General features: G+C 34.9%; 48 protein-coding genes and 2 riboswitches (1 of these 50 running past the window's edge). Of the genes, 10 read left to right on the top strand and 38 right to left on the bottom strand.

The window, feature by feature from the left end; genetic code table 11:
* Positions 1 to 427 precede the first annotated feature (427 nt).
* From ACTQ5K_RS10725 to ACTQ5K_RS10740, 4 genes are read right to left on the bottom strand one after another with little or no spacing between them, the layout of a single operon-like run.
* Positions 428 to 1477: a Gfo/Idh/MocA family protein gene (locus ACTQ5K_RS10725; RefSeq protein ID WP_031540709.1), complete on the bottom strand. Its 1050-nt coding sequence runs from the start codon at positions 1475 to 1477 to the stop codon at positions 428 to 430.
* Between the two features lie 41 nt (positions 1478 to 1518).
* The gene (locus ACTQ5K_RS10730) at positions 1519 to 2487 is read right to left on the bottom strand and encodes a sugar phosphate isomerase/epimerase family protein (protein WP_031540708.1); all 969 of its coding nucleotides are present in this window, start codon (positions 2485 to 2487) and stop codon (positions 1519 to 1521) included.
* 47 nt (positions 2488 to 2534) lie between these two features.
* On the bottom strand, positions 2535 to 3560 hold the full coding sequence (locus tag ACTQ5K_RS10735; protein ID WP_441993904.1) for a Gfo/Idh/MocA family protein: 1026 nt from the start codon (positions 3558 to 3560) through the stop codon (positions 2535 to 2537).
* Between the two features lie 18 nt (positions 3561 to 3578).
* Positions 3579 to 4295 carry a ThuA domain-containing protein gene (locus ACTQ5K_RS10740; protein WP_349204938.1) on the bottom strand — a complete coding sequence of 239 codons (717 nt, stop codon included), beginning with the start codon at positions 4293 to 4295 and terminating at the stop codon, positions 3579 to 3581.
* A gap of 182 nt (positions 4296 to 4477) precedes the next feature.
* Here ACTQ5K_RS10740 and ACTQ5K_RS10745 point away from each other — a divergent pair, with 182 nt between their 5' ends.
* From ACTQ5K_RS10745 to ACTQ5K_RS10765, 5 genes are all read left to right on the top strand, one after another.
* Positions 4478 to 5386, top strand: coding sequence for an AraC family transcriptional regulator (locus ACTQ5K_RS10745; protein WP_349204937.1), 909 nt, complete (start codon positions 4478 to 4480; stop codon positions 5384 to 5386).
* Positions 5387 to 5645: 259 nt separating this feature from the next.
* Positions 5646 to 7634 (top strand): methyl-accepting chemotaxis protein, encoded by a 1989-nt coding sequence (locus tag ACTQ5K_RS10750; RefSeq protein ID WP_441993905.1) that lies wholly within the window; start codon positions 5646 to 5648, stop codon positions 7632 to 7634.
* Positions 7635 to 7761: 127 nt separating this feature from the next.
* Positions 7762 to 8631, top strand: coding sequence for a dipicolinate synthase subunit DpsA (dpsA, locus tag ACTQ5K_RS10755; RefSeq protein WP_251627388.1), 870 nt, complete (start codon positions 7762 to 7764; stop codon positions 8629 to 8631).
* A gap of 135 nt (positions 8632 to 8766) precedes the next feature.
* A complete protein-coding gene (locus ACTQ5K_RS10760; protein ID WP_031540702.1) occupies positions 8767 to 9609 on the top strand; it encodes an SPFH domain-containing protein in 843 nt (280 codons plus the stop codon).
* A gap of 12 nt (positions 9610 to 9621) precedes the next feature.
* Positions 9622 to 9786 carry a hypothetical protein gene (locus ACTQ5K_RS10765; protein WP_016200850.1) on the top strand — a complete coding sequence of 55 codons (165 nt, stop codon included), beginning with the start codon at positions 9622 to 9624 and terminating at the stop codon, positions 9784 to 9786.
* Positions 9787 to 9855: 69 nt separating this feature from the next.
* Here ACTQ5K_RS10765 and ACTQ5K_RS10770 read toward each other — a convergent pair whose 3' ends face one another.
* From ACTQ5K_RS10770 to ACTQ5K_RS10850, 17 genes are all read right to left on the bottom strand, one after another.
* Positions 9856 to 13038 (bottom strand): DEAD/DEAH box helicase, encoded by a 3183-nt coding sequence (locus ACTQ5K_RS10770; RefSeq protein ID WP_349204935.1) that lies wholly within the window; start codon positions 13036 to 13038, stop codon positions 9856 to 9858.
* Positions 13039 to 13319: 281 nt separating this feature from the next.
* Positions 13320 to 14285 (bottom strand): S8 family peptidase, encoded by a 966-nt coding sequence (locus tag ACTQ5K_RS10775; protein WP_031540700.1) that lies wholly within the window; start codon positions 14283 to 14285, stop codon positions 13320 to 13322.
* A gap of 197 nt (positions 14286 to 14482) precedes the next feature.
* The gene (locus ACTQ5K_RS10780; RefSeq protein WP_031540699.1) at positions 14483 to 15373 is read right to left on the bottom strand and encodes a CPBP family intramembrane glutamic endopeptidase; all 891 of its coding nucleotides are present in this window, start codon (positions 15371 to 15373) and stop codon (positions 14483 to 14485) included.
* Positions 15374 to 15377: 4 nt separating this feature from the next.
* Positions 15378 to 16415 (bottom strand): asparaginase, encoded by a 1038-nt coding sequence (locus ACTQ5K_RS10785; RefSeq protein ID WP_031540698.1) that lies wholly within the window; start codon positions 16413 to 16415, stop codon positions 15378 to 15380.
* A 20-nt stretch (positions 16416 to 16435) separates the two neighbouring features.
* On the bottom strand, positions 16436 to 17203 hold the full coding sequence (locus ACTQ5K_RS10790; RefSeq protein WP_031540697.1) for a GNAT family N-acetyltransferase: 768 nt from the start codon (positions 17201 to 17203) through the stop codon (positions 16436 to 16438).
* Between the two features lie 179 nt (positions 17204 to 17382).
* Positions 17383 to 17808, bottom strand: coding sequence for an ATP-binding protein (locus ACTQ5K_RS10795; RefSeq protein WP_031540696.1), 426 nt, complete (start codon positions 17806 to 17808; stop codon positions 17383 to 17385).
* Positions 17809 to 18035: 227 nt separating this feature from the next.
* A riboswitch (cyclic di-GMP riboswitch) is annotated at positions 18036 to 18118 on the bottom strand.
* A gap of 302 nt (positions 18119 to 18420) precedes the next feature.
* Entirely contained in the window at positions 18421 to 19473 is a 1053-nt protein-coding gene (locus ACTQ5K_RS10800) for an aldose epimerase family protein (RefSeq protein ID WP_031540695.1), read from the bottom strand.
* 276 nt (positions 19474 to 19749) lie between these two features.
* On the bottom strand, positions 19750 to 21375 hold the full coding sequence (locus tag ACTQ5K_RS10805) for a glycoside hydrolase family 13 protein (protein WP_441993906.1): 1626 nt from the start codon (positions 21373 to 21375) through the stop codon (positions 19750 to 19752).
* Between the two features lie 54 nt (positions 21376 to 21429).
* A complete protein-coding gene (locus tag ACTQ5K_RS10810) occupies positions 21430 to 22437 on the bottom strand; it encodes a LacI family DNA-binding transcriptional regulator (protein ID WP_031540693.1) in 1008 nt (335 codons plus the stop codon).
* Positions 22438 to 22559: 122 nt separating this feature from the next.
* A complete protein-coding gene (locus tag ACTQ5K_RS10815; protein ID WP_031540692.1) occupies positions 22560 to 23870 on the bottom strand; it encodes a DUF4179 domain-containing protein in 1311 nt (436 codons plus the stop codon).
* Positions 23863 to 24381, bottom strand: a complete 519-nt coding sequence (locus ACTQ5K_RS10820) for a sigma-70 family RNA polymerase sigma factor (protein ID WP_031540691.1) — start codon at positions 24379 to 24381, stop codon at positions 23863 to 23865. Before ACTQ5K_RS10820 ends, ACTQ5K_RS10815 begins: the two co-directional genes overlap by 8 nt.
* Positions 24382 to 24546: 165 nt before the next feature.
* Positions 24547 to 26040, bottom strand: coding sequence for an aldehyde dehydrogenase family protein (locus ACTQ5K_RS10825; RefSeq protein WP_031540690.1), 1494 nt, complete (start codon positions 26038 to 26040; stop codon positions 24547 to 24549).
* 333 nt (positions 26041 to 26373) lie between these two features.
* Positions 26374 to 27126: a class I SAM-dependent methyltransferase gene (locus ACTQ5K_RS10830; protein WP_349204934.1), complete on the bottom strand. Its 753-nt coding sequence runs from the start codon at positions 27124 to 27126 to the stop codon at positions 26374 to 26376.
* 135 nt (positions 27127 to 27261) lie between these two features.
* Positions 27262 to 29856, bottom strand: a complete 2595-nt coding sequence (locus tag ACTQ5K_RS10835) for an ABC transporter permease (protein WP_349204933.1) — start codon at positions 29854 to 29856, stop codon at positions 27262 to 27264.
* On the bottom strand, positions 29853 to 30536 hold the full coding sequence (locus ACTQ5K_RS10840; RefSeq protein ID WP_031540687.1) for an ABC transporter ATP-binding protein: 684 nt from the start codon (positions 30534 to 30536) through the stop codon (positions 29853 to 29855). Before ACTQ5K_RS10840 ends, ACTQ5K_RS10835 begins: the two co-directional genes overlap by 4 nt.
* A gap of 179 nt (positions 30537 to 30715) precedes the next feature.
* Complete coding sequence (locus ACTQ5K_RS10845; protein WP_341192494.1) at positions 30716 to 31720, bottom strand: sensor histidine kinase; 1005 nt, start codon at positions 31718 to 31720, stop codon at positions 30716 to 30718.
* Between the two features lies 1 nt (position 31721).
* Positions 31722 to 32405, bottom strand: a complete 684-nt coding sequence (locus ACTQ5K_RS10850) for a response regulator transcription factor (RefSeq protein WP_235251978.1) — start codon at positions 32403 to 32405, stop codon at positions 31722 to 31724.
* Positions 32406 to 32572: 167 nt separating this feature from the next.
* Between ACTQ5K_RS10850 and ACTQ5K_RS10855 the strand changes: the two genes are divergently transcribed.
* Entirely contained in the window at positions 32573 to 33604 is a 1032-nt protein-coding gene (locus tag ACTQ5K_RS10855; RefSeq protein ID WP_349204932.1) for a DUF3231 family protein, read from the top strand.
* A gap of 75 nt (positions 33605 to 33679) precedes the next feature.
* On the opposite strand, the gene ACTQ5K_RS10860 is transcribed toward ACTQ5K_RS10855, so the two are convergent.
* The 6 genes from ACTQ5K_RS10860 to ACTQ5K_RS10885 all read right to left on the bottom strand — a co-directional run bounded on the left by ACTQ5K_RS10860 (position 33680) and on the right by ACTQ5K_RS10885 (position 39515).
* On the bottom strand, positions 33680 to 34381 hold the full coding sequence (locus ACTQ5K_RS10860; RefSeq protein WP_349204931.1) for a polysaccharide deacetylase family protein: 702 nt from the start codon (positions 34379 to 34381) through the stop codon (positions 33680 to 33682).
* A gap of 149 nt (positions 34382 to 34530) precedes the next feature.
* The gene (locus ACTQ5K_RS10865) at positions 34531 to 34695 is read right to left on the bottom strand and encodes a YozQ family protein (RefSeq protein ID WP_235251975.1); all 165 of its coding nucleotides are present in this window, start codon (positions 34693 to 34695) and stop codon (positions 34531 to 34533) included.
* Positions 34696 to 34776: 81 nt separating this feature from the next.
* Positions 34777 to 35559 carry an ABC transporter permease gene (locus ACTQ5K_RS10870; protein ID WP_235251974.1) on the bottom strand — a complete coding sequence of 261 codons (783 nt, stop codon included), beginning with the start codon at positions 35557 to 35559 and terminating at the stop codon, positions 34777 to 34779.
* Positions 35560 to 35565: 6 nt separating this feature from the next.
* Positions 35566 to 36369 carry an ABC transporter permease gene (locus ACTQ5K_RS10875; RefSeq protein WP_031539409.1) on the bottom strand — a complete coding sequence of 268 codons (804 nt, stop codon included), beginning with the start codon at positions 36367 to 36369 and terminating at the stop codon, positions 35566 to 35568.
* Between the two features lie 5 nt (positions 36370 to 36374).
* Entirely contained in the window at positions 36375 to 37352 is a 978-nt protein-coding gene (locus ACTQ5K_RS10880) for an ABC transporter ATP-binding protein (RefSeq protein ID WP_349204930.1), read from the bottom strand.
* Between the two features lie 810 nt (positions 37353 to 38162).
* Entirely contained in the window at positions 38163 to 39515 is a 1353-nt protein-coding gene (locus ACTQ5K_RS10885) for an amino acid permease (protein WP_235251972.1), read from the bottom strand.
* 340 nt (positions 39516 to 39855) lie between these two features.
* Here ACTQ5K_RS10885 and ACTQ5K_RS10890 point away from each other — a divergent pair, with 340 nt between their 5' ends.
* The gene (locus ACTQ5K_RS10890; protein ID WP_235252787.1) at positions 39856 to 40812 is read left to right on the top strand and encodes a ribose-phosphate diphosphokinase; all 957 of its coding nucleotides are present in this window, start codon (positions 39856 to 39858) and stop codon (positions 40810 to 40812) included.
* 194 nt (positions 40813 to 41006) lie between these two features.
* Here ACTQ5K_RS10890 and ACTQ5K_RS10895 read toward each other — a convergent pair whose 3' ends face one another.
* The 4 genes from ACTQ5K_RS10895 to truA form a co-directional block, all read right to left on the bottom strand.
* Positions 41007 to 42206, bottom strand: a complete 1200-nt coding sequence (locus ACTQ5K_RS10895; RefSeq protein ID WP_235252786.1) for a phosphoglycerate dehydrogenase — start codon at positions 42204 to 42206, stop codon at positions 41007 to 41009.
* Between the two features lie 108 nt (positions 42207 to 42314).
* A riboswitch (ZMP/ZTP riboswitch) is annotated at positions 42315 to 42394 on the bottom strand.
* 92 nt (positions 42395 to 42486) lie between these two features.
* Positions 42487 to 43101, bottom strand: coding sequence for a nicotinate (nicotinamide) nucleotide adenylyltransferase (gene nadD / locus ACTQ5K_RS10900; protein ID WP_349204929.1), 615 nt, complete (start codon positions 43099 to 43101; stop codon positions 42487 to 42489).
* A 21-nt stretch (positions 43102 to 43122) separates the two neighbouring features.
* Positions 43123 to 44574: a nicotinate phosphoribosyltransferase gene (locus tag ACTQ5K_RS10905; RefSeq protein ID WP_349204928.1), complete on the bottom strand. Its 1452-nt coding sequence runs from the start codon at positions 44572 to 44574 to the stop codon at positions 43123 to 43125.
* A gap of 251 nt (positions 44575 to 44825) precedes the next feature.
* Positions 44826 to 45563, bottom strand: a complete 738-nt coding sequence (gene truA / locus ACTQ5K_RS10910) for a tRNA pseudouridine(38-40) synthase TruA (RefSeq protein ID WP_031539398.1) — start codon at positions 45561 to 45563, stop codon at positions 44826 to 44828.
* 253 nt (positions 45564 to 45816) lie between these two features.
* Between truA and ACTQ5K_RS10915 the strand changes: the two genes are divergently transcribed.
* Positions 45817 to 46209, top strand: coding sequence for an SET domain-containing protein (locus ACTQ5K_RS10915; RefSeq protein WP_349204927.1), 393 nt, complete (start codon positions 45817 to 45819; stop codon positions 46207 to 46209).
* 127 nt (positions 46210 to 46336) lie between these two features.
* Here the strand turns inward: ACTQ5K_RS10915 and ACTQ5K_RS10920 are convergent, their stop codons facing one another.
* The 6 genes from ACTQ5K_RS10920 to ACTQ5K_RS10945 form a co-directional block, all read right to left on the bottom strand.
* Entirely contained in the window at positions 46337 to 47854 is a 1518-nt protein-coding gene (locus ACTQ5K_RS10920; protein ID WP_251629838.1) for a glycine betaine uptake BCCT transporter, read from the bottom strand.
* Between the two features lie 97 nt (positions 47855 to 47951).
* A complete protein-coding gene (locus tag ACTQ5K_RS10925; protein ID WP_231512578.1) occupies positions 47952 to 49019 on the bottom strand; it encodes a Gfo/Idh/MocA family protein in 1068 nt (355 codons plus the stop codon).
* Complete coding sequence (locus tag ACTQ5K_RS10930) at positions 49016 to 49681, bottom strand: YesL family protein (protein ID WP_155986768.1); 666 nt, start codon at positions 49679 to 49681, stop codon at positions 49016 to 49018. The genes ACTQ5K_RS10925 and ACTQ5K_RS10930 overlap by 4 nt, the downstream gene beginning before the upstream one ends.
* Positions 49682 to 49779: 98 nt before the next feature.
* Complete coding sequence (locus tag ACTQ5K_RS10935) at positions 49780 to 51321, bottom strand: sugar ABC transporter substrate-binding protein (protein WP_441993907.1); 1542 nt, start codon at positions 51319 to 51321, stop codon at positions 49780 to 49782.
* A 17-nt stretch (positions 51322 to 51338) separates the two neighbouring features.
* Positions 51339 to 52259 carry a carbohydrate ABC transporter permease gene (locus ACTQ5K_RS10940; RefSeq protein ID WP_051640992.1) on the bottom strand — a complete coding sequence of 307 codons (921 nt, stop codon included), beginning with the start codon at positions 52257 to 52259 and terminating at the stop codon, positions 51339 to 51341.
* Positions 52260 to 52275: 16 nt separating this feature from the next.
* Positions 52276 to 53238, bottom strand: coding sequence for an ABC transporter permease (locus ACTQ5K_RS10945; RefSeq protein ID WP_441993908.1), 963 nt, complete (start codon positions 53236 to 53238; stop codon positions 52276 to 52278).
* A 237-nt stretch (positions 53239 to 53475) separates the two neighbouring features.
* On the opposite strand from ACTQ5K_RS10945, the gene ACTQ5K_RS10950 reads away from it, so the two are divergent.
* Together ACTQ5K_RS10950 and ACTQ5K_RS10955 are read left to right on the top strand one after the other, a co-directional pair.
* Positions 53476 to 55182, top strand: a complete 1707-nt coding sequence (locus ACTQ5K_RS10950) for a sensor histidine kinase (protein WP_031538756.1) — start codon at positions 53476 to 53478, stop codon at positions 55180 to 55182.
* A 3-nt stretch (positions 55183 to 55185) separates the two neighbouring features.
* Positions 55186 to 56808 carry a response regulator transcription factor gene (locus ACTQ5K_RS10955; protein ID WP_031538758.1) on the top strand — a complete coding sequence of 541 codons (1623 nt, stop codon included), beginning with the start codon at positions 55186 to 55188 and terminating at the stop codon, positions 56806 to 56808.
* Between the two features lie 79 nt (positions 56809 to 56887).
* Here ACTQ5K_RS10955 and pdxA read toward each other — a convergent pair whose 3' ends face one another.
* Positions 56888 to 57671: the 3' portion of a 4-hydroxythreonine-4-phosphate dehydrogenase PdxA gene (gene pdxA / locus ACTQ5K_RS10960; protein WP_031538760.1), read on the bottom strand. 221 nt of this gene lie beyond the right edge of the window; 784 of the gene's 1005 nt are visible here — the last part of the coding sequence; its start codon lies off the right edge, out of view — the gene reads right to left on this strand; its stop codon occupies positions 56888 to 56890.

Raw genomic sequence — 57671 nt, forward strand, 5'->3', positions numbered from 1 at the left:
CTTTTAAACTTAGATGTGTAAATTGTTTTCCGAGGTGCCCACATGACTCATTGGGGCGAGCGCCGAGGCGCTTCGTCCCGACGCTCCTGGAGGGTCTCGGACTTTCTAGCTGCTCCCAAAGGAGTCAAGCGGTCACCTCTCCAAACCAACTTATTATTCGCTTTCAAATAAATTAATTCTTATTTAATTTGGAAAAACTATACTTTTTCAGTGTCCTCCTGTGTGCGCTGCGGGGTCTCAGCCTTTCCTCTATTTCTCGCAAGAGTCGAGCGTCCTCCGCTCCATTTCACTTCGTTTTTAAACCTTTTCCCAAAAACAAACACGAACTATAATGTAATTTAATTACATTATAGTTCGTGTTTGTTGTTGATTGAAATGCTTATGTCCCAGCCTCTTTTTTAATAAGTAATCGGCTGAAAATAGTATTTTACAAAGTCTCCACTTTCGATTTAAAATAAACTCGTTCTTTTTTCTTCCCTGATTCGTAAACCGCACAAATCATTTCTTGTGTTTTTAAGGCATCTTCCCCTGTGATGTCTAAAGGGATTCCCTTAGCTAATGAATCATAAAAATTATTTATTTGCTTCACATGACTTACTCCCCAATATCCTTTTACTCCATTTTCATAATCGAAGGTTTCCTGTGGATTATTATCTGCAATAAATTCTCTTCCATCAAGTAAACGGACTGTTGCCCGGTCTGCAATCATTTTGGCAATTCCCTTTTCACAATGTAATTCAATTTCAACAGGTGCATCATACGTATAATAATTAATGGCATGGAAAGCTGTAACGATGCCATTTTTATAGGCTACAACCCCTTCTGCTGCATCTTCCACTTCTATCATTTCATGTGCCCGATTACTTATCGATGCATCTACATACTTAATATCATCAGCAATAAACCATCTCATTAAATCCATTGTATGGATTGCTTGATCGATTATTACCCCTCCGCCTTCTTTTTCCCATGTACCTTTCCAATCGCTTTTTTGATAATAATCATCCGATCGGTCCCATGTAACAGATAGCTTACCTGACTTTATCGTACCAAGTTCTCCATTATCTAGCATTCTCTTTATTAGCTGTGACCCAGGATTATAGCGATTTTGGAAAATGACACCAAGGGTTACCTTATTTTCTTTTGCTGTCTCAACCATTGCTTTCGCATCGTTATAGTGAATAGACATCGGTTTCTCTGTCAAAATATGAATCTTTCTTTTTGCTGCTTCTATTGTTACTGGAGCATGGAGATGATGTGGCAAACAGATATGCAAAACATCTATCTTTTCTTTTCTAAACATTTCCATATAGTCAGTATAGCTGCCACATTGATAGATTTTTGCTTTTTCTTCTGCTCGTTCTTGTTTCACATCACAAACAGCTACTAGCTCTGCATCTTCTCTTGAGACAATCGACTGTGCATGCATAGGAAAAATATTGCCACAACCAATAATAGCTACCTTTAACTTAGACATATGTCTCCCTCATTTCTATTAGTAGAATACTATGCGATTCTTTACACCCACCACATTTGGGACGGTTTTTCTTCAATTAGGACAGATTTCAAATTGGTCACTGCTCTTGTTAATCCCTCTCTAATCGACATAATTGGATCTTCGTGTTCAATGCTAACCACATAGTCATATCCATAGGTGCGTAAGACACTTATCATATCAGACCATTCACTAACACTATGTCCACATCCGACCGAGCGAAATGTCCATGCTCTCGTTTGCACTTCGCCATATGGCTGCATATCTGTTAAACCATACATATTGACATTTTCTTGATCTATATACGTATCTTTTGCATGAAAATGATGAATGGCATTTGCCCTCGCTAAAATTTTTATAGCTGCAACTGGGTCAATTCCTTGCCACCATAAATGGCTTGGATCAAGGTTTGCCCCAATAGCATCACACGTTTCTTCTCGTAGTTTTAATAGTGTATAGGGGGTATGCACAAGAAATCCGCCATGTAATTCTAAGCCAATTTTCACTCCATGCTCTTTTGCGAAACTCCCTACTTTCTTCCAATAAGGGATTAGCTTTTCTTCCCATTGCCATTTTTTCACGTCACTATATTCATTTGGCCACGGTGTAACAGGCCAATTTGGATATTTCGCTCCATCGTGATCTCCAGCAGTTCCTGAAAAGCAATTTACAACAGGAATATTCATTAAAGATGCTAGTTTTATTGTTTTAATCAATGTTTCATGAGATTCCTTTGCGAACCCTTCTTCTGGTGAAATAGGATTCCCATGGCAGCTGAATGCACTAATGAAAAGGTCGCGCTCTGCAATTTTTTCAAGATATTCTTTTCGCTTTTCTTCTGAATCCAATAATTCATCTACATTACAATGATTGTTTCCAGGATAACCACCTGTACCAATTTCTACAGCTTGTATTCCTGCTTCTTTCACTGCATCAAGCATTTCTTCAAATGTTTTATCTGCAAATAAAACGGTAAACACACCTAATTTCATAAGAATTCTCCTTTCCAATATTCTGCATTGATTTTGTTAATAGGTCTTTATATTTTTGTAATTGTCTTTGTTTCTTGTGATGCTAATGCCGCAAGAATAATAGCTAAAGATTTTTTCCCTTCTTCTCCCGTTACAAGAGGATCTTTGTCTTCAAGAATACTTTCAATAAAATGGTCAATAACACCTGACTTATTTTGACCACCATCCTCATTTGACTGAATTCTACCTAACTCATAATTTACTTTTTCACCATTTGTGTACTGGATAATTAATGAATAGTTTGGATCATCTTCTAAGCGAATTACTGCTTTTTCTGCATAGATAACGGTAGAATTATCTTCTTTCCCTCTATAAGCCCAGCTCGCTGTAAGCGTTCCGATAACGCCACTCTCTGTTCGTAATATACAAACAGCATTGTCATCTACACTTGAGAATTCTTTCGCATTTGTTTCTACAAAAGCCCCTACTTCAGCAAATTCTTCTCCTAATACATACCGTAATAAATCTGCTTTATGTACACCTAAATCTCCCATCGCACCAATAAAAGCCTCTTCCTTTTTAAAGAACCAACTGTCTTTGCCATCTACACTCCAGCCTTCTGGACCACCATGACCGAATGTCGTACGGAAACTATATATCTTTCCAACTTCCCCACTTTTAATTAACTGATGTGCTTTTTGATGGGAGGAAACAAAACGTTGATTATGTCCAATCATCAATTTTTTCCCACTCTGTTTAGCGGCTTCGATCATTTGATTTGCTTCTTCTTCTGATGTCGCCATTGGCTTTTCACAAAGTACATGTTTTCCAGCATGTAAAGCATCAATGGAAATAGGAGCATGAAGATAATTTGGAGTGCACACGCTAACAGCATCTATTTCTGCCATTTTTAACAAGTCTTTATAATCGGTAAATGCTTTCACTTGATATTTCTCAGCCACTTCTGCTGCTCTTACTTCGTTGATGTCACATACCGCAACTAATTCCACTTGCTCATTCCACAGATACTCCGGGATATGCCGATGCTGTGCAATACTTCCACATCCTATTACACCAATCTTTAATTTAGCCATTTTCATTTCCTCCTCTATTTACTTAACAGATATTGTTTCGATAGGCTTTGCATTCCCATACACTGGTCTCTTCCGTTTAACTGGTGTTGCCCATTTAACTGCATTGCTAATCACTTTTTGAATATCTTTATGATGATAGGTTGGGTATGTCTCATGTCCTGGTCTAAAATAAAAAACCTTCCCGTTTCCTCTTGCATACGTGCAGCCGCTGCGGAAAACCTCTCCTCCTTCAAACCAGCTAGTGAAAATAAGTTCATCTGGTGCTGGTATATCAAAATGTTCCCCGTACATTTCTTCTTTTTCTAATTCAATATATTCATTAATTCCTTCCACAATTGGGTGATTAGGAGCTACCACCCATAGTCTTTCGCGATCATCTGCTTCCCTCCACTTGAGGTCACAGCTAGTACCCATTAAAGATTTGAAAATTTTAGAAAAATGACCAGAGTGAAGAACTATTAATCCCATTCCATCTAAAACACGTTGTTTCACTTTTTGTACGATTTCGTCCTGTACTTCATGATGCGCTAAATGTCCCCACCAAACCAATACATCTGTGTTATTCAATACTTCTTCTGTTAATCCATGCTCTGGTTCATCTAATGTTGCTGTATGCGTTTGATAGCCCTCTTTTTCCAAAAATGCCGCAATCGTACCATGAATGCCATTTGGATAAATGTCCGCAACAAGTGGGTTTTTCTTCTCATGACGGTTTTCATTCCAGACTGTAATCATTGTTTTGTAACTCCTTTTCTCAATCTATGTATACGCTTTATTATAAAAAATGAAAACGGATAAAAAAATACTTAATCCTGTCTTTTTTTTATGCAATTATGTCATTTCATTATCTGCTTTTTGCTACAATAGAAAGAAGAACAGTATCTTTACAACCTATTCAAATAGGAGGAGAAGATGAAGTGGAAATAAGGACTAAGCACACCTATAATCAGCCAGTAAACGAAAAAGTTATTTACCAAAATCCTCTTCTATCCCTAAAAGTATGGGAGATAAACGATGAGAGGGAAAACGCAATAACTTCTGTTGAATATCACCCTTGGCACTATCATAAAGAAGTGGAGTTACTTGCCATTGTTGATGGTAGTTTGGCGGTGCAAACAAAGGAATTGGATCAAACGATTTCTGCAGGGGATGTTCTTATTATGGGGACCTCACAACCTCATAGAACAAGTAAAGCTAGTGGCGGCAATTTGCGCTATATCGTCTTGCAAATAGATTTACATAAACATTTTGATCAAAGCATTCTTCCTTATTTCTATTGTTTTTCAGAAATAACACATCCATTAGACAGGATAAATTATATCTTTGAAGAAAATCAGCAAATCAAACAAGAGGTACATTATTTAATTAACGAGATACATAAGGAAAGTCAAACAAAAGAAAAAGGGTATGAAATTGCCATCAACTATTCAATTAAAAGACTTCTGCTTTTATTAGTTAGAAATGATACGAAAAATATGCTCCATTCTTCAGAAGAACAAGATTTATCCAGAATTAAGCCTGTTTTAGATTATATTGATCGTCATTTAGAAGACCGAATACTTGTAGAGGATGTATGTGAGCTTTTGAATTTTAGCTATCACTATTTTATCAAATACTTTAAAAAAGTGATGGGTATGTCTTTTGTCGATTATATTAATCTAAAGCGGATAAAAAAAGCGGAATTATTACTATTAACTACAGATAAAAGCATTTTAGAAATAAGCTATGAAGCTGGGATTACGAATATGGCCCAATTTTATAAACTTTTTAAGCGGGCAAATCATTGTTCACCGAAAGTATTTAAAAATAAAATGCAAAAAAGCTAAACCATTTAAACAGCTGACAAGCACAGCTGTTTTTTAATTTGTGACTATTTTGTAAATTTTTTCTGATTTTTCACAAAAAAGCCTCAGAAAATTAATAAATCCCCTTCACCTTTGTCATAACTTGTCGAAATAATAATTAACATTTGATTATACTGCAAATATGAATCCGTTCATCTAGTCCTTCGTTCATATAGCAAATAGTGTCTAAGAAGCAATTTATACACCGTTACACAAAATTTATGGAAAGGAGCTATGATTGATGAGAATTTTAAAATCATTAAATCAAAATTTAAAATTAAGCACTAAACTCTACATTGCATTTGCCCTTATTCTAATTGTTCCTACTATAACAGTAGCCTACCTATCTATCCAAAGTGCTAAACATGAACTTAGCGAGAACATAATGGAAAGCACAAAAGAGAACGTCAAGTTATTAAATAGTAGTATCGACAGTACCATTTCTCCCAAACTATATGATGCAAATTATTTAGCAGATATAATAACAGGAGAATTATTCGAAAAACAAGGAGATAATCCTGATGCTCTAATGTCAAAGCTAGACCAGTATAAAGGACTTCACCCAGAAGCTGTAGCCGTTTATTTAGGAACACAGGATGGGAAAATGTACACCTCTCCAGCTCTAGATCTACCAGACGATTATGACCCAAGAGATAGAACTTGGTTTACACAAGCAATGAACAATTCAGTGGATAAAGCCATCGTAACAAATCCTTATATAGATGCTAGTTCTAAAGAAATGGTAGTAACCATTACTAGGAAAACAGCAGATGGTTCCGGAGTAATTGGCATTGATCTTAATCTCTCTACTTTAGAAAAAACAACCAAAGAAGTAGCAGTTGGGAATGAAGGCTATATCCTTCTATTGGATACAGAGCAAAACTATCTTGTCAGCCCAATAAATGAAGCTGGCACAAAGGTTGACCAAAATTTTCCTGACTTATATGAGCAAAATTCTGGAGTGCATCACTATAAAACAAACGGTCAGGATCGAACACTTTATTATTTAACAAATGAGAATACAGGATGGAAAATTGTTGGTTCTATGCTGGATGCTGAAACAAATGCTGCAGTAAAACCTATCCTACAAAAAAGTCTTTTAGTTGTGGTCGCTTCTATTATTTTTGGAGGAGCTATCATTATTTTAATTATTCGTTCACTTGTTAGCAGATTAAAAGAAATTCAGAATAAAGCAAAAAAAATAAGCGATGGGGACCTTACAGAAGAGATAACGCTTCAGTCAAACGATGAAATCGGACAACTTGCCCACTCATTTACTTCCATGCAATCAAGTCTAAAGACGCTTTTAAAAACACTAGAGCACCATTCTTTAATGGTTTCCGCAACGGCTGAAGAGCTAAACGCTAGTGCTGGTCAAACAAGTGAAGCTAGTGAGCAAGTTGCAACCGCCATCCAACATGTGGCGGTTAGTGCTGAAAAACAAACAGAAGGCGTAGAAGCAAATATATTATCTTTAAATCAAATAGTAAATAGTACAAACACAGTTTTGCTAAATGCTAATGAAGTATTAAATCGCACCAAAACTACTACTCAAAATGCCGAAGTAGGAAAAGCGATTGTCCAACAAACGGTTAATCAAATGAATGAAATTCATCATTCCGTATCTGATACGAATAAAGTAATTGCTTCATTACATGATCGTACGAAAGAAATAGGGGCTATCGTAGATGTCATCACTGCTATTTCCAATCAGACTAATTTACTCGCCCTGAATGCTGCAATTGAAGCAGCAAGAGCTGGAGAATCTGGACAGGGCTTTACTGTCGTAGCTGATGAAGTAAGAAAACTAGCTGAACAATCTCAAATTTCTGCTAGTCAAATTACTGAAATCATCAAGGCAATCCAACAAGATACAAAAGAAACAGTTCATACGATGTCCACTGTAGAATGTAATGTACAAAAAGGCATTGAAATTTCAGATGAAGCCATCAATACATTTATGGAAATATATGATAATATGAATCTAATTTCCCCACAAATGTCTCAAGTAGCTTCAACACTTAATGATATATTAACTTTTGTGCAAAACACAGAAAAAACAGCGGAACTTATATCTGATTTAGCCAAAAACAATGCTGCTTCTTCCGAAGAGGTTGCAGCTTCAACAGAAGAACAACTTGCTGCAATGGAAGAAATATCTTCCTCTGCCAATACACTAGCTTCCATGACAGAGGACTTGATTCAGTTAATCAAAAAGTACAAATTTTAATTGGAGAAAAATACACAAGTTTGCGCCAGAAATATTCGTATTGGAAATAGTCTGAACTATTCTATCCCTCCATATAGATTACTATATAGAGGGATTCTATCAACATAGAGAAAAGGAAGTGACACAATTGAGTCATAATCATGTCTTATTAATTATCGGTGGTGACTTTAGGCAGCTTGAAGTGATTCGCATTTTAGCACCTAAGCTTAGTAAAATATATTTAATTGGGTTTGAAGATGCCTCTATTCCTTATAAGGATGTCATCAAAGTAACTGGGCAAACAGCCCCACTTCATGAAGTAGATAGTATTCTCTTGCCTATTCCAGGGATTCAAGATAATGGCATTGCTGAATCGACTTTTTCAAAGGAAAAAATGATTCTCACAAAAGAACTAATAAATAAAACGAAACCTAATTCAACTATATACTCTGGCATTATTACCCCTTTCTTAAACCAACTGGCTACAGAAACGAATCGTCAATTGGTTGCTCTATTTGCAAGAAATGATGTAGCGATTCTTAATTCAATTCCAACTGCAGAAGGCGCATTAATGCTCGCTATAAAGCATACAGACATTACAATACATAATGCCAACGTACTTGTTCTTGGTTTTGGGAGAATCGGCAAAACGATTACCCGCCTTTTTTCAGCAGTTGGTGCAAAGGTAACTGTCCTTGTTAATAAAAAAGAGGATGAAGCTAGAGTAATGGAAATGGGATTCCACCCTCTACTCGAAGCTTCATTAGAGTCTACAATTCCATCCCAGCATATTGTTATTAATACTATTCCTGCACTTATTCTGACTGCTACCCTTATTAAAAAAATGTCAAGCGACGCTCTAATTATCGATTTAGCTAGCAAGCCAGGCGGAACTGATTTTACCGCTGCAAAAAAGCATAATATCCAAACATTATGGCCACTAGGTTTACCTGCAAAAGTGGCACCAAGAACGGCAGGTACTATTATTGGTAAAACTTTATTGGAGTTACTGAAATAAGAATAATAGTGTAAATCGATTTGGAGATAGCTAACTATCTCTTTTTTTATGCTTATTTCTCAACAAAATATTTTACAATATTATACAAAAGTGATATCATAATTATATCAAATTGAAATTATAGGAGTGATTCATTTGAAAGAAAAAAATGCATTTCATTTTAATGGATTTATCGGTGTTCTTCTTATTGCCATCTCTCTTTTTCTTGGTACCTATTTTCTTATACAAGAACTTCCAGCTGTAGGAATTCCGTTTATATTATTAGCTGCTCTTCTTGGTAGTGGAATCACCATTATTCAACCAAATCAGGCTGTAGTTGTCACCTTTTTCGGTAAGTATTTAGGTTCTATTCGTAGCAGTGGGTTATTTTTAACGATTCCACTAACTTTAAGAAAAACAATTTCCTTACGTGTGCGCAATTTTAACAGTAAGCGATTGAAAGTAAATGATGTCGATGGAAATCCAATCGAGATAGCTGCTGTTATCGTTTTTAAAGTAATCGATTCAGCTAAGGCAATTTTCGATGTGGACAATTATGAGGAATTTGTAGAGATCCAAAGCGAAACAGCCATACGACATGTTGCGACGAAATACCCGTATGATACCTTTGAAAATGTGGAATTAACATTAAGAGGGAATGCAGAGGAAGTCTCTAACGAGCTTACAACCGAATTACAAGCTCGACTAGACCTTGCTGGAGTCGAAGTAATCGAAGCAAGATTAACTCATTTAGCCTATTCTACTGAAATTGCTCAAGCAATGCTGCAGCGTCAGCAAGCATCTGCGATTATTTCTGCTCGTCAGAAAATTGTAGAAGGAGCTGTTGGAATGGCGCAAATGGCCATTAACCAATTAGAGCAGGATAAAATCATTGAATTAGATGATGAAAGAAAGGTACAATTAGTAAATAATCTACTTGTCGCGATTGTCTCAGAAAATCCTACAACTCCTGTAATTAATACAGGTACTTTATATTAATGAGTGGTATAAATGACGAAGAAAAAAAGCTTTCCATTACGCATTGATCCAGAGCTATACGAAGTACTGCAAAAATGGGCTGCAGATGATTTCCGCAGCATTAACAGTCATATAGAGTATTTGCTTCGTGAATCTGCCAAAAAAGCCAAACGATTTCCAAAACAAAAAGAAGAATGACAGAATCACAAAAGAAGACCAGTCCTTTTACGAAGGTTCTGGTCTTCTTCTAATTATACTGCTATTTTTCTAGCTTAATAATTCCATGATATCTTCTTCTGTTATGGACGATATCATTTTTTCATCTGTATCAATAATTTCATCCACTAAACTTTTTTTCTTTTCCTGTAGTTCAAATATTTTCTCTTCTATTGTTCCTTTGGAGAATAATTTGATGACATCAACAATATTTTCTTGCCCCATCCTATGCGCACGATCTGCAGCTTGCTCTTCAACTGCAGGATTCCACCATGTATCATATAGAATAACTGTATCAGCTGTCATTAAATTTAATCCTGTTCCCCCTGCTTTTAAGCTTATCAAAAAGTAGTCTCGTTCTCCCAAATTATAGCGATGACATAATTCCACTCTTTCATCAGAGGGAGTATTTCCATCCAAATAAAAGAACGACAAACCCTTCTTCGCTAATTCCTGTCCGATAATATCCAGCATACTGGTAAATTGCGAAAAAATCAGTACTCTTCGATTCGAACGTTGCGATTCTTCCATTAATTCCATTAAATGCGCTAACTTGGCTGATCCACCCTCATAATTTTCTACAAATAGGGCAGGATGGCAGCATATTTGTCGTAGCCTCGTCAACCCAGCAAGAATTCTAATCTTATTTTTTCGCAATGTATCTTTGTTTAAGTGCTTTAGAGCATCATGCTTTAGTTTTGACAAATATGCTGCGTATAGTCTTTTTTGCTCTGGTAACAATTCCACCATTTCGCTCCACTGTCTTTTCTCCGGTAGTTCTGCTAATACATCCTCTTTTAACCGTCGCAGCATAAAGGGTCTTATTTTTTTCGCAATCTGCTTATTAGTAAGATTTGCGTATTCCTTTAACCCCTTCAATAACTCAGGAAATACAATATGAAAAATAGACCACAGCTCTTCAATGGAATTCTCAAGCGGTGTTCCTGTTAAGGCAAAACGATTTATTGCCTTTATTTTTTTCACTGATTTAGCTGTTTGCGAAAGTGGATTTTTGAAATACTGTGCCTCATCAAAGAAAACAGTATGGAGAGATTGCTGTTCATACCATTGAATATCTTGTCTAATTAATGGATATGACGTTATCAGAACATCGATATTTTCTAAATCCATTTGTAACTGTGCCCGCTCCTTCTTGTTCCCATCAAGGACAAGACATTGAATAGTTGGAGCGAACTTCATGATTTCTCTCTGCCAATTATAAAGGAGCGACGATGGGCAAACGACTAGCACTTTTTGCTTTGATTTTCGAATCACTGGTAATTCAGACATGATAAAGGCAATACTTTGAAGCGTTTTTCCCAACCCCATATCGTCTGCTAAAATTCCGCCGAAGTGGAATTTCGCTAAAGTTTTCATCCACCTATACCCATCCTTCTGGTACGATTTCAGGACATCCTCTAAAACAGCGGGAACCTTAATCATTAATGTTTCTGGATGCAGAAGTGATTCTATCAACTGTTGATAGGATTCATCTAGTTTAAATATCTTTCGGTCTTCCTCTATAAAAGATAAGCTTTCTAAAAGGGTCAGTTCAAATCCGCTGACAAAATCCTTGTCTTTGATTTGTGGGGAAAGAAGATAACGTTGAATTTCCTCCATCTCTCGCGTTTTTAAGGCAAAAAGAGAGCCATCCTGTAAACGATAATATTTTCGCTTTTCTTCTAAAGCAGCTAACAGTCCTTTTATTTCTCGTTCCGGAAATCCTTCCATCTCAAATTTAAACTCTAGCCAATTAATCCGATCCTTTTTTAATTTCACCGAAAACCGTGGCCAAGTTTTTTCCTTAAAAATTCTATTTCTAATCGCTGTTGTTGCATAGACTTTTACAAGCTTTTGCAACTTCGGTAATACGTAATACAAAAAATCAAACTCTAATTCTTCGTTATAAAGCATATATCCACTATCCGTTTTCGCAAATGAACTTCCATCCATCAGCTCCAATATCACTTCTTCTTTTTTCCAATCTCGAAGAAGCACTCCATCGATGTCTTTATCTCGTTCATGAACTGGATTAATGACGATATTTTCATAGCGGAATTCTAAACTTGCCAACAATCGATTATTTACTCTATCTAAATAGAGCTCTGCTTGCAGGGGCGCTTTTCCTATTTTTTTTGAAAGTTCTTTCTCCAATTGAACTTCCCCTAATTTTTTCAAGCCTGGAGCAACATTTTCTAAAAAGAAGTCTATTTGATTGTTTGCAATAGGGATATAATTCTTGCCAACCTTCTCTGTCATTCTTTTCATTTCCACAAGCCTGTTAAAATCCTCTGATTCCAATTGAATGACATTTCCGTCAATCATGACTGCATAATATTGATGCAAGAACAGAATAGATTCCATTCCTTGAACATTCAATTGATAGCTTCCTGTGTCCTGCTGATATAAGTGAAATGTTAGTGGGAGTGGTTCCCGAGAAACTTGCAAAGGCATTCTAGTTCCACTATATTCTTCTAAAAAACTTAATTCCTTCCAGTGTGAACGAAGGGAAATCCAAGAAGATGGAGGTATTAATAAAGTATCTTCTTCCCCTATGTTGTCCATTTCGTTGTGATGATTCAAGAAAATGGATTCATCGCTTACCACTTTCCATAATTCTTGAAGAATTGCTTCACTTTCTTCCTTTACACAGTGTAACTTTGGGTCAAAATTCTGCCCCAGAGCATATTGATACATATTGCCGGCATTTATTACTTCTAAAAATTGACGAATGTTTTTTATTTTATTGGATAAAAGGTGAATTTCGATGCCAAACATATTCGCTTCTGATCCAACTGGAATAATTTTCATCAAAAATTCAACTGGAACTACTTCTCTTTTCTCAAAGTGGCGTTGTTTCTTTGGTGAAGGAAAACTAGTCTGATTAAATAAAGCAAAAAAATCATCTGATACATTTGTATTCGTTTCTTGCATAGTAGCAGGCTCCTTGCCACTCAGCTGAAATTTCTTAATCTCCAGCAAAACAGCTGCAATATGCTGACATTCTTTTTGAAAGGAAGCTAGCTTTGGACAAGAACAATTCGCTTTTATTTCACCAGCTTCTACAGCCACCATTACAGCAAAGTCTTCTGCTGCTTGAACGAATGCTTCACAGTAGTCTTCTCTATATTCTTTAAACAACACCTTATGATTCTTTGAAAATGCCTCGCCTCTTTTTAAAGAAACAGGACCACACATCTCCAGGACCATTTTTCGTGTAATAACGATATTCAACAATCTAATCTCCTTCTTTTAATATTACAAGTTACGCACAAATACCTCCTTACACTTTACTACTTTTTTCATAACATTTCTATTATGGGAGTATTGTAAAATTAGGTAGAAGTTTTGTTTATATATGTATGAATGATTGTGTATTGATTGGATTGGCATTTTTGGAAAATATTTTTGATTTTTGACTATTTAATCTTTTTTCCGCTATAAAAAAGTGGACAAACTCCCACTTTCAAGAAGCTTGTCCACTAAAATAGATTTATTTTGAAAGTTTATTCCTTTTAATAGCTATTAGCAACTAGTAATTGGACTGCTGATTGGAGTTTTTCCTTTAATTCATCTGGAGCCGTTAAATAGAGAATTCCATTGCCTTCTATGCTTGGTTTATTTCCTAATGGGATGGTTCTTTTAATTAATTGAGCATAAATTTCTGGCTCTGTTAAATTTCGTTCAAAAGCTTCATTACTAATTAATTTAATTAATGCTAAAGCACCGCTCACATGAGGGGCAGCCATCGAGGTTCCTGTTAGGCTTGCGTATTTCCCATCTAAAAAGGTAGAGAGAATTTCTTCCCCAGGAGCTACTAAATCAACTTCTCGATTCGAATTGGAAAAACGAGAAGAATTTCGCTCTAAGTCTACGGCACCAACACTTATCACTTCATTATAGGCAGCCGGATATCCTAATTCTTCGGTTGAATCTAGGCCATCCCCTTCATTCCCCGCTGCACACACGACGAGAATTTGGGCTTCGACAGCTTTTTTCACTGCCTCATGTAATTCTGCTACATCCTCAGGTCCACCAAGACTCATGGAAATAATATCTGCCCCTTGCTCAATGGCATAATAAATTCCGTTTATAATCCAATCATATTGCCCAGTACCTTGTCCATTTAAAACCTTTACAATTAAAAGAGAAACTTCTGGCGCAACTCCTGTCAATCCGCTGTCTTTTCCTGATGCCCCAATTGTTCCAGCAACATGTGTCCCATGCCCATTATAATCCATATAAACTTCCGGACTGCCGTTGTCATCATCGGTAAAGTTTTTCCCACCTATAATCCGTTCTTGCAAATCTGGATGATTTATATCACACCCAGTATCCAAGATGGCAATGGTTATCCCTTTTCCTTTTGTTTTATTCCATAAATCAGGTGCTTGAATTAGTTCAATTCCTTTTGGTATTTCTGTTGATAGATCCAATACTTCTTTCACTTGATAAGGAATTACTCTACATTTTTTTTTCATATAACAGCCTCCTAATAATAGAATCACTAACACAATAAATATTTTAACAATTCCGAATTATTTTGATAAGAGGCTTAAGACTCAAATTAAGAACATTTGTTCTAAATGACTAATTATCATTTCTCCTTGCAAAAAAAATGGCCTACATAGATAGACCATTTTCTTCTTCCTATTCTTTTAGCTGAATAAATAACCGCTTATCTTACTTCATATTTTTTCCTACATATTAAATAAAAAGCAACAAAAATGACAATGGACCAGATCAACGAATACAATGGACTTGTATCAATAATTCTAAAAAGACTTGGGATATCACCTGCAACTGAATCATCATATGTAAATAATAAGAAGATCATCATATTATTTGCCGCATGTGCACCAATGGATAGCTCTAAACTGCCTGTTTTTACAGCTATAAAGGTTAAAGCAAATCCTGCAAGCAAATAATCTAAGCCTACTAATATGGCAGAATCATTCATTTCAGGATTAGTAAAATGCAAAGATCCAAAAATTAGTCCAACAATTAGTGCTAATAAAATAGGATTTTTTAGTTTTTTTCCTACCCATTGTAGTAATAATCCCCTAAATAAAAGCTCTTCTACCGTTGTTTGAATTGGAACAAAAAGAATAACGACAAGGAATAAAAAGACATAATCAGAAAGTGAAACATTATTCCACTTATAATCAGGGGCATTTATCAAGAAATCAATAACAGATGTAACAAGGAATAGCCCAGTAAATATGGCGAATCCCCAGCCAATCTTTTTCCAATTTACTCTTTCTTCCCCTGTAATCAATGTTCGAAATTTTCTTTTGTGTATAAATCGTACGCCAATCCATAAACCAACTAAAGCAAAGATATAAATAATATGTGTCATTAATAAACTAATAGTGCCATTTCCGCCGACAACCATGCCTGTATCCAAATCTATAAATGTAGCATCGTTCCCGTCCAACTCCACGCGCAATAACTCGATGATGAAATAAACAATAGAACCAGCAATCATAAATCCAACAGCTAATAAAATAGATGCTAAATAGCGCGGCCAGCTATTGTTTCCTTCTTTTACATTCAAATAATGTTTCATTCATCTACTCCTTTGTACCATTATTTTTCAGCTGATACGCTCGTTCCAAATCAAAATTTGCACGTATTTCACCGATTTTTTCTTTTCTTGCATTTAGCACTGGTGTATGCACATATTTTTCTAAATCTGTAAAAATTCCCTCCTCTTTATAGCCTAGCTGACTTAGAACCTCCATTGCCGCAACATTTACTGCTCGTGTTCCTCCATCTTCTACCTTAATCGCAATTCCGATTCCTTCTTTGACAAGGCCAATACACTGAACAGCCTCAGCACCTGCTTTTGAAACAATCCGTCCTTGATAAGCGTTCATTAAGTCCGTATCAAATCTGCTTGTGCCGCCAACCATTTCAGGAAATTCCATCATGCTATCTCTTATCCGTTTGACTATCTTTATTCGCTTTTCTGATTTAATAGAATCAGGGCTCGCTAGTCTTGCATAACCTAGTGCTACATGATATAAAGGTAGTTGATGGACTGGTACGCCACAACCATCTACACTAAGATTTATTTTTTCTTTTGGAAAATCACATATTTCTTCTATCGCCTCTAATATTCGCTGCTGATGAGGATGCTCTACTTCTCGATAATTAGCAATATCTTCCTTCATATGAATAGCAGTAGCAAGCATACCGGTATGCTTTCCAGAACAATTACTGTAAACAGGGGTCACATCTCCTCCATTTCTCAACAGCTCTTTATAGCTTGTTAAATTCCATGGTGTATGTGTTCCACATTGTAGGTGATCCTCTTTAATCCCTAATCTTTCTAACAGCTGAAGAATTGTTTCTCGATGGAAGGATTCTCCAGCATGGGAAGCACACGCAATTGCTATTTCTGCATTACTATATGAATATGTATCAGCTGCTCCTGTCTCTAAAAGGGGAATCGCTTGAAATGGCTTCATCGACGATCTAGGAAAAGTCATTCTATTGGGATTTCCATAGGAATATAGCAATCTACCTTCTTTATTTACTACAGCAATATGAATATTATGTGTACTTTCTACATATTTTCCGCGATAGACAAGTATAGGCTTATTCAATACAATCGACTCCTTTTTATCTATAAAACATCAAATTTTTCTTTTAAAGCTTCATATTGGAAACCTTGTTTTTGATAGTTTTGCTTTTTATACATTTCTTTTGGTGTGTCTTCACCATCTGCCAGCAAGATAATCGTCTTATCTGGAAATAAGTCCATCACCATTTTTTGCATACGAGCAGCAATCCCTTTTCGCTGATATTCATCAATTACAAAGATTCCGTCAATTTCGACTGTTTTATAGCCAAGAATTACTTCTAAAGCACCAGCCCCTTTTCCTTTATAATAAGCAATTATCTGCAAGAAATGAGGATTGCTAAAATTTTTCCGATATACTTCTGTTTTTCCTTTTGCATAATCTATTCCATATTTCAAGTCTTGATTATATTCTAATTGTAAATAGTCCTCAAAATTCTCCTCCGTAACTTTCTGAATAAGAATATCTTCAATAGGAGACAATACAGGAAATTCACGAGGATTAATCGCATAAAGTTCAGTAAATCCCACGTCATAATAACATTTACTTACAATATGCTCTTGTAGCTCCTTCGTAAACTTTTGGTTTTCTGGAAAAATAAACTTAAGATGCTTTTGACCAGTCTTTTGGTGAAACACTTTAAGGTATTCCTCCGCCTGCTCAAATTCGCTTATTGTAGGCATTGTTTTAAACTGTATAAAATTACTGTCATATTGAAGCAACATTTCCTCATTATGAACATGGATCCAATTAATAGATTCCATTATTTGTTTCCCTTCCTTGTGGATGTTGCTATAGGTCACTTTCTCCATGTTGTTTTCTCCTACCTTCTTCTCAAACTACTTTTTTACCGTAATATACTAATAATAAACGATTCATTTATAGAAATCAGTAAATTATAGAAAAAAATGACATTATTAAAATTTAACCACACGTAAATAGGACTGTCTCTAAAGAAACAGCCCTACTTAAATGATTATTCTCTCTTTGATTATATTGCTTCTGCATTTTCTTTTCTTTCCCTCCATAAAAACACTTCGTTCCCCATTTCATTATATTGCACTTTTTGAAAGATTTGCATCATCATTAAAATACCTCTACCACGTTCCTCTAAGACGATATCACTCATGAGCTTTTCTGTTCCATATTTTTCAATATCATTGATTTTCTTTGTTACATTAAACCCATTCCCATGATCTTTTATCCGCATGTCAATCGCTCTATTTGTATAATGTATATCTAATATAACGGGAAAACCCCCATGTTCTATCGCATTATTTATAGCTTCGCCTATTCCCACGCTAAGCATAAAATCCTCTGACAACCAATCTCTTAAATCCTTATTTATCTTACCTTTCCATTCTTTTTCTGTATGATCATGTATTACTATCTTTTGATAGCTAATAAGTTCACTCATATGCTGCCCCCTGTTTTTAAAAAAGCACAAGCTCCTTATTAACGATAAGGATCGTCAAAGCACATCAACTAAATAATCGAATCTCTAATAGTTATAATTATCGTATTAGTGTACCTTTTTCTTGATAGCGGAGACTTGATTTATGCTGGTACATTGATGCTGGAACTGAACATTCATTAGAAATATGACTCTTTTATATTCATAAAAAAAGCTAACAAAACAAGGATAGTTTGGTTAGCCGGTTGCGCTAGTAGCTCATAATCAACAAAGCGCCCAAATAAGTTGATTAATCAAAGCTTTCTACCTTTATAACTTTCTCATAATTTAACAAGTTTTTAAATTATATAGTATTATATACCCATACCAATGAAACATAAACCTATTTTAAGAGAAATCATAAAAAATATAAAGCTCCCTATATTTCACCTTTTGAAACAATTTTAATTTAAATTGAATGAGAACCCTTTAACCATCAGGAGAAAAAGAAAAGAAGCCATCAGTATCTTTTACTGATGACTTGGATCGACAAAAAAGAAAGCAATTCGGAGTACTAATATGAGAGCACTCCCATTATATCCATTTAGTCTCTCTATAAATCTTCCCACTATTCTTTTATTCTATTACCCGAAACTTCCATTTTGTTTCTGCATAATACGTATCTTCTGGTTTCAAAACGACGGATGGGAATTCAGGGTGATTTATTGCATCAGGAAGACCTTGCGTTTCTAAGCATACCCCTAAGTATTTTCTTCCAATTACGCCATTAAAATCATACTTATCCTCTAACTGGTTGCCTGTATAAAGAATGATTGCAGGCTGATTTGTAACTAAAGACAATTCCCTACCACTTTCTTTATCTCGTAAAATAGCAGAATGTGTACCTTCAGCAGAGAAGATAAGTGGATGATCATAGCCATTGCCTACTAAAATATTTTGTTCGAAGTTATTGTCCATTCCTTCTTTCAATAGCTTTCCTTCTGCAAAATCAAATGGCGTATTTTCTGTTGGGACCATTTTTCCTGTTGGAATAAATCCTTCATCCAGCTCTAAGAATCGATCCACATCTGCAATAAGTTCATGTTCGGTTATATCTCTTTTATTATTTCCACTAAGATTAAAATAGGTATGATTGGTTACCGTTACAGGTGTTTCTTTATCCGTTTTTCCTTTGTAAGTCAGGACAATTTCATTATCATTTGTTAATAAATAATCCACTGTAAGATCAAAATTACCAGGATATCCTTCTTCTCCATCAGGACTATGATAAGTGTATCGGATTCCAATTGCCTCTTCCTCTTCTACTATAGAAGAATCAAAGACTACTTCACTCCAACCAACATTTCCTCCATGTAAATGATTAGGTGGAGTATTTGCATTTAAACGATATTCTTGGCCATTAAGCTTAAATTGTCCAGCCTTAATTCTTCCGGCAATTCTCCCAACAATTGCCCCTAAATAAGGCCCTGAATTCTGTCTGTACTCCTCAACTGTTTCAAAACCAAGCACCACATTCTCCTTGTTGCCATCTTTATCTGGAACTATTATTTTTGTGATGATGCAGCCATAATTTATACTAGAAAAACTCATTCCATTGTTATTAGTAAAGGTGTATTCCGTTATCTTTTCTCCATTTACTTCTCCCATTGGTCTTTGACTATAATTCATCTTAATCACTCCTTAAAAATTGGATATGGACCCTTATCATTTACTAGCGATTGCTTTGCGTTAACTTGAAATCGCATTCATTTTAGTTGTTGAACAATCTGATATTAAATAATACTAGAAATCATATAGTTTGTTTAACATATTAACTATCCTATCTATATCTTACTTTATTTTATCAGAATTGATAATATCTTTTTTCGTTTTTCTATGAAAAAATAAAAAAACTGTCCTCACATTTATTTCCACATTGTGTCTGACAGCTTTTCTATTTTTCTATCAAATACTCACTGCAAAAGCTTCATATGGCTTTAAATGGATATTGCTAAAATCCACACTTTCTCGATGATAATTACTAATAATCACCTCATCACACTGACTAAATTGAGGTAAGTTTAGCATTCTTTCTTGCTCATCAAAGTTTGCCACTACTACCCATGTTTTCCCTTCAAACTTTCGAGTATAGGCAAAAATCGCTTCATCCGTACCTTCCATTAACTCAAAATCTCCCCATACGACGATTGGGTTGTCTTTTCTTAATTGAATTAAAGATTGATAGCAATAAAAGACAGAATTTGGATCTTCTAAATTGTTTTTCACATTTATTTCCGTATAATTTGGGTTTACGTGCAGCCAAGGTGTTCCTACTGTAAAACCGCTATTTTCTGTCTCATCCCATTGGATAGGCGTTCTTGCATTGTCTCTTCCCTTTGCATTAATCGAATGGACGATTTCCTCTTTTGTATAGCCTTGCTCTAATCGTTCATAATACATATTAATGCTTTCAATATCATTTACTTGGCTAATATCAGTAATCGGGCAATTGGTCATCCCAATTTCTTCCCCTTGATAAATATAAGGAGTTCCTTTCATTAAATGTAAAAGGATAGCGAACATTTTTGCACTTTCTATTCGATACTCCCTATCATTACCCCAGCGAGAAACGATTCTTGGTAAATCATGATTATTCCAGAATAAGCTGTTCCAGCCTTCATTACCTAAAGAAGTTTGCCATTTTGCTAGAATGGATTTCAATTGATTTATTTCTAACGGCTTAAGGTCCCATTTTTGTTTCCCCTCTTGCTCATCTAATCCAATATGTTCAAATTGAAAGACCATGGAAAGCTCTTTTCTAGCAGGATTGGAATATAATTTAGCAATTTCAGGTGTCGCTCCCCATGTTTCCCCAACTGTTAAAACATCATAATTACCAAACGTTTTTTGATGCATTTCTTGGAGATAATCATGAAGCTTAGGTCCATTTCCAGTAATGCCCTGATCTGGTTTCTTCCCTACTAAATCAATCACATCCATACGGAAGCCACCGATTCCTTTTTCTAACCAGTAGTTCATCATCTTCCAAACTTCTGCCCGCACTTTTTCATTTTCCCAGTTTAAATCTGGCTGTCTCTTACTGAATAAATGCAAGAAATATTGTCCGCTATCTTCATCAAATTCCCAAGCAGAACCGCTAAAAGTAGATTTTAGCTCATTTGGTGCTTCACCATTTACCGGATCACGCCAAATATAGTAATCTCGGTATGGATTGTCTTTTCCTTTTTTGGCTTCAATAAACCATTTATGCTCATCTGACGTGTGGTTTACGACTAAATCCATAACAATTTTAATTCCTTTTTCATTCGCAGTTGCAATTAATTCATCCATATCTGCCATCGTACCAAATTCATCCATAATATCTTCATAATCACTAATATCATAGCCATTATCGTCATTAGGCGATTTGTATACAGGGCTTAGCCAAATCACATCGATTCCTAGTTTTTGCAAATAATCAAGACGATTGATGATACCTCTTAAATCTCCAATTCCATCTCCATCACTGTCTTGAAAGCTTCTTGGATATATTTGATATACAACAGACGTTTGCCACCATTTCTTTTCCATTTAAAAACCTTCTTCCTTTTAAAATATATACCTAAACGTAAAATTCAAAAAAATTTAGTAATCCCTTTTACTCACGGAAGCTCTTTCCACTATAGCAAATGGGAGCATTTCTGTTTTTACTGTTATCTTTTGCTGAATAGCCTCTATTATTTTTAAACAACCCTTCTCTCCCATTGCCTGAAACGGTTGCTCTATCGTTGTTAATGGAGGGACTGCCATTTCTGCAACTCTTGTATTATCATAGCCCATGACAGATAGATCATTTGGTATTTGTATGCCCAGTTCAAAGGCGGCTGAAATGATCCCAAGTGCTACCTCATCACTTACACAAAATACTGCTGTTATATCAGTCTTTTCTGCATGGAAAGCATAGAGCGCTTCTTTTCCTGCTGAAAAACTATAATCTCCTGCTTTTATATAGTTGGCAGAAAAGCTTATTTCATGATCACATAATGCCCTTTTATATCCTTCCATCCTTGCTATCCCAGCTACTCGATCAGAGAAGTCCACACCTGCCAAGCCTATTTTTTGATGTCCATGATCGATTAAATACTTTGTAGCAGCATACGAAGCTTCATAATCATCTACTTTTATAAAAGGTATTCGCTTATTTTTGGTATCTGTTGACAGTAACACATACGGTATACTCAATGATTCAATTGCTTGAATTTGTTCTTCCTTTAGTGGAATGGATACAATAACAAGCCCATCCACTTTTCTTTCTTCCAGCATTTTTAAGCAGTCAATTAATCGATTACCTTTTTCTCCTGCATGGGATAAAATAACACTAAATCCATGTGCTTGCGCTACCTTTTCCATTCCATTAACAATGTCCGCATAAAAAATCGTCGATACACTTGGCATGATAATACCTATTAAATTACTCGATTTTTTTACTAAGCTTCTTGCCATTTCATTTCTCCGATAGCCTAGTTCTTTTGCGATTTGCAGGATTTTAATTTTTGTCTCTTCATTGTAACCACCTGCACCGTTTAAAACTCTCGAAACAGTTGCTGTAGATACTTTTGCAGCATTTGCTATATCTTTAATGGTTATCGTCATTTCCTTCACCCTTTACGTAAACGTTTACGTAACTATACTTTAACACAAAAATGGAACGCTTACAATAAAAAACCGCGTGCTTTGGTAATGGTATGATGAATACCACTACCAAAGCATACAGCTTATTTTACTTCTATCTTTACATCTCCTTCGATGTAATTAGGGTAAAATGTCAATTTCATTTGCAATGGATTTTTGTACTCGCTATTTTCGAAAAACATATTCCAATATTTTTTGTTTTCATGATTGTAAAATTCAGTTGATGGTATACTTAGTTCCTTTCCTGTTGCATCAATAGGCTCATCAAAGATAGTATACATATCCTCTGAATCAGATACCATAAAAAATTCCGCTTGTGCTTTAGACGTTTCTCCTAATTTAAGTTTACCGTCTTTCGGACTTTTTACTAACCTATTTGCTTCCGTATCTACAATAACCACCGCATCTTCCTTATCAATTGCCATTAATTTATTTACCCGCAAATAAAGTTCTTTCGGCTTTTCGAAATAATTAGATTGTAAATAATACATTTTCTCATGCTTACTCAAAGTCCTATTTACAGTACCATTTGCAATAGAAGTCCATACCTCACCGTTTTCATCTTCCAATCGCATATCTTCAAATCCCAAAATTTCTTTTGTATTTGTAGGATCAACTGCTACCTTCACACCAATTCTTAAAGGATATACAATAATTTCTTCTATCGTGATTTTTTGATTCTCAATTTCCACAACTTGGTCTATTGGATAAGTAATATTCTTTTTGACATTTTCCTTTAATTCAAAAGGTATCAAAAACTTTATTTCTTTGTTGTCCATTACTGTTACGAATTCAAAGTTAAACTTTAATTCATCAAAAGAAAAAGAGTCCACAAATTGGTACTCGACCATATCTTGAAATTCATTTTGGATATCATCAGGAAAATATACATTATAGCTACGAGTATGCTCAGGAAATTCTTCTTTATTAAGAAGATTAATATACTTTATTTCTCCTCCTGTGAGAGGGTTTGTTGATTTCAATGTATAAAATACATTTATTCCTGATTCATCCATAATCACTCCATCTATCGTTAACGTCAAATCTCCTTTTGTCTCAGAAACATCTACCTTTTGATAATAATCATTTTCTATAATGGCGGAAAAGCCTTTATCTTGTTCAATAAATCCAATCATCCATTCCATCCCAGGGATAGATGTGAGCGCATTTGCAAAAGTTGGCGATATTCGAATAGATGTTATAAAGGAAACGATGATAATTGCTGCAATCGCAAGCCCAAGCAATCTTTTTTGTTTTTTCTTAAGCAGACTTTTTTCTCGCTTTGCTTTCATAAATCCGCTTAAAATGGCTTCATCTCCCTGTTCTATTGGCAATTCGACTTTTTCATATTCTTTTTTAAATTTTAATAACCTTTGTTCCTCTTCTTCATACATGCTCACTCTCTCCTTTCTCCTTAAAATATAGTCTTAATGTTTTCAGTACTTTATGTAATCGAGACTTTACGGTTCCTTCTGGTATTTTTTCCATTGCGGCAATTTCTTTGATCTTCGTATTTTGAAAATATTTTAAATAGATTAATTGCTGGTCTTCATTAGATAACAATTCAAGAGCTTCCTTTAGTTCAATCAAGGATTGGTCTTGATAAACAGATATATCGTATACTTGGTTATCAGAAATAACTCTGTTTGATCTCTTTACTTGATCTTGACAATAATTAATCATAATCCTTGTTAGCCATGTTTTTAGATAGGCTGGCTCTTTTACCGTATGTATTTTTTTGTAGGCTCGATATGTCACTTCCTGCAATGCTTCTATTGCTGCATGTTCATCTTTTAGAAATGCTAAAGCAGCTCTTAGCAATGATTCTTTATATAATTGCATTACTTCCAAAAAGGCATCATCATCTCCTTTAATAGCTTTCTTACTAATCTCTAACTCTTCCAATTAATCACCTCCCCTGTTGTTCTATACATTAGACCTTGTATCGAGAAAAAAGTTCGCGAAAAATTGTATAAATTTTTTCTTTTTATCTAAGAGCAAATTATACATGAAATTTCAAGCATAAAAAAAAGCCACCAAGACAAAGTCCTAGCAGCTTCCTACTTTACTTTAATACAATCCCTCTGTTTCTTCTTTCGTTACGATATAAATATTTTTCGTTTGAGTATAGCCATCCAATATACTCTTATATGTTTCTCTGCCGATTCCTGATTTTTTATACCCTCCAAATGGTGCTCCTGCTGGAAGCTGATTATATGTGTTCACCCACATACGACCTGTTTCCACACTTCTAGCTACACGTAATGCTGTATTAATATTACGGGAGAAAACTGCTCCTCCAAGACCAAACTCAGATTGATTAGCCAGCTCAATAACCTCTTCTTCGGTCTTAAATTTTATCACTGTTGCAACTGGGCCAAAAATTTCTTCTTGAGCAATGCGCATCTTATTTGTAGCATCCGCTAAAATCGTTGGTGCCATAAATGCCCCTTTTTCCAGTCCATTGTTTTCGAGTCGGCAGCCTCCTGTTACAACTCTCGCTCCTTCTTCTTCCCCAATTTTTACATATTCTAAAATTTGTTTTAATTGACGCTCGTTTATTTGTGCTCCCATGATAACATCATCTTCCCAAGGCAAGCCAACTTTTACATCTTCAAATGCAAGTTTCATCTTGGCAAGGAACTCATCATATATTCCTTCCTGGATAAAAATACGGGAACCAGCACAGCAAACCTGTCCTTGGTTAAAGAGAATTCCTAATTGAACCCCTTCCAATGCTCGCTCCATTGGTGCATCATTAAAGATGATATTCGCTGACTTTCCGCCTAGCTCAAGTGTTGATGGGATTAGTCTTTTCGCTGCTGCAACCGCAACTTCTTGACCAATTTCCGTTGATCCTGTAAAAGCAATTTTTGCAAATCCTTTATGATTTAACATATAGTCTCCAGAATGAGAACCACGACCTGTAATGACATTGACTACTCCATTTGGCAATACTTGATCAAATAGTTTCGCCAATTCCAATAAGCTTAACGACGTAGTAGAAGATGGGTGGATAACTACTGTATTGCCAGCTGCGATAGCTGGTGCAATCTTCCAGGCAGCCATTAATAACGGGAAATTCCAAGGAATGATTTGTCCAACCACCCCAATAGGCTCTTTTATTGAAATAGATAAGGTATCCTCATCAAATGCTTGGGCAGTTCCTTCTTCTGAGCGGATTACCCCAGCAAAATAACGAAAATGGTCAGAGCTTAATGGAACATCAATATTTCTTGTTTCTCTGAGCGGCTTCCCATTATCCAATGTCTCCACTAATGCTAACTTTTCCGCATTTTCATCGATTAAATCAGCAATTTTTAATAATAAATTGCTTCTCTCTATCAAACTTACTTTCTTCCATGTTTTTAAAGCTTGCGTTGCAGCCTCTACTGCTTGATCAACATCTGCATAGGTAGCATCTACAAAATCAGCCAACTTGTCTCCATTACTAGGGTTATAGCTGCTAAGGAGATTACCTTCTGAACCTTTTATCCATTGACCATTAATGTACAGACCATACTCCTTGTCCAATACTGTTGTTGCATCTAATGCAGTTACCATTTTCAAAACCCCTTTTTAATATATTTAAAAATAAGGCATAGTAGGAAAAATGCTTTTCTAATAATTCTAGACCTTATTTTTATCCTGGTTATTAAACTACTTGCTAAGAATACGTTTACATAAGCTATCAAAAAAAGGTTACTAGTTTTAAATAATGTGATTATTTTAACAAACTAATTAAATTATAGATTCCATTAAAAGGAATGTCTATTAATAACCGTGTACTTCTTTTGGTTACAAATCCTCGATGAGCAGTGAGAATTTCTCTCTGTCTTTACTTCTCTCTTTTCAAAAAACTTAAAGCATTAAAAATGACATGTGGCTCCCCACACGTCATGCTCTTCTTGCTTTAATAATCATAGTAGTTGGAAATTTTCTTGCTTTGTATAAGGAATAATAGCGATCAGAGATTTCCGCCTCTACTTTTTCAAAGTTTTTGGAAACCTCACTTTCCATTACACATTCAATCGTAAATCCAGCTTTAATTAGTTCATTTATATAGGTGCTCATTTTTCTTTTTGGTATCACTACTGGTGCTTCTTCCCCTTTAAACCTTGGATATGTTGTTATACCTTCTTCCTGATAAGAACCTGTAAGAGAGATTTGACCGTTTTCACTTTGCATATATGCATATAGCGGATGGTCCCAACTAAAAATAAACGCTCCTCCTGGCTTTAAATACGAATAAATAAGGTTAAATGTCGTAGCTAAATCCGTTGTCCACCCAATGGCATAAATCGAATAAACTATGTCGAAATATTCCTTAGGAAGGGCAATATCTTTTTCCATCGCAGCACAATATAACTGGGAAGGCATATCTTTAAGTGTTTCTTTTGCTGTCTCTATTTGCTTTTCAGATAAGTCTACACCCCATAATTCACTAGCTCCTTTGTCAGCCATATACAGTAAAGAATGTCCGCTGCCACAGCCGATATCAAGCACCTTTTTATTTTTTATCTCTTTAAATAACCTTAATTCTTCTTCTGTTTGGCAAAAAGGGCCATAACTAGGTAGTGCGTCAATTCCGTTAAAATGATGGGCTACTATATCCCAGCTTTTCTTATTTTGTTGTAAAATATCAGTCATCCTTTTTATCCTCCTCCGTCTTTCTTACTGATTCTACATTCCTCTTTTACTTACCTGCTTGCATTTTCATATGAAAAAAACCCGCCAAAACGGACGAGTTTTTTGTCATTCTTACCTAATTTTATTCGTTTCCTATTAAGCATTCTCTTGCTTTAAGCCATCAATAATATTTTCTTTCTTAATTTTGCTGACTGAATATAGCATAGCGGAAGCGACAATGATAAATATAGCAATCACTACATAGAAAATGCTTAACCATGGAAGCGCAAAACCATATTCAAATGTATTGCTTATAGACCAGTATAGGATAGCTATTACTCCTATGCTAATTGGAAGACCATACATCAATGCTTTTATCCCATAAAAGATACTCTCAAAGTAAATCATTTTATTAAAACCAGTTGGGGTCATTCCAACAGAACGCAGCATAGCAAATTCTCTTTTTCTTAAAGATATACTTGTAGAAATGGTATTAAAGATATTGGCAATACTAATTAAGGAAATGAGGGAAATAAAACCGTACATAAAAACAGACATAATCATAATCATCTGTTCCGATTGCTTACGATCCTTTTCCACATTGTAAATATAGATAGAGACTGTTTTTAAATCTTCTAACTCTTCTTGGGCTTTCTCCGGATTGTCGCTATTTAAATAGAGATTGTAGTTCAAATTAATATTTTTTTCCTTTTCAAATAATTTCTCTGCTACTTCATTAGAGATGATCATTGTTAACATTCTATAATTATCAGCATCCATTCCCATGAATGTTTCATTCGTAAATAAGCCAATCTGTATCTTAGTAAATATTTCATCCTTTGCGCTTTCTTCACGGTAACTATAGAGATCGAGATAATCCCCTGGTTTCGCATTCAGCACTTTTTCCTCCACAAATTTCTCTTCATATGGATCAAAATAAGATGCCGTCTCTATCACTATCCCTTTTGGATCATCGGGATTCGTATATTCTTTGATAGGAAAGCCTACTGAATTAGCGTAACGCTTAAAAGCAGATTCAGATAAAATAAAGAAATTTACAGTAAAGGGGAGTTTGCCGTCCTCTAAGAACGCATCACCTTTTTCCACCGATTTCCTATTATTTTCACTTAAAAGATCTTTCTTTAAATAGGTACTTACATACGCATTCTTAATTAAATTGCTTTCTGTAATACTTGGTGCATTCGCTAAAATCTGTAGCTCTTCCTCTGGAGTTGTTGAATCTGCAGACACAGCAATATCGTAATCGATATTTTCCTGTGAGAGTCCCACTGACTTTTTCATATTATCGGTAAAATAAGCCACGACTAAGAAAAGCAAAATACTAATAATTAAAGAAAAAACGGTTGTTTGATATCTACGCTTATTCCGTTTTAAGTTTTTTAAACCAATTTCAGCTTCTATGCCAAATACTTTGCGAACAAATTTGGATGTTTTCACTTTTTTCCCTGATAATTTAATATCTTGTGTTTGTCTAATTGCATCAATTGCTGAAATCTTCGATGCTTTCCTAGCTGGCAAATAGGTTGAAATAAAAATTGTTACAATGGAAATAATAATAGAAAATAGGATGGAATAAGGCGTTATCACTACATTTAATCCTTGTGTAGAGTTTAAGGCATCTTGCAAATACTTATTGATAAAAGTGAAAGTAATTCCAATTCCAACGATTCCAGCAATTATTCCTAATGGAATGCTGATGCCGCCTATCACCGCACCTTCAAAGAAAACAGAATTTCTTTTTTGCTTCTTCGTTGCACCTACACTTGATAGCATCCCCAAATGTCTTGCCCGTTCCGACACACTAATGGCAAATGCATTATAAATCAGTGCTACAGAACCAATAACAATAACAAGTATGACAATACCTATTAGAGAATACATCGTTAGAAGCAGGTTATCATTCGATGATACGCCATAATAACGCAGTAACTCATTATTAAAATCCACTTTTGCAATAGCTAATTTCTTTGCCAATGATTCCGAGTCCTCATATATAGACTGCTTTACCTTTTTCATCACAACACTTGCATTTACGCTACTACTAGTTGTTAACTCCTTTTGATCTAAATAGCTAATAACAGTATATCCTGGTGACCAGGAAGGTTCCCAAGATGGTGTTTCCATAATACCGACAATTTTGAATGTATAGGATTTTGCCTGCTGAATTTCCTCGACACTTTTTCCTTCTTCATTCCTTTGCAAAGGATCTGTTTGTGTTAGGATAGAATCTTCTTCCTCTAATTGAAAGTGCCTTTCCCCAATGCTAACATTTATCTCCTCACCGATGGCATACTTACTATTCCCCTTCTTCCTCATTTCATCAGGTATGATAATTTCATTAGATGCCTTGGGGAATGTCCCTTCTTTTAAGGTAATTAAAAATTGTTCAAATCCTTGCTCATCATATTGTTTAAAAAATAAATACGGTTTACTGTCATTTTTTGAATCCTTCCAGTTCGCATAGCCCAAATTATTGGATAGGATAACTTTTTCCATGTTACTATCCTTCCTTAACTCTTTGGCTTGCTCATTATTAACCCCAATAAATTGTGCATGCCACTCACCGTCTCTTGCAATACTGTCTCTTTTTAATAAATCGATAAACGAAACACCAAGTGTCGAAACAGCTGTCAACATACTGACAGCTATAATGACACCAATAATCGTCACTAATGTTCTTCGCTTGTTCTCCTTTAAATTTCTTAAAGTGAGTTTATTCATTATATTCATGGACGAATCACCTCATTTTTGGCGATTTTTCCATCTTCAACAGAAATCACACGATCTGCTTGTAGCGCAATCCGTTCATCATGGGTAATAACAATTAATGTTTGATTATAGGTTTTATTAAACATTTTTAATAGTTCCATAATCTCTTCACTATTTTTACTATCTAAATTTCCTGTAGGCTCATCTGCAAGCATAATAGCAGGGTTGCTAATAAGTGCACGTCCAATGGAAACACGCTGCTGCTGTCCCCCTGATAATTGATTAGGCAAGTGATCTAATCTTTGTTGTAGACCTAATATAGAAACAATGCGATTAAATTGCTCCTTATCTACTTGATGGTTATCTAATAGAAGCGGCAGCGTGATATTTTCTTCTACTGATAGAATGGGAATTAAGTTATAAAATTGATAGATAAGTCCAATTTGTCTTCTTCTAAAAATAGCTAATTGTGTTTCATTTAATTGATAAATATCTGTATTATCCACAAAAACTTTTCCACTAGTCGGCCTGTCTACTCCACCTAACATGTGAAGCAATGTAGATTTACCTGATCCAGAAGGTCCAATGATTGCCACAAATTCACCTTTATTAACGGAAAAAGAAACATTATCCAATGCTTTTACTGCCGTTTCCCCTTTTCCATACACTTTAGACAAATTTTCTATTTTTAAAATTTCCATTTTATCGTCCTCCAATTACTTGATGCTCTTAGTGTATCTGTCTAAAGTGACTCTGTAGTGACTTTAAAGTGACAATTTAGTCACTTTCGTAGGAATAGGTGGCAAGTTCTTTTATGCTTTGTTCTTTTTTATGGGGCATTTCTGGCTTTCACTCCCGCTCCTAGATACCGTTATCCCCACTAAATCACCTGTTTATAAAACTTAATATGAAAAGTAGTCCCTTCCCCCACCTTACTTCTAACTTCAATATCGCCATGCTGGCTTTTGATAATACTATAGGCCATCGCTAAACCAATACCGATGCTATCTTCACTTGCATTTTCTCCCTTATAAAATCGTTTAAATATATAAGGCAAATCTTTTTTAGAGATGCCTTTCCCATTATCCTGAATAATGATTTCTGTAAATAAAACATTTTCAGCGTATCGAATATGTATTTTTCCATCTTCAGAGGTATGCTCCACACAATTTTTCAAAATATTAATGAGTGCTTCCGCAGTCCAATTAAAATCTCCAGTATAGGAAACACTCTCGTCTCCTGTAATCTCAAAAGAAAGTCCTTTAATATCCATTGGAATTAATATTGGTTCTACTGACTTATTAATCAGTTTTTTAACATCAACTTGCTCCTTTTTAAAAGGAATCGTCCCAGCATCCATTTTCGATAATTTCAGCAAGGAAGAAACAAGCCATTCCATTCTTTCCAGCTGAATCGAAATATTATTCGTAAATTCACGCCTTCTCATTTCTTCAAGATTTGGATTGCACAACAAATCGGTCATGACAACCATGGAAGTTAATGGTGTTTTCAATTGATGGGATATATCTGAAATAGCATCTGTAAGCTTTAATTTTTCCTCACGTAAAAGAGCGCTCTGCTCCGATAACATTAATGTAACCTTATAAATGTTATTTTTTAAAATACTCAATTCGCCTTCCACATTATCCCGAATATCCAGCCTTACATCTCCGTTGCTAATTTGCTGTAAATAATTCGATAGCTTTTCCATTTCCTTATACCGGTATCTAGTAAAATGATAAAAACAATACGTGATAGCAGCAATCACAACGAGTAAAAAAACTGCAGCTGAAATGGAATATACAACACTTGCATAGATGATAGCCATTATGCTAATAACCGCTAAAATGAATAGAAGTACCTTCACTTCTCGATTACGAATCATATTAATCCCCTACCTTATAGCCAAGTCCACGTATGGTTTTGATGATAGTTGGTTTTTGAGGATCGTCCTCTAATTTTTCGCGGAGCCTTTTTATATAAACGGTTAATGTATTATCATTAACAAAATCTCCTGCCACATCCCATATTTTCTCTAATAATTGGCTTCTAGTTAAAACTTGTCCTATATTATTAGCAAAAATGAGAAATAAGCGGTATTCTAGCGCTGTAACCATTACTTCCTCATTCCTTTTATAAATTTTTCCTTCCAATGTGTTAATCCGTATAGAATCTATTTCTATTAGTGGATTATTCTGCAACTGCTTATTATACCGTCGCAAAACAGATTTAATTCTTGATAGAAGTTCTCTTATGCGAAATGGTTTTGTAATATAGTCATCTGCTCCCATATCGAGTCCCATAACAACATTCACTTCATCATCTAAAGCAGTCAAAAAGATAACAGGCTTATCCGCTTTTCTTTTTACATACTCACATAGTTCATAGCCAGAACCATCTGGTAGAGACAAATCAAATAAACATAATTCAATATCTGTTAGTTGCTCTTCTAAAACTCTTTTAGCAGTTTTTGCGTTAAAGCATGTAATTGTTTCATACTTTTCACTTTGTAAACTATATTCTAAACCCGTGGCAATGGTTTTATCGTCTTCCACTATTAATATTTTCATTATCTTCTCCTATATATTTTCTTTTTTCTGTATTATTCTAAACGATTGATGTACAGAGGGAAAGCAATTCTCCTATTAATATCAATCAAACAATCGGTATATACACTTAGCATACAATAAGGAATGATGGAGAATAATAAAATAAAACAAATCAAAGGAGTTTTGTCATGGACACGCGTGAACCACTGAATATACGTTCAACAAAAACGGCCCTCACTGAAAAGCTTACATCTGCAGAAATGGGGAAACTTTGGGCGACTTATATGGGAAACAGCATGTCTAAATGCTATCTCCATTACTACCTTCAGCATGTGGAGGATAAAGATATTAAGCATTTATTGAAAAAGGCATATAACTTATGTAGCGAATTCTTAAATACGATAGAAGCTATATTTAAGAAGGAAAATTTTCCAATCCCGAAAGGTTTTTCTATAGAAGAGGATTTGAACCTTGATGCCCCTCAATTATTTGAAGATGAATTCTATGTACATTATCTTAAATATACTGCCAAAGCAGGAATAAGCATTTATAATGTTGCTGTACCACTTGTTTTTAGAAAAGATGTAAAGGAATTTTTTACGTATTGTATGGAAGCAACGATGGCTTTAATAGAGCAAATCAAAGAACTATTAATGACTAAAGGATTTATTAGTAAGCCACCTATTATTCCAATACCTGAAAAAACAGATTTTGTTCAAAAGGATTTTTTAAATGGATATTTTGGACATGTCAGACCTTTACATGCATTAGAAGTCGCCCATCTTTACGACAATATTGAAAATAATGTTGCGAGTAAAGCATTAATTATGGCATTTAGCCAAGTTACAAAAAATGAAGAAATTCGCGAATTATTTATTAGAGGAAAAAATTTCACTCACAAGCATGTGGAGCATTATATGGACAAACTACATAATGAAGATTTACCAGCGCCATCTTTTCTTGATCATTTAGTAACAACATCAACCGTTTCTCCTTTTTCTGAAAAAATAATGCTATTCCATAAAGTGGATATGTTTTCCATGAAGATTAGATCCTTTGGAAACTCGGTTGCAGTGAATGGCAGACATGATATAGGTTTTATGTATACAAGAGGCTTAATGCAAATAGCGTCGTTTGTAGAAGATGCCGCAAAACTTATGATTAAAAATGGCTGGATGGAGCATCCACCTTATGCAGCAAAAAGAGATACGTTAAATTGATAGATGAATAAACAATAAAAAGGTGTCTGGTTTTGTCCAAATACCTTTTTATTGTTATTCTCCAACAACTGCCTTTTATTTATCTCCGTCTAATTGCTGGAGCTCATTAACAGTAACAAATGTATATCCTTCTTCCGTTAATGCTTTTAAAACACCTTCTATTGCATTCAATTCCTCACCCGTTTGATCATACATAGGATGCATTAAAATAATGGAACCAGGCTTCACTGATTCTTTCACATAGTTTACTTTTTTCTCTGCCACTTGATAATAAGTATCTGGCTCGATGTCCCAAAGTATCGTATCCATATTGGCTTTTTTCAAATAATAAGGAAGTCCAATAATCTTCTTCCCATTTGGCGGTCTGAAATCAATTTCACCTGTATATCCTGCTTGTTCAATTAATTTATTTGTGTCTTCTATTTCTTTTTTTATAAAGGAATATGATTTAAAAATCATACGTTCGTGAGAATAGGTATGATTTCCAAGTTGATGACCATTTTTTGCAATTTCCCTTGCTAATTCAGGACTTTTTTCTATTTCATTACCGATAAGAAAAAAAGTCGCTTTTGCATCATATGTATCTAATAATGCTAATATCTCCTCCACATTTTGTGTTGGTCCATCATCAAATGTTAACGCAACTACCTTCTCATTAGTCTCCACATGATTGGTTAATCCACCAAACAACTGAAAGGTTCGTGCATTCATTAATTTATAGGTACTAAATAAAAGCAAAAACAATATGCCAATTAATATTATCCATATTTTTTTCATGCTAACAGCCTTTCTTTCTCCTATCTTTCAATATTCTATAGTATATCTTATGCAAACAAAATAGATAACCAAGAAACTCCAAAAGCAAAAAAGAGAAGAATGCCTAAACACTCTCCTCCATTCCCATTTCTATATATAGGAAACAATCGTTATTCTTCGTCCTTTTCCTTTTTCTTGTCAATCGTTCCTTCTGTTAAACTCTCTTTTGCCTGGTCATGGGTTTTTTTCATCCCTTTTGAAGCCTCATCCTTCTGTTTCTTCTCATTAGGCTCATGTATTTTCCCTGCTGGACTTGTAGTTGATTCTTTACTCATTTATAACGCCTCCATTCTAGTTGATATAAACATATCTACTAGTTTTATACCACCTTTAATCGAACAGAAAACATCGTCTTTTTACGAACCTGTTGATCGATAGTGTCGTACACCAACTATCCAGACAAAAATGCATGGAAGGATAAATATTATACCTGCAAGCGGCGTTAGCATATATAGCCATCCAGCCTCTCCTCCCTTACCAAGGAGATATAATAAAGGTAAATAATTGACACTTCCAAAAGGAATAACAAAAGTAAAAAAGCGTGTCACCCATTTTTGATAAATATTTAGAGGATACTGAGCCATTTCTCTGCCTCCATCTGTAAAAATATTGGCAATTTCCAAACCTTGTATAGTCCAAAAACTAAGCGTGGCGGCCAAAATAAAAATTCCCGTAAAGATGAATACCCCGCTTATGATCATCAATAAAAGTGTTAGAACTTTTATTAAACTCCAATCGATTGCTAGATTACTTAAAGCCCAAGCTAAAACGATAACACTTTGCAAAAGTCTGCCTACTCTAGTAAATTCAAATTTTGAACCAAGAACCTGTACAAATGTTGTCCTTGGTCTAACAAGCAATCTATCAAAATCACCACTTGCAACGAGACTGGAAAAATTATCGAATCCTCTTGCGAAACATTCACTTAATGCAAACGCCATGTGAATGATGGCAAAGCAAAGAGCAACCTCATAAAAATCCCAGCCCTTTATTTGTCCAAATCGCTCAAATAAGAAGTATAATCCAGCAAAAGCAGAAAACGGAACAAGAAATTGCCCTAATGATAACAGCCAGAATGATGTTCTATACTGCATTTGTGATTTAAATAATACGAGAAGGTATTGAAAATAAAGTTTCATCTAGCTTCATCCTCCTTGCACAATTATTTTTTTCATCGCCTTTTGTAATGCTATCTTCCCAAAAAAAGCAAGTACGAACAGCCAAGCGAGCTGAATAAATATACCCTCAACCGCTTCTCCATTGGGAATATTCCCTGAATAAACACGGAACGGAAAATCAGCCGTTAATCGAAAAGGAAGGAGATAAACAATTTGTTGGAGCCACTCTGGCATTAATGGAATAGGAACAACCATCCCAGCAAAAAACTCCCCTACTACACCAAAGACTAAAAGTGAACCCATTGGCGATAATGTGATAAAAACAGAAATATAAATAAACATAGAAATAGCTACTAAAACCAATAGTCCTAATAAAAGAGAGAGACAAAATAACAAGAACGTTTTTACATCTGGAGGCAACATCAGCCGATAAGCTGGTGGCAGCAAAAAAGCCAGCAATAATATTGGAAAACACCTTAATAATGCGCTAGCCAATCGCTGGGCAAGTAACTTACTAAACCAATATTCATATATCCCGATTGGCCTACATAACTCATAAGCAATATTCCCTGTTGTAATTAAATCAAATAATTCATTATCACGAAACCATAGCATAATAAAAGCTAAAAAAGATTGCTGAAGCCATAAATAAGTAACCAATTCTTCTAAAGAAATTGGTTGATTTGAACTTGCTTGGGCATAAAACGCCTGAAATATCATGATATAAATAAATCCCCAGAAAAACTGTGTAGCCACTCCTGCCAATGCAGCGGCCCGATACTGCATCCCATTTAATAATCGCAATCTTAATACAGCAATATATGGTTTCATTGTCCTCATATCTCATACTCCTTATAAAGCTGTACAATTATATCTTCAATTGGCTGGGATGTCACTGAAATATCAACCAAATCAAGGGAATGAGACAATTTCATGATTACTTCCGATACAGAGACTATCGTAGTATCCACACTTATTATGGCTCTTTCCTCTGTCCAAGAAATCGGAGTAGTACCAGGAATTTGAATGGGATTAGTACTTGATTTATAGTCAAGTGTTATAGTGCGATGGGACCCAAAACGGCTTCTTAATTCCTGTAAATTCCCATCATATAATAAGCTCCCTTTCCCTATTAAAATGACCCGATCACAAAGTGCCTCAATGTCGAACATATCATGTGTCGTAAGGATAACAGTTACGTTCTTCTGCTTATTGATTTTTTTTATAAAGTTTCTTACAGCAATTTTGCTTACTGCATCAAGACCAATCGTAGGTTCATCTAAGAAGAGAATTTGTGGATTATGTATTAAGGACGCAGCAATTTCACAACGCATTCGCTGTCCTAAACTGAGCTGTCTTACTGGTGAATGTAGAATATCCTTTAATTCAAGTGTTTCTATTAATAGGGATAGCGTGTCGTTATACTCCGTATCTGGTACCTGATAGATATCTTTTAACAAGGCAAAAGAATCGATTACCGGTACGTCCCACCATAGCTGGGAACGCTGTCCAAAAACAACACCGATATTTTTTACATATTCTACTCGATCCATCCATGGTGTATAGCCCATTATTTCACAACTGCCACTATCAGGAACTAAAATACCGCTCATCACTTTTATCGTCGTTGATTTTCCTGCACCATTTGGCCCGATATAACCAACAATTTCTCCAGGATTAATCGTAAAACTCACATCATTTAATGCATGAACAATCTTATGTTCCCGATGTATGAGCGCTTTCAGACCTGCGGCCAAGCCCGTTGTCCTTTTTGCAACCTTAAAGGACTTATTGATACCTTCGACTTTAATCAATGGATTTCCCTCCTTTTTCCAAAGAAGACTATAATAGCATTCTAGTTAAGATGGTGTCAATTAGTTTTTTGATTTTTTAAAATCTTCTTTCTGGTTTAAATCAACTTACAAGAGAAAGGCTGGAAAAAACCTTTAAACCGATTCATTTGGAGAAATATGTTCTGAAATGACTATTGTATTGGCATCATTTTAGTAATTGGCGAGTTTCTTCATTAGGAATATAAAACTTAGTTACAGGGAATATGATTCGTCGTAATCTTATGTCTTCACCTTTACCGAAGAACCGTGAAAGGAAAATTAGCGGAGTTTTTCCGGTTAAATGCAGAATGGAGCTTGTTTCAAGGTAAATAAGGGGAGTTTTTCCGCTTATCCCCATCAAAATCACCAATTTCTGAAGGTTTCGTTCCAATAGGAGGAATTTCTCCGTCTATTCCTGCCTTTTTTTTTAAAAATTACTAATTAAGCGGAATTTTTCCGTTTATTATCAGCTTTGATGCTTAAGCGGATCTCCCAGGCAATCAGTGGCAGACACTCTCCATCCTAGATGAGGGCCTTTTATCGACCACCTTATAAAATCAATAAAATTGGTACTCAAAACAACACTGTGTCTTTTTTAATTGTACATTACTTATTGTCCATCATAATAATGATGTCCATTGCTATGTCAAATCTAAAAAACCCCCAAAAGTTAGTACTTTTGGAGGTCGGTACCTATCCTTCTTTTCTTGTGTCATTTAGTAAGAATGAACACGAAAACAGGACCTTTTAAATAACCTTTCCAGGCTTAATCGTTTTTCATAAAGCAACCAATCAATTAGAAGTTCTATTCCACTTTAATTGGTGAATAACTAATAATAAAATAAACCACACTGGTGTCACAATTAAAGCGATTCTTGTATCCTCTGCGAGTGCTAAGACAACAAGTACAAATGCTAGAAAAACAAGAATAATATAGTTAGCAACAGGGTACAGCGGCATCTTAAACTTATTCTTCGCAGCTAGCTCTGGTCTTGTTTTTCGATATTTCATATGACAAATAACCGTAATTGCCCAAATATAGATAAAACAAACCGTAGATATACTTGTTATTAATGTAAATACACCCTCTGGCATGAAATAATTTAAAATAACCGCAATTAACACAACTATAACTGAAAAAAACAAAGCATTTGATGGAACTTGATTTTTAGTCAGTTTAGCAAGTGCTTCTGGAGCATTCTTTTCCTTTGCTAAAGCATACGTCATTCTACTAGTACTAAAAATCGCACTATTACATGCAGATGCAGCAGAAGTTAGAACAACAAAGTTAACTATTCCAGCAGCAGCAGCTATTCCCACTGCCAAGAAGACTTGAACAAATGGGCTTTTCGCAGGATTAATAGCATTCCAAGGATAAATGCTCATGATGATAAGCAATGCTCCCACATAAAAAATCAAGATTCGAACAGGGATATTATTGATTGCTTTTGGAATAACCTTTTCAGGATTCTCTGTCTCACCAGCTGTTAATCCGACTAATTCAATACCGACAAATGCAAACACAACCATCTGAAATGAAAGGATAAATCCGTGCATCCCATTTGGAAACATTCCATCATGGCTCCATAGATTGGTAAAACTAGATGGGCCAGCATTTGTTGAAAAGCCTTTAACAATCATAATAAAACCAATAATGATTAAGGCAATAATCGCAATTATTTTAATTAAAGCAAACCAAAATTCCATTTCACCAAATAGCTTAACAGTAGCTAAATTCATAATCAGTAATACCATTAAGGCGATAAAGCCTGGTAACCATTGCGGAATATTTGGAAACCAGAACTGTGTATACATGCCAATGGCTGTTAAATCTGCCATTGCAATGGAGATCCAGCAGAACCAATACGTCCATCCTGTTACAAAAGCAGCCCTATTTCCAATATAATCATGAACAAAATCAACAAATGAATGATATTCAAGATTCGATAAAAGTAATTCTCCTAATGCACGCATAATCAGAAAACAAATAATACCTGTAATAATATATGCAAATAAAATAGAGGGTCCTGCTAAATTAATGGACTTACCCGCTCCAAGAAAAAGGCCGGTACCAATCGCTCCCCCAATGGCAATTAATTGAACATGTCTGTTTTTCAAGCCTCTAGACAATGTTTCTTGCTGCATTTAAAATCACTCTCTCTTCATTTATACTATTAAATTCTATTATGTAACAAAATCAACGAATTATAGTTTAGCACATTATAAAGGAACATTCACGAATCTCTCTTCTTATTGTGTTAAAAGAGAGATTCGTGAGCAACATGATTAATTTTTATGCTTTTAGAATATGCTATTATAGATTAAATACTGTACTATTAGGAAGAAATGTTTAAGAAGTTTCATTTTAAAAATGCTATAATTGGTTGAAATACAAATATCGGTATCCTACAATACTTATAGTAGGAGCTATTCTTTAGGTAGATTGAGGTAGCTAAGTCTGTTCAGATTATAGGAGGAACCATTCATGGCCAATACATATCAAGGAACAAAACTAAAAGTTTTTGCTCTTAATTCATCCCCTGCTCTAGCCCAAGAAATAGTAGAGCATCTAGGTACTGAATTAGGAAAATGTACCGTTAAAAAATTTAGCGATGGGGAAATTCAAATTAATATTGAGGAAAGCGTCCGTGGTTGTGAAGTATTTATTATTCAGTCCACTTGTGATCCTGTAAATCAAAGTATTATGGAATTACTCATTATGATTGATGCCTTAAAACGCGCTTCTGTTGAAACGATTAATGTCGTCATTCCATATTATGGATATGCACGTCAGGATAGAAAAGCACAACCAAGAGAGCCAATTACGGCTAAATTAGTTGCCAATTTAATTCAAAAATCTGGTGCAGACCGTGTTATCACATTAGATTTGCACGCACCACAAACACAAGGCTTCTTTAACATTCCAGTGGACCAATTAGTAGGAATACCACTGCTTGCAGACTACTTAAATACAAAAAAGTATGCAAGTGATGTAGTAGTAGTTGCCCCAGATCACGGTAGTGTTACTCGTGCCCGAGAGCTTGCAGATCGATTAAAAGCCCCAATCGCAATTATCGATAAGCGTGGCCCAAAAGATATTGGTCCTCGTGAGGTAAACATTGTCGGAAACATTGAAGGAAAAACAGCCATAATTGTAGATGATATTGTTGATACATCTTACCGCATTACGACTGCTGCAAAGGCATTACTTGAGAATGGGGCAGAAGAAATATATGCATGCTGTGTCCATCCTGTTTTATCTGAACCAGCAATTGATATGATCCAGGAATCTCAAATCAAGGAATTGATTGTGACAAACAGCATTCCACTTCCAGAGGAAAAGAGAATTGACAAAATTACGCAGCTATCGATTGCTGAATTACTAAGTGATGCCATTAGCCGTGTTTATGAGCATAAGTCTGTGAGTGTGTTGTTTAAATAATCTGTTAAGGCTAAAGGTTGTCCACTGGGCAGCCTTTTTTAATGGATTTAGTAGAAATAACTAGTTGGGTTGGATTATTTCCTCTCTACTTTAGATCATTTAACTAATTACCAAATAATACGAACCCACCTCAAAAATAAAAAATAGACTCCTTTTCAACCAGGAGTCTATCAAATCGTATTTATTTCTCCACTTTAGATAACTCTCATTGTTACGATTCCATCAATCTCTTTTAATTGCTTAGAAAGCAGTGGGATGATTTCATCTGCTACTTCGTTATCGATATCAATCATCGTGTAAGCATACTCGCCACGACTTCTGTTTATCATATCAGCAATATTCAACTGGTAAGTAGAAATTGCTTGTGTTATCTGTCCTACCATATTAGGAATATTTAGATGGAAGGCTGTAACACGACGTTTTCCTGTGTATGGGATGGATGCATTTGGAAAGTTTACAGAGTTTTTAATATTACCTGTTTCCAAAAATTCCTTTACTTGGCGAGCTGCCATAACAGCGCAATTTTCTTCAGACTCTTCAGTAGATGCACCTAGATGAGGAATAGCAATCGTATTCTTCATTTGCAGGACATTTTCATTCGGAAAATCTGTTATATATCGTCCTATTATGCCTTCTTCTAAAGCAACAGCTATATCAATTTCATTTACTAGCTCGCCACGAGAGAAGTTTAAAATTTGCGTACCAGGCTTCATTAAGTCGAAAGCTTGCTGATTAAACATTCCCTTCGTATCTTTTGTTAACGGCACATGGACTGTTATATAATCAGATTCTGTAAATAGCTGTTCTAATGTCATAGCTCGCTGCACATTACGTGATAAATTCCAAGCTGTATCTACAGAAAGAAAAGGATCATACCCAATGACATCCATATCTAGAGCAAGGGCATCGTTTGCAACAAGTGCTCCGATTGCTCCTAAGCCAATGACACCTAAAGTTTTTCCTTTGATTTCGTGCCCAACAAATTGTTTTTTACCCGTTTCCACTAGTTTTGGAATTTGGTCACCTTCAGCAAGGAGTGTTTTTGCCCATGATACACCTTCAAACAAATTTCGAGATGAAGCCATTAATGACATAAGCACCATTTCTTTTACTGCATTTGCATTAGCACCAGGTGTATTAAATACAACAATTCCTTGCGTTGTACATTGCTCAACTGGAATATTATTGACACCTGCTCCCGCTCGGGCAATTGCCTTTACATTCTCTCCTAATTCCATACCATGCATATTAAAGCTGCGCAAAAGAATTGCATCAGGGTTATTGCTCGTATCGTCAATTGTAAAATTTCCTTTTTTAAACACACTTAGGCCACTTGCAGCAATATTATTTAATGTCTTAATAGTCTTTACATCTTTAACAGTCGTAGTGCTCATCTCCATTGCTCCTTTTCATTCAATTATATTCTTTTTACGCTTGGTTAATACGTTTACCTTTCTAAATGAAATCATCTAAAAAAGAAAAAGGCAAAGGAGTATATCCCTTACCTCTGCCCAGGCGAACGACATACGACACTATGTGCTCCCCTACGGTTTTCCGTATTTCGCCAGTTACACATAGCCTTTAGATTGCCTTCATTCTATCAGACTATTCAGTAATCATCAATGACTAATTTCTTATTAATTTTGTGTTTTTTCATGCTTTTTTTAGAATGGTTTATTGGTATAATTTATTTTTCTTTATATATTCATAGCATTTTTCTGGCAAAAGATACCTCGGTTCCCCACCTATCGCAAATTCTTCCCGTATATAGGTAGAGCTTATTTCCATTGCCAATCCCTTATCTAAGAGATGAAAAGTGCTCCCATCGTCATGATTACGGAGGATTGGCGATCGGCTTATGGCTGAAAGCATATCAATTCCATTTCTAGCCATTACAATAAACCGATTTTCTGCTATCAACTCCTCTCCTTTTGTCCACATACCTCTTCCAATATCAACCAATAAATCAGCACCCATAATAAAGTACACACTATCCTCTGGAAAAAGCTTTTTAAAATAATTCATCGTATGATACGTATAGATTTCCCATCCATCTTGTATCATTTCATAATCATCTAAAGAAAACTTCTCATTATCCTCTATTGCCATGTTCACCATCTTTATACGATGTTCATCTGCTGTTTCCATTGTTTTATCCCGTCGCTTACTGGAACAAGGAAGAAAAATAACCTTGTCTAATTTACAACGATGGGCAACAGTGCTAGCCGTCCAGAGATGAACATTTGTTATTGGATCAAAGGATGATCCGTAAATCCCTATTTTACCCAATTTATCCTCTCCTTAAAAAGGTTAAACGCTGCGTGATTTCTCTTTCATTTTTTCTATATAGCTTCGCTTGTTTTCCCAGCATGCTTTACTTAAATCGACTGGATACTCTTCTGGATTAAGCGTTCGCTTATATTCATTCCATAGATAATTCAGGTTCTCTTTAGCCTTCATTTGAATATCTTTTAATGCTGGTGGTTCAAACTGGATATGCCCGTTTTTTATAACTGGATGATGTAATTCGATGGTCCTGTAATTCGCCACCACTTTATTCAAATATGGATGAACAGGATGAAACATTTTTAATGGTTCTTGTGTTATTACTTCATTTGCCAGTGCAATGTAATCACCCTCAGCATGGTCATTTTCATTATTTATAATTCGATATACTCTTTTCTGACCTGGCGTAGAAATCTTTTCCGGATTTCCAGATAATTTAATGGTATCCTCCATTATACCTTGTTCATTTTCTATACTGACTAATTTATATACAGCGCCCAGTGCTGCTTGATCAAATGCAGTAATTAACTTTGTTCCAATTCCCCAGATATCAATTTTTGCTCCTTCTGCCCGCAAATTCATAATGGTATACTCATCTAAATCATTAGAGGCAATAATTTTCGTGTCAGAAAAGCCCGCTTCATCAAGCATTTCTCTAGCTCGCTTTGAAAGATACGCCAAGTCTCCACTGTCTAAACGAATCCCCTTAAAGTGAATCTTATCTCCAAGCTCCTTTGCCACTTTTATAGCATTGGGAACACCAGAGCGGAGTGTGTCATATGTATCAACAAGGAAAACGCATTCTTTGTGGGTGCTGGCATAGCTTTTAAAAGCCTCATATTCGTCTTGATATGCTTGAACAAGTGCATGTGCATGTGTTCCAGATACAGGGATATTAAAAATTTTCCCTGCCCTTACATTACTCGTCGCCGAAAACCCACCAATATAGGCAGCTCTTGTTCCCCATATCGCTGCATCCATTTCTTGCGCTCTTCTTGTCCCAAACTCCATTGCCGTCTGCTCTCCAATAACCTGCTTCATTCTCGCAGCTTTTGTTGCAATAAGTGTTTGGTAATTAACAATATTTAATAATGCCGTTTCGATTAATTGCGCCTCCGCAATTGGGGCTTCTACTCTTAGAATCGGTTCATTGGCAAATACTAGCTCCCCTTCCTCCATGCAATATATGTCACCAGAAAAAGTGAAATTTTTTAAATAAAGAAGAAAATCCTCCTTATAACCTCCTTCATTTCGTAAATAGTCCAAATCGCTTTGTGTAAACCGACAATTCTTTATATAAGATAAAATCCGTTCAAGACCAGCGAATATAGCAAAACCATTTCCAAAAGGGAGTTTGCGAAAGTAAAGTTCAAACACAGCTTTTCGTTCATGTTTTTCATCTCTCCAATATGTCTCCATCATATTAATTTGATAAAGATCTGTATGTAGCATCAGACTGTCATCCGCATAGTTCATTTATTTTCCTCCTCTTGCTATATTCATTTCTACTTCAAAAGCAAAGTCCCTTCCCTTAGCATGTGACAAATCTCTGTTTGTTATATAATTATCCGTATATTTATTAAATCATTCTCTTTTGGGCTAAGCTTTTTATATTTGCACTACAATTTTTTAAGGAGGAAACGTTCATTTAAAACAAAACCATTTTTAACTATAAAAAAAGCAAGTAGTTTCTTACTAAAGAACCTACTCGCTTTTACCTATTTCTTTTAAAACTGTACCTTTTCTAAAAATAACCCATTTGCTTCTGCCATCATTCCTGTCAGACTACGATCTTTTTCTGCAATAATTGCTGGAATAGCATCTGCTTCGATTTTTCCTAGCCCAATCTCTATTAGTGTTCCCACTATTTTTCTTACCATATTGTAAAGAAAACCATCACCACTGACACGAATTTCAAGAAACCCTTCCACTTCTTTTATATCAATGGAGTATATTTCTTTAACCATTGACTTCTTCTTAGATTTAGCGTTCGAGAAAGCTGTAAAATCATGTTTACCAACAAAATAGGCAGCTGCTTGCTCCATTCTTTTTACATTTAGCTTTTTCTCTACATGCATACTATATTTGCGCATAAAAGGATTGGTATACGATTTATTCCAAATTTTATACACATAGGTTTTATCCTTTGCATTATATCTTGCATGAAAACGATCAGGAACGATTGCTACTTTCGAAATACTAATATCATTTGGTAAGTAGTGATTTAGATAATTCATGACCTCTTTTTCCGTCATTTCTTTGTTCATTTTGAAGTTAGCAACTTGTGATAATGCGTGTACGCCTGCATCTGTTCGGCTGCAGCCGATAATTTCAATCTTTTCTCCTACCATTTCTGTCAGGACGTTTTCAATTTTCCCTTGAATGGATTGGTCCCCATTACCGAGGCGTTGCCATCCTTTATACCGTCCACCATCATATTGAATAAGCAATTTATAATTTTTCATTTTTTCTCCTGTCTCTTCCTTTTTATGTTCTTTATTAAAATAACGTAATCCAATTCTAAAATCATTACGAAAACCTAAAGAATCGTACTCATTATACACTATTATCTCCAAATTCTTCATTAGTTAAAAAGTCAGATTATAACAGAAATGCTTCATTTTTTATAAGTTTTTCATTAATTTATTTCCTAAATAAAAGAATCAATGTTAGAGTAAGAGATAGCAGTAAACTATAAAGAGTTGTAGGTGAACAATAATGATAGAAATTAAAACATCCCCCCTAAGCGATGGGGAATTCAATAGAGGCGTATTTGCTACTTGTGATATTAAAAAGGGGACCTTATTCCATGAAGCTCCTGTTGTTCCTTATCCAAATGAACAACATAAGTATATCGAAAGAACGGTATTAGAAGATTATGTATATGAATATGGCATTAATCACAGTGCAGTTGTTCTAGGTTACGGCATGCTTTTTAACCATTCGTATGAACCAAATGCGACTTATGAGATTAATTTTGATAAACATACTTTTGATTATTATGCTTATAAGGATATAAAAGCCGGCGAAGAAATTTTAATCAATTATAATGGGGAAGTCGATGATTACGAGCCATTATGGTTTAATAAAGATAAAGAAGAAGAAAATTAAATTCGTCACTGAAAATTTCCCCAAATAAAATATGTTGATGGGAGCGGATATGTAACATTTCCGCTCCCATCAACATTTTAGCATGCAACAAAAAGGTAAACAAAACCTCGATTCTGAAGACTCGATATTATTTCGAGCTTTTTTTCTTCTTCCACTTTGATTCATATTCCGCTTTTTCCTGATGTACTTCCTTCAATAGACTTACTGTCATTAAAATCATTATTAAGGAAAAAGGAAGAGCCGCAATAATCATCATATTTTGTAATCCATCTAATCCGCCAGAATAAAGTAATACAAGGGAAATCGTCGTAAGCAATACCCCCCAAATGACTTTAATCCGATTACTTGGATTTTGTACGCCATTTGCAGATAGCATCCCCAAAACGAATGTTCCTGAATCGGCAGAAGTAATAAAGAACACAGCAACCAACAAAATAGCCAATAGGGATAGTAAAGCACTAAGTGGATAATGCTCTAAAAGGGCAAACAATGTTTCTTCTGTAGCAAAAGTTGATATAGTACCTAACCCTTTATGTTCAAGATACATCGCATTTCCACCGAACACAGAGAACCATAAAAAGCCAATTACTGATGGAATAAATAGTACGAACGTTATAAATTCACGAATCGTTCTTCCTTTGGAAATACGAGCAATAAAAATACCTACAAATGGTGACCACGCAATCCACCAAGCCCAATAAAAAATCGTCCACGCATCTATCCATTGGCGATTCTCACCATTTAAAGGCGCAATTCGGAAACTCATGCGCACTAAGTTTTGTAAGTAGCTTCCAATTGTATCTGTAAATAAATTGAGGATAAATACCGTATTCCCCATGATAAAAACAATCAAAAATAAAACGAAAGCTAATATCATATTCGTATTACTAAGGATTTTAATCCCTTTGCCTAATCCAGTAAGGGCTGAAAGTAAAAACAGGACGGTGACAATTACTATAATAATAAATTGTGTTAAAAAATTGGAAGGAATATCATAAAGAAAAGAAAGCCCCCCATTTATTTGTACCGCTCCGAAACCTAGCGTTGTTGCAATCCCTGTTACTGTTGCAAAAACAGCGATAATATCAATAATTCTTCCTGCTCTTCCTTCCATTGAATTACCTAGCAATGGCTTCAAGGTTGAACTGATTAATGTTTTTCCACCTTTCCTAAAGGTCGTGTAGGCAAGGCTTAAAGCAACAATCCCATATACTGCCCATGCATGAATTCCCCAATGGAAATAGGTATATCTCATTGCATCTTTTATGCCTTGATCTGTACCAATTTCATTTGTCGGAGAGCTAATTGCATAATGACTTAGTGGCTCTGCTGTCCCATAAAAGACAAGGCCGATTCCCATTCCCGCACTGAAAAGCATCGCTAACCATGCTAGTCTTGAAAACTCAGGCTTATCGTCAGGTTTTCCTAATTTTATTTTACCTACAGGACTTATTAATAAGTACAAACAAATTATCACGAAAAATGTGACCACAATTAAATAATACCAACCAAAAGAATCTGTAATAAAGGATTGGACACTAGCTGTGCCTTCCTTAAGTGTATCTGGTGCAAGAGCTCCTACTAACACAATCAACAAGATTATGATTATAGAAACATTAAAAACAAGATAATCTTTAAACTTCATATAATAAATTCTCCTTCTAATCGAATAATAATCTATGTACAAATAGTCGCCTAGTTATTATATCCGTAATTAGGAGAATTAAACAAGGACAACCCTTTCAGCTTTCTAACGCATCTATCATTTTCCCTGGTTGATTACTGGACTGGATTATTGCTTCTAACACTTGTTGATTCCTTAGTCCTACTTCAAAATCTGGAAAACCTGATCCTATTTTCCCCTTTAGCATTTGGGCAAAATCCTCCCATTCAGACAAGTATACAGTTTTTGGAACATGCATTTTTTTCTCCACAACCTCAGCCGTCCCATCATCAAAATGTATCAAATTCACTATCTCTTCTTCCATTGTACTTGCATGAATAGTTCCTTTATCACCGTATATGGACACATCAAACTGATTCCCTGAGCCTATAGCATTTCTTGTTGTTTGAAATGTACCAACTATGCCACTTTCCATTTTTGCCTGAAAACATACAAAGTCGTCAATAACGAATTCTTTCCATTCATTCGATTGCTCCATTTTTCTTTTCTTAATAAAGCTTTCCATTTTAGCTGATACTTCTTGAAATGATCCAAATAAATAATATGCCATATCAATCATATGGGAACCTAAATCGCCTAATACTCCTGTTCCTGTGACCGCAGGATTAAAGCGCCAAACATAGGGAGTATCATAAGGTAGTGCTCCCCACCCTTGCAGATACTGAATAGAAAAATTCATTATTTGACCGATTTCCCCTTTATCTAGTAATGCTTTTACAAATCGAAATGCTGGTGTATATCGATAACTAAACCCTACCATACAAAGAATAGGTTGTTGCTTATATTTTTCAGCAAGCTGTTTCGCTTCCTCATAGTCCAATGTTAACGGCTTTTCTGTTAAGATAGGCATGTTTTTTTCGATACAATATTCCAATATTGGCGCGTGTACATTATTGGGTGTGATGGATACAACTGCATCTACTTTTTGAGAATCAATTAACTTACGGAAATCTATATATTGATTTTCCGATTTAATAGCTAATCGCTCTCCGACTTTTTTTAGATTTTTGTTATTTGAATCACAGATTGCATCAATTTGAAACGTTCCGACATTCTGCAATCCCTTTATATGAGACTGAGCCATCCCACCAACTCCAATTAATCCTATCCGTATTTTCTCCATCATACTTCTCCTCCTTTTTTGTTTTCATATTTTGAAAAAATCCTTTTAAATATAATCGAATTCACAAAAGTCAAAATGGAAAGTCCACCAAAGGTAATGAAATAGACACCTGTTAAAAAACCAGTAAAAGAGGATAAAAAGAAAACAATAGGCACTATATTGATCATTAGTACCAGTAATAAATATGGAAAGTGAAAGCCTCCAATCAATAAAGAATTTACAACTGCTGTTTTTATTGAATCTTCAAATCTAGATATATAGGGAAAAATAATTACGAACAATGTAAGATATAAAAAGCTAAAGATAAGGGTTAGACTCATAAAAATAACTTTCCAAATCCCATTGGTGTATACAAGATAATAAATATCTCCAAGTAGAATTACGCCAATACCTATCAGGAGAAACCAAATAAGGGAGCTCTGTTTTAAATTCTTTTTAAACGACTGGATAAAACTTATCCAAATGGAGGGATGTTCTCCTCTTGCTATTTTAAAATGAACCGAATACAAAGCTGTTAGCGAAGCACCTATCGTGACAATAGGAAGTGAGAAAAGAATAAAAATAATATTCAATAAAAGAACATCTACTATTTTCGCTAAATTCCTGCTGATGGGACTATCGAGTTGAAAGAATGTACCCATTTCATTCACCTGCCTTTTCAACAATAAATAATTCACTTCCTATTAGATAATCAAGTAGTCTTTTATAAAGAAACAACAGTCAGAAATAAAAGTTTAATTCTGACTGCTGCACTTCGTACTTTCTACTTTAATGATTCCTGATATCTGTTAAATGCAGTATTTTGGATTTCCATAAACTCACCGTAACCCATTTTTTCTAGTTGCCTTATATAATCATCCCATTCTTTTTCTACTCCACCTTCTACAACCCATTTAGATTGCATGGAATTCACATAGGAAGTTAAGTCTACATTCAACGTATTTAAACGTTGCATTTCATCTGCTGTAAAGCTTACTGTTGGAAATTGCTCTCTTGCGTATTCGCTTATTTTTTTATCAAGTTCTAGCTTTAATCCATCCCCACTATCAGTTGGCAAAGTTACCTTTTCATTAAATCCATCTTCAATATATTTAGGACCAAAATCACGGAATGAATTAGTCCAAGCAAAAATATCTGCTGATTCTCCTTCAGGTGCATTCAATACTTGATACGTCCCATCATCATTTTTCTCTACCCCAATGCCAAATGATCCATAAAAAGTTTGAATACTAGCATCCTCTGTATAAAATTTATCTGCCCATTGTAATAATTTTGCTGGATCCTTGGCTTGAGTCGTAATAAGTAGTTCATTTCTCGAATAGGTTTCCGTATCAGAAATTACGTATCTTTCTCCATCAGGACCTTTAAGCGGCGCCAATGGAACATATTCCTTGGCATTTGGACCAAATACAGCATCTGGTGTCCATCCAAAGGCGACTCCTACTAATGAACCGTTTTCATCTTTACGTTTTGCTTCTGCCATTGAATCATCCTGTGTAAACAATTCTTGATCGATTAAGCCATCCTTGTATGCTTTATTCATCCATGCAATTCCCTCTTTATATTCTTCCTGTGTAGGAATGTAAGAAGGCTTTCCATCCTTTAAAGTCATTAGACCAGCTTTATCATTTCCTTTCGTTACGCCAAATGGCAATATAAACCCATAAATATTCCCTCCATAAGGAATTTCATCATTTAAATCTCCATTTCCATTTGCATCCTTTTCCTTAAATGCTTTTAGAACATTATAAAAATCTTCATACGTATCTGGCATTTCCAAGTCTAAATTATCTAACCATTTTTGATTAATAAATAGCTGATTTCCTGTTAACGGTCTTAAAGGCAATTTCTTAGGCAAGCTATAAATATGGCCATCAGGAGAGGTAACTAGAGCTCGTAATGATGGCTCTGTCTCAAATGCCGCCATTAGATTCGGCATATTTTCTGCAATTAAATCCTCTAATGGAATAAAAAGACTTTGGTTTTGGGCAATATCCCCATCACTTAAAGCTAACGATCCCCAAAATGCATCTGGTAAATCTCCACCTGCCATCAGTACTGATTTCTTATCTCCCCATTCGGAATTTAAATAGATGTCCCAATCGACTTTAATTCCAGCTTCTTTTTCTGTATCTTCTACAAAGCCTTTAAGAAAATCATCGCCCCAGTCTGCCCAACGAACGGTTGCAATTCGATATTCCCCATCTTCCTTTTCTTTGGTGCTCGTGTTAGCATTGCTACAGCCAACAATTAAACTACTTGTTAAAACAACACTTAGTAACCCTTTCCAGCTTCTCTTTATCATTGCTATTCCCCTTTCTATTACTCTTTTATAGAACCAACCATGACACCTTGATTAAAATATTTTTGCAAAAATGGATATAAACACATAATAGGTGCAGTTGATACAACTATCGCTGCATACTTCATCATTTCGGATAATCTTCTTAATTCTGATGCCAGTTCCCCAGATGCAGTACCAAGCAAAGATTCATTGGAAATTAGAATCCTTCTCAAAACTAATTGAAGCGGCTGCAAATCTTCATTGGAAATATAAATCAGTGCATTAAACCATGAATTCCAAATACCAACGGCAGTCCACAAACCAATTACAGCTAAAATAGCTTTTGATAATGGCAGTACTATCGTTAAAAAATATCTGATTGTTCCACATCCATCAATTTGCGCTGCCTCCCACAACGTATCCGGTATACTATTTTTAAAAAAAGTTCTAGCGATGATTATATTAAAAGAGGACACAGCAAAAGGTAATACCATTACCCAAAAGGTATCAAGTAACCCAAATCCTTTTATAACTAGATAAGTTGGTACCAATCCTCCACTTACAAACATAGGAATAAGTATAAAAATAGATAGCCACTTTTTCCCGAATAAATCAGCCCTTGATAAAGCATATCCTGCAGGAATATTAACGATTAAAGCGATAATCGTCCCCACAACCGTGTAAATAATTGTATTCAAATAAGATCTCCAAATAATTTCCTGCTTAAATAATTCAATATAGCCATCTACCTTCCACTCTTTTGGCCAAAACCATACGTTTCCATTTGTAACATCTGTTGGATTACTAAAGGAAGCGATAATAATAAACCATAAAGGATACACAATCATTAAAATCATTAAAATAGCAGTCGTATAGACAGCAATGTCAAACAAGCGATCATTCCAACTTTTTTTCTTTTGTGATTTTTTATTAAATTTTTGAATAAGTGTTCCTTCCAAGACTGAGGCCTCCTTCCTATAATAAACTTGTTTTTGTTAGTTTCTTGGATAGCCAATTTACAAGAAGTAAAATGATAACATTTACTACGGTATTAAATAAACCAATCGCAGTTGATAAGCTATATTGAAAGTTTTGCATCCCTACCTTATAAACATAGGTTGAAATAACCTCACTTCCAGTTAAATTCAATGGATTTTGTAATAATAAAACTTTTTCAAAACCTACACTTAAAAGACTTCCAGCACGCAAGATTAATAAAATCATAGCCGTAGGCATAATAAGTGGTAAGTCTATATGGATAATTTTCTGTAGGCGGCTTGCACCATCCATCGTTGCAGCCTCGTAATAGGTAGGATCAATAGCTGACAATGCTGCCAGAAAAATAATACTATCCCATCCTAAATGCTGCCATACATCACTCCATACATATACACTACTGAAAAGTGTCGGTTTAGATAGAAGATTCGGCATTTCCATCCCAAATATAGATAAAATATTGGCTATAAGCCCAGTGCTCGGTGATAGAAAAATTAATATCATACCACACATTACCATCGTTGAAATAAAATGAGGCAAGTAAGTGGTAACTTGAAAGAATTTTTTAAACATTCCAATCCGCATTTGGTTACAGAGAATAGCTAATGCAATCGGAAGTGGAAACCCTACAAAAAGACTATACAAACTAATATATAATGTGTTTTTTAGCGTTAAACCAAATTGATAGGAATGAAAGTACTGTATAAAATGCTTCATTCCTACCCACGGGCTATTCCAAATCCCGAGTGCAGGAGAATAATCCTTGAACGCCATGATAATTCCATACATAGGGATATACGTAAAACAAATTAATAGAATGAGAGTGGGCAGAAGTAATACATATAATGGAAGACTTTTTTTCATTGGCTTTAAATAATTTCTCTTATTTGGAAAATCAGGTGTGATTTGCGTGTTTTTTTCCACAGCAATCGTACTTTTCAACTCTACCACCTCCTTTATTTGTTATAATTATTATATGAAAGCGCATTCAATAAAAATAGAGCTAATCCGACCTGAAATAATACTAATTAGGACAGATTTTCTTCTTATTTCTCTATTCCACACTAAGAAATAGCAGTATTCCGTTGTATTTCAGTTATTTTCCTTTTTCAAAACGGAATATTGCTAGAAAAAGTGTATTACGTTTATATAATGAAAATAAGCATTGGAGATGAGTAAATGATACGTTCCATTGATAAGAACCCATCCCGCTCTATAAATTACTATTTAAAAGTACTTTTAATCATTATGGTAATTATCTTACTAATAAACATGTTTATTAGTATGTTAACAATCTCTATTACAAGGAAACAAAGCATTGATACCATTACGAATTCCGTCAAATTTTATATAGAAAATGTTCGCTCCAATTTAAACGCGATAGACCACTTTATGATTTGGACAGTAGTACACGAACCAATAATTGAAGAAATGGAAGAGAATATGGATATGGACGTTTTCCCACAAAATTTAAGTAATTTTCGAACAAGAGTAAATGACTTTCAATACTCGATTGGAAAAGAGTTTCAGTTCTTTCTTGGTCTCAAAAAAGAATCGTTTTTTTCTAACGCTTCACCTATAGAACTACCTTATCAAGATTATCTACAAGCAAAGAATTACTTTTTCTCTAAAAATGATGCGCTACATACATATGAAATATTTAGTACATGGAAAACGATAAAAATAAACGAAACTTTTTATTTTTATCATCTATTAAGCTATGATAATCGAATTTTCGTTTGTTTAGTGTCTGCAGAAGATCTATTAAAACCTTTAAATGGCTTTAACTTAGGGAGTAATGGTTCCATCGTCATGAAACAAGAGGGAAAAACGATAATAACAACTGATCAACAAATGGCAAAAGATGAAGCGGCATCCTCTCCCTTTTTTACAAGCAAGTTACTATTTGAAGAAAAGAATATACTACTGCCGTTTAGCTTACAAATAAACGTAGATCATTTCGGTGCCTTTAAACATGTAGTTATCACACAAGTCCTCTTAATTCTTGCAACTATCGTTATTAGCATTATCTTATTTTTTATTTTTCTCTATATAAAAAATCGTTTAATCTTTCCTATTCAAAAGTTTTCTAAAAATCTATCTGAGCTAAACAATAGTAACGGTACGATTAATTTTGAAAGCAACAGCATTATCGAACTAGAGCAGGCTAATACACAATTCAAGAACCTAATGCAAGAAATAAAAAAATTAAAAATTAATATTTATGAGCAAGAGCTGGAAAAGAAAAGAATAGAGATGGATTTTTTACGATTACAGATTAAACCACATTTCTATATCAATTGTTTATCAAGTATTCATAGTATGGCAGAACTGCATATGTTTGCCGAAATCAAGAAAATGTCTATTGCGACATCCCGTTACTTTCGATACCTTTTTCAAACAAATCATCACCTTGTTTCGTTAAAAAAAGAGCTTGATCATATTAGCGATTATCTTTCTATTCAACAATTATTACATGGTCCTACTTTTCATTATGAAACATCCATTCAACTAAACATAGAGGAGATGCAAATACCTCCGTTGATTCTGCAAACTTTTATTGAAAATAGTATCAAGTATGGATTTTCTGATATAAATTATGAGGAAACTCTAATCATTTCACTAAGTATTACCCCTGCAAAAGACGAACAAAAATTGAACATTACCATAAAAGATAATGGGCCTGGTTATCCATTAGATATACTGAACAAACTTCAAAATCAACTACCCCTATCAGAAGTTAATGGAAAACAAATCGGAATAAATAATGTCATCCAAAGACTTCAAATGTTTTATGGAAATAGCTTTTCTATATCCTTTTCAAATGGAATAAATGATGGAGCTTTTGTTCAATTAGTTATACCAAAACAATTACTGGAGGAATAAAAAATGAATGTCTTAATAGTAGATGATGATCGATTTCTCGTTAAGTTATTGAAGGAAAAAGTTAACTGGGGAACTCTAGGGATTGAACAAGTTTATACTGCTCATAATATTCGCCAAGCAAAGAATATCTTTATTAATGAGAACATCCACTTGCTTATTTCAGATATAGAAATGCCATACGGTAGCGGTCTTGAATTATTAGCATGGGTCCGACAAGAAGGATATTCGATACAAACAATTTTTTTAACAAATTTTGCTGATTTTCATTATGCCCAAAAGGCCATTGAACTTCAGAGCTTTGAATACTATTTAAAGCCAATAGAAATCGATAAATTAGAGTTTAGTATTTTGAAAGCGATAAAAAAAATAAAAATAAGGCAGCAAAGCGAAGAGGCTATCCAAGTTGGCCAGTATTGGCAACAAAATAAACAAAAACTAGTGGATCATTTTTGGAGTTCCTATTTAAGTAATCCAAAATGGCTTAAAGCAGAACTGGAAGAACAATTACTAAAAAATCATTTAAGTTATTCCCCAGATGACTGCTTTTTGCCAATTCTATTAAACATATTTCCATATAAGATTTCGTTAAAAGAGAAAATACCTCCTATTTTAGAAATAGATGAAAACTTGGTCTTAAAATTAAACGTCCATTTAGAAGAATCCTTTAAGGAAACCCCTTTTTCTTTGGAAAGTATTGTTGGATTAGATATTAATAAAGAAAAATATGTACTTCTTATAAAAAATTCCAAGGAGCATTTCGATTATCAGTCATTCATTGCATTATGCCAGAACTTAATCCAGACTCTGCGAAATGATTTGTTAATAGATACTCGCTTTAGTTTTTGTTTTTCTACACCTTTAGAAAAACTTCACAAAGCAGTAAAACAACTACAACAAAAAAGCGAGGATATGATTGATTTTAGAAACACAGTTCAGTTTTTTCAATCTTATGAAAAGAAAACAAATCCGTATACAGAACCTAATTTGGACATTTGGGAAAAACATCTTCAAAACGGTAATAAACAAATGTTTCTAAATAAATGTGAACAATATTTAATTTACTTAAAAGATACCAATAATCTTAACCTTAATGTATTACACAATTTCCGATTAGACATCACTCAATTATTGTTTACTCATTTAAAAAAGCAGGAAGTGCTCGCTCACAAATTATTTGATGGAAATACGAATAACCTACTACAGACTCAATCATTACGTTCCATTGATGATATGATGATTTATATTACCTATTTAGCAGATACTTCACTCCATTATTTAGACTTTATTCATTCACAGAAATCTGTTGTAAATACCATTTGCGATTATATTGATGCACATTATCATGAAAATATCACAAGAGATAGCATTGCAAAAATTGTGTACTTAAGTCCAGATTATATTGCAAGAATTTTCAAGAAAGAAAAGGGCCTCTCTCTTGTCAACTATATCATTAAAAAAAGAGTAGAACTCGCTAAGACGTTACTCATTCAAACAACCTTGCCAGTTCATATCATCTCCGATAAAGTTGGTTATGGGAATTACTCTTACTTTACTAAACTGTTTAAAAAAGAGACAAACTATACTCCTTTTGAATATCGACGTAAAGAAAAAGCCTCCACTCATTAGAGTGTGAGGCCAAATTTATTTATCTCAAAAAAACTTGACTATCTACATCTTCTTTACCAGATTATAGAGACTACTTTGATCACAACTTAGGAGCTAATTCAACAGCCTGACGCATTGCTTCCATTAAGCTTTTTTCATCCGCAATCCCCTTACCTGCAATGTCAAATGCTGTCCCGTGGTCCACACTTGTTCGAATAATTGGCAAACCAACCGTAATATTTACTCCTGCGTCTAATCCCAATACTTTCACTGGACCATGTCCTTGGTCATGATACATTGCTACAACAATATCAAAATCTCCGCGAACTGCTCGGAAAAATAATGTATCTGCTGGAAGTGGGCCAACTGCTTCTATGCCCTCACTTTGTGCCTTCTCTACACCAGGGATTACTTTCTCTTCTTCTTCTCCATAACCAAATAATCCATTTTCACCAGCATGCGGATTTATACCACATACTGCAATTTTAGGGTTTTCAATTCCTGCTTTTTGCAACGTATCATGTGCGAGTTTAATAACATGATAAACACGTTCTGGATTTATCATTTTTACTGCATCAATAATCCCAACATGTGTTGTTACATGAATAACTTTTAGGTTAGGTGCAGAAAGCATCATAGAGAAATCTTGTGTTCCAGTAAGATCAGCTAAAATTTCTGTATGACCTGGATATTTATGTCCACCTTTATGCAATGCCTCTTTATTTAAAGGTGCCGTGCAAATGGCGTGAATTTTCTCTTCTTTTGCAAGCTCAATTGCTTTAGCAAGATATTGAAATGCTGCATTCCCTGCTTCTGGAGATACTGTACCAATAGGAAGCGTTTCATCCAATAAATTTAGATTTAAACAATAAACTGTACCATAA

The organism is Niallia sp. Sow4_A1 (genome assembly GCF_052116745.1).
Classification (GTDB): Bacteria; Bacillota; Bacilli; order Bacillales; family Cytobacillaceae; genus Niallia; species Niallia hominis.

Bases quoted from the DNA above. Each gene is read 5' to 3' on its own strand.
- ACTQ5K_RS10775 (WP_031540700.1), bottom strand. From the start codon at position 14,285: ATGAAAAAAAAATGTAGAGTAATTCCTTATCAAGTGAAAGAAGTATTG.
- ACTQ5K_RS10895 (WP_235252786.1), bottom strand. From the start codon at position 42,206: ATGAGCACTACGACTGTTAAAGATGTAAAGACTATTAAGACATTAAAT.
- ACTQ5K_RS10875 (WP_031539409.1), bottom strand. From the start codon at position 36,369: ATGAAACCATATATTGCTGTATTAAGATTGCGATTATTAAATGGGATG.
- ACTQ5K_RS10795 (WP_031540696.1), bottom strand. From the start codon at position 17,808: ATGAGTGAACTTATTAGCTATCAAAAGATAGTAATACATGATCATACA.
- ACTQ5K_RS10850 (WP_235251978.1), bottom strand. From the start codon at position 32,405: ATGAAAATATTAATAGTGGAAGACGATAAAACCATTGCCACGGGTTTA.
- ACTQ5K_RS10950 (WP_031538756.1), top strand. From the start codon at position 53,476: ATGATACGTTCCATTGATAAGAACCCATCCCGCTCTATAAATTACTAT.
- ACTQ5K_RS10810 (WP_031540693.1), bottom strand. From the start codon at position 22,437: ATGACGATAACCATTAAAGATATAGCAAATGCTGCAAAAGTATCTACA.
- ACTQ5K_RS10780 (WP_031540699.1), bottom strand. From the start codon at position 15,373: ATGAAACATTATTTGAATGTAAAAGAAGGAAACAATAGCTGGCCGCGC.
- ACTQ5K_RS10920 (WP_251629838.1), bottom strand. From the start codon at position 47,854: ATGAAGTTTAAAGATTATCTTGTTTTTAATGTTTCTATAATCATAATC.
- ACTQ5K_RS10790 (WP_031540697.1), bottom strand. From the start codon at position 17,203: ATGGAGAAAGTGACCTATAGCAACATCCACAAGGAAGGGAAACAAATA.
- ACTQ5K_RS10735 (WP_441993904.1), bottom strand. From the start codon at position 3,560: ATGGCTAAATTAAAGATTGGTGTAATAGGATGTGGAAGTATTGCACAG.
- ACTQ5K_RS10905 (WP_349204928.1), bottom strand. From the start codon at position 44,574: ATGAACTATGCGGATGACAGTCTGATGCTACATACAGATCTTTATCAA.
- ACTQ5K_RS10915 (WP_349204927.1), top strand. From the start codon at position 45,817: ATGATAGAAATTAAAACATCCCCCCTAAGCGATGGGGAATTCAATAGA.
- ACTQ5K_RS10865 (WP_235251975.1), bottom strand. From the start codon at position 34,695: ATGAGTAAAGAATCAACTACAAGTCCAGCAGGGAAAATACATGAGCCT.
- ACTQ5K_RS10800 (WP_031540695.1), bottom strand. From the start codon at position 19,473: ATGAATTATAGTCAAAGACCAATGGGAGAAGTAAATGGAGAAAAGATA.
- ACTQ5K_RS10815 (WP_031540692.1), bottom strand. From the start codon at position 23,870: ATGTATGAAGAAGAGGAACAAAGGTTATTAAAATTTAAAAAAGAATAT.
- ACTQ5K_RS10855 (WP_349204932.1), top strand. From the start codon at position 32,573: ATGGACACGCGTGAACCACTGAATATACGTTCAACAAAAACGGCCCTC.
- ACTQ5K_RS10925 (WP_231512578.1), bottom strand. From the start codon at position 49,019: ATGATGGAGAAAATACGGATAGGATTAATTGGAGTTGGTGGGATGGCT.
- ACTQ5K_RS10830 (WP_349204934.1), bottom strand. From the start codon at position 27,126: ATGACTGATATTTTACAACAAAATAAGAAAAGCTGGGATATAGTAGCC.
- ACTQ5K_RS10845 (WP_341192494.1), bottom strand. From the start codon at position 31,720: ATGATTCGTAATCGAGAAGTGAAGGTACTTCTATTCATTTTAGCGGTT.
- ACTQ5K_RS10870 (WP_235251974.1), bottom strand. From the start codon at position 35,559: ATGAAACTTTATTTTCAATACCTTCTCGTATTATTTAAATCACAAATG.
- ACTQ5K_RS10885 (WP_235251972.1), bottom strand. From the start codon at position 39,515: ATGCAGCAAGAAACATTGTCTAGAGGCTTGAAAAACAGACATGTTCAA.
- ACTQ5K_RS10740 (WP_349204938.1), bottom strand. From the start codon at position 4,295: ATGATTACAGTCTGGAATGAAAACCGTCATGAGAAGAAAAACCCACTT.
- ACTQ5K_RS10860 (WP_349204931.1), bottom strand. From the start codon at position 34,381: ATGAAAAAAATATGGATAATATTAATTGGCATATTGTTTTTGCTTTTA.
- ACTQ5K_RS10955 (WP_031538758.1), top strand. From the start codon at position 55,186: ATGAATGTCTTAATAGTAGATGATGATCGATTTCTCGTTAAGTTATTG.
- ACTQ5K_RS10840 (WP_031540687.1), bottom strand. From the start codon at position 30,536: ATGGAAATTTTAAAAATAGAAAATTTGTCTAAAGTGTATGGAAAAGGG.
- ACTQ5K_RS10835 (WP_349204933.1), bottom strand. From the start codon at position 29,856: ATGAATATAATGAATAAACTCACTTTAAGAAATTTAAAGGAGAACAAG.
- ACTQ5K_RS10825 (WP_031540690.1), bottom strand. From the start codon at position 26,040: ATGGTAACTGCATTAGATGCAACAACAGTATTGGACAAGGAGTATGGT.
- ACTQ5K_RS10890 (WP_235252787.1), top strand. From the start codon at position 39,856: ATGGCCAATACATATCAAGGAACAAAACTAAAAGTTTTTGCTCTTAAT.
- ACTQ5K_RS10805 (WP_441993906.1), bottom strand. From the start codon at position 21,375: ATGGAAAAGAAATGGTGGCAAACGTCTGTTGTATATCAAATATATCCA.
- ACTQ5K_RS10750 (WP_441993905.1), top strand. From the start codon at position 5,646: ATGAGAATTTTAAAATCATTAAATCAAAATTTAAAATTAAGCACTAAA.
- ACTQ5K_RS10725 (WP_031540709.1), bottom strand. From the start codon at position 1,477: ATGTCTAAGTTAAAGGTAGCTATTATTGGTTGTGGCAATATTTTTCCT.
- ACTQ5K_RS10935 (WP_441993907.1), bottom strand. From the start codon at position 51,321: ATGATAAAGAGAAGCTGGAAAGGGTTACTAAGTGTTGTTTTAACAAGT.
- ACTQ5K_RS10765 (WP_016200850.1), top strand. From the start codon at position 9,622: ATGACGAAGAAAAAAAGCTTTCCATTACGCATTGATCCAGAGCTATAC.
- ACTQ5K_RS10730 (WP_031540708.1), bottom strand. From the start codon at position 2,487: ATGAAATTAGGTGTGTTTACCGTTTTATTTGCAGATAAAACATTTGAA.
- truA (WP_031539398.1), bottom strand. From the start codon at position 45,563: ATGAAAAATTATAAATTGCTTATTCAATATGATGGTGGACGGTATAAA.